Source organism: Acetobacter aceti (genome assembly GCF_002005445.1).
Lineage (GTDB): Bacteria > Pseudomonadota > Alphaproteobacteria > Acetobacterales > Acetobacteraceae > Acetobacter > Acetobacter aceti_B.
The window spans coordinates 1,383,551-1,441,221 of the sequence record NZ_CP014692.1; the positions used below are offsets into that span (position 1 = coordinate 1,383,551).

The 57,671-nt window shown below is 56.9% G+C and carries 49 protein-coding genes, 1 tRNA gene and 1 pseudogene (2 of these 51 running past the window's edge); 30 read left to right on the forward strand and 21 right to left on the reverse strand.

Features of this window, described 5'->3' with window-relative positions; genetic code table 11:
• Both minD and minE read left to right on the forward strand, forming a co-directional pair.
• Positions 1 to 314 carry the 3' end of a septum site-determining protein MinD gene (minD, locus tag A0U92_RS06230; protein ID WP_077812476.1) on the forward strand. 502 nt of this gene lie to the left of the window's left edge, so the window shows 314 of its 816 coding nt (coding positions 503-816); its start codon lies off the left edge, out of view; the stop codon is at positions 312 to 314.
• Entirely contained in the window at positions 311 to 607 is a 297-nt protein-coding gene (gene minE, locus A0U92_RS06235; RefSeq protein WP_077812477.1) for a cell division topological specificity factor MinE, read from the forward strand. The genes minD and minE overlap by 4 nt, the downstream gene beginning before the upstream one ends.
• A 551-nt stretch (positions 608 to 1,158) precedes the next feature.
• Here minE and A0U92_RS06240 read toward each other — a convergent pair.
• A complete protein-coding gene (locus A0U92_RS06240) occupies positions 1,159 to 2,655 on the reverse strand; it encodes a malate:quinone oxidoreductase (RefSeq protein ID WP_077812478.1) in 1,497 nt (498 codons plus the stop codon).
• A gap of 300 nt (positions 2,656 to 2,955) precedes the next feature.
• On the opposite strand from A0U92_RS06240, the gene A0U92_RS06245 reads away from it, so the two are divergent.
• The gene (locus tag A0U92_RS06245; RefSeq protein WP_077812479.1) at positions 2,956 to 3,387 is read left to right on the forward strand and encodes an OsmC family protein; all 432 of its coding nucleotides are present in this window, start codon (positions 2,956 to 2,958) and stop codon (positions 3,385 to 3,387) included.
• Between the two features lie 78 nt (positions 3,388 to 3,465).
• Here the strand turns inward: A0U92_RS06245 and A0U92_RS06250 are convergent, their stop codons facing one another.
• The 4 genes from A0U92_RS06250 to bioB all read right to left on the reverse strand — a co-directional run bounded on the left by A0U92_RS06250 (position 3,466) and on the right by bioB (position 6,870).
• Positions 3,466 to 3,939, reverse strand: a complete 474-nt coding sequence (locus A0U92_RS06250) for a DUF2269 family protein (RefSeq protein ID WP_077812480.1) — start codon at positions 3,937 to 3,939, stop codon at positions 3,466 to 3,468.
• 2 nt (positions 3,940 to 3,941) lie between these two features.
• Complete coding sequence (locus A0U92_RS06255) at positions 3,942 to 4,328, reverse strand: hypothetical protein (protein ID WP_149026392.1); 387 nt, start codon at positions 4,326 to 4,328, stop codon at positions 3,942 to 3,944.
• Positions 4,329 to 4,376: 48 nt separating this feature from the next.
• On the reverse strand, positions 4,377 to 5,681 hold the full coding sequence (locus A0U92_RS06260) for an SDR family oxidoreductase (protein ID WP_222927855.1): 1,305 nt from the start codon (positions 5,679 to 5,681) through the stop codon (positions 4,377 to 4,379).
• A gap of 181 nt (positions 5,682 to 5,862) precedes the next feature.
• Positions 5,863 to 6,870, reverse strand: coding sequence for a biotin synthase BioB (bioB, locus tag A0U92_RS06265; RefSeq protein ID WP_077812483.1), 1,008 nt, complete (start codon positions 6,868 to 6,870; stop codon positions 5,863 to 5,865).
• Between the two features lie 193 nt (positions 6,871 to 7,063).
• On the opposite strand from bioB, the gene A0U92_RS06270 reads away from it, so the two are divergent.
• From A0U92_RS06270 to A0U92_RS06295, 6 genes are all read left to right on the forward strand, one after another.
• Positions 7,064 to 8,863, forward strand: coding sequence for an EAL domain-containing protein (locus tag A0U92_RS06270; RefSeq protein ID WP_077812484.1), 1,800 nt, complete (start codon positions 7,064 to 7,066; stop codon positions 8,861 to 8,863).
• Positions 8,864 to 9,001: 138 nt separating this feature from the next.
• Positions 9,002 to 9,832, forward strand: a complete 831-nt coding sequence (locus A0U92_RS06275) for a ferritin-like domain-containing protein (RefSeq protein WP_077812485.1) — start codon at positions 9,002 to 9,004, stop codon at positions 9,830 to 9,832.
• Positions 9,833 to 9,950: 118 nt separating this feature from the next.
• Complete coding sequence (locus tag A0U92_RS06280; RefSeq protein ID WP_077812486.1) at positions 9,951 to 12,032, forward strand: M13 family metallopeptidase; 2,082 nt, start codon at positions 9,951 to 9,953, stop codon at positions 12,030 to 12,032.
• 94 nt (positions 12,033 to 12,126) lie between these two features.
• Entirely contained in the window at positions 12,127 to 12,882 is a 756-nt protein-coding gene (locus A0U92_RS06285; protein ID WP_077812487.1) for a glycine betaine ABC transporter substrate-binding protein, read from the forward strand.
• A 15-nt stretch (positions 12,883 to 12,897) separates the two neighbouring features.
• Positions 12,898 to 13,218 (forward strand): hypothetical protein, encoded by a 321-nt coding sequence (locus A0U92_RS06290; protein WP_236748295.1) that lies wholly within the window; start codon positions 12,898 to 12,900, stop codon positions 13,216 to 13,218.
• Positions 13,219 to 13,242: 24 nt separating this feature from the next.
• The gene (locus A0U92_RS06295) at positions 13,243 to 13,737 is read left to right on the forward strand and encodes a YdcF family protein (RefSeq protein WP_077812488.1); all 495 of its coding nucleotides are present in this window, start codon (positions 13,243 to 13,245) and stop codon (positions 13,735 to 13,737) included.
• A 266-nt stretch (positions 13,738 to 14,003) separates the two neighbouring features.
• On the opposite strand, the pseudogene A0U92_RS18230 reads toward A0U92_RS06295, so the two are convergent.
• Positions 14,004 to 14,446 (reverse strand): annotated as a pseudogene (locus A0U92_RS18230) (transposase); the annotation flags it as partial.
• A 225-nt stretch (positions 14,447 to 14,671) separates the two neighbouring features.
• On the opposite strand from A0U92_RS18230, the gene A0U92_RS06305 reads away from it, so the two are divergent.
• The 10 genes from A0U92_RS06305 (at position 14,672) to A0U92_RS06355 (ending at position 24,517) form a co-directional block, all read left to right on the forward strand.
• Positions 14,672 to 15,481 (forward strand): IS5 family transposase, encoded by an 810-nt coding sequence (locus tag A0U92_RS06305; protein WP_077812350.1) that lies wholly within the window; start codon positions 14,672 to 14,674, stop codon positions 15,479 to 15,481.
• A 206-nt stretch (positions 15,482 to 15,687) separates the two neighbouring features.
• Positions 15,688 to 16,428: a glycosyltransferase family 2 protein gene (locus A0U92_RS06310; protein ID WP_077812489.1), complete on the forward strand. Its 741-nt coding sequence runs from the start codon at positions 15,688 to 15,690 to the stop codon at positions 16,426 to 16,428.
• Between the two features lie 2 nt (positions 16,429 to 16,430).
• Positions 16,431 to 17,207: a TVP38/TMEM64 family protein gene (locus tag A0U92_RS06315; protein ID WP_077812490.1), complete on the forward strand. Its 777-nt coding sequence runs from the start codon at positions 16,431 to 16,433 to the stop codon at positions 17,205 to 17,207.
• Positions 17,204 to 18,451, forward strand: coding sequence for a hypothetical protein (locus A0U92_RS06320; RefSeq protein ID WP_077812491.1), 1,248 nt, complete (start codon positions 17,204 to 17,206; stop codon positions 18,449 to 18,451). The genes A0U92_RS06315 and A0U92_RS06320 overlap by 4 nt, the downstream gene beginning before the upstream one ends.
• Before the next feature lie 632 nt (positions 18,452 to 19,083).
• Positions 19,084 to 20,055, forward strand: coding sequence for an ACP S-malonyltransferase (gene fabD / locus A0U92_RS06325; RefSeq protein WP_077812492.1), 972 nt, complete (start codon positions 19,084 to 19,086; stop codon positions 20,053 to 20,055).
• A gap of 48 nt (positions 20,056 to 20,103) precedes the next feature.
• Positions 20,104 to 20,847: a 3-oxoacyl-[acyl-carrier-protein] reductase gene (gene fabG / locus A0U92_RS06330; protein WP_077812493.1), complete on the forward strand. Its 744-nt coding sequence runs from the start codon at positions 20,104 to 20,106 to the stop codon at positions 20,845 to 20,847.
• Between the two features lie 272 nt (positions 20,848 to 21,119).
• The gene (locus tag A0U92_RS06335; protein ID WP_010666873.1) at positions 21,120 to 21,359 is read left to right on the forward strand and encodes an acyl carrier protein; all 240 of its coding nucleotides are present in this window, start codon (positions 21,120 to 21,122) and stop codon (positions 21,357 to 21,359) included.
• 52 nt (positions 21,360 to 21,411) lie between these two features.
• Positions 21,412 to 22,722, forward strand: coding sequence for a beta-ketoacyl-ACP synthase II (fabF, locus tag A0U92_RS06340; RefSeq protein WP_187668919.1), 1,311 nt, complete (start codon positions 21,412 to 21,414; stop codon positions 22,720 to 22,722).
• An 87-nt stretch (positions 22,723 to 22,809) separates the two neighbouring features.
• Positions 22,810 to 23,058, forward strand: a complete 249-nt coding sequence (locus A0U92_RS06345; protein WP_010666875.1) for a DUF3297 family protein — start codon at positions 22,810 to 22,812, stop codon at positions 23,056 to 23,058.
• 193 nt (positions 23,059 to 23,251) lie between these two features.
• Positions 23,252 to 24,517: an NAD(P)/FAD-dependent oxidoreductase gene (locus A0U92_RS06355; protein ID WP_077814286.1), complete on the forward strand. Its 1,266-nt coding sequence runs from the start codon at positions 23,252 to 23,254 to the stop codon at positions 24,515 to 24,517.
• A 130-nt stretch (positions 24,518 to 24,647) separates the two neighbouring features.
• Here A0U92_RS06355 and pqqE read toward each other — a convergent pair whose 3' ends face one another.
• From pqqE to pqqA, 5 genes are all read right to left on the reverse strand, one after another.
• Positions 24,648 to 25,736 carry a pyrroloquinoline quinone biosynthesis protein PqqE gene (gene pqqE / locus A0U92_RS06360; RefSeq protein WP_187668920.1) on the reverse strand — a complete coding sequence of 363 codons (1,089 nt, stop codon included), beginning with the start codon at positions 25,734 to 25,736 and terminating at the stop codon, positions 24,648 to 24,650.
• Positions 25,733 to 26,032, reverse strand: a complete 300-nt coding sequence (gene pqqD, locus A0U92_RS06365; protein WP_149026393.1) for a pyrroloquinoline quinone biosynthesis peptide chaperone PqqD — start codon at positions 26,030 to 26,032, stop codon at positions 25,733 to 25,735. Before pqqD ends, pqqE begins: the two co-directional genes overlap by 4 nt.
• Complete coding sequence (pqqC, locus tag A0U92_RS06370) at positions 26,029 to 26,760, reverse strand: pyrroloquinoline-quinone synthase PqqC (RefSeq protein ID WP_077812498.1); 732 nt, start codon at positions 26,758 to 26,760, stop codon at positions 26,029 to 26,031. The genes pqqD and pqqC overlap by 4 nt, the downstream gene beginning before the upstream one ends.
• On the reverse strand, positions 26,757 to 27,680 hold the full coding sequence (gene pqqB / locus A0U92_RS06375; protein ID WP_077812499.1) for a pyrroloquinoline quinone biosynthesis protein PqqB: 924 nt from the start codon (positions 27,678 to 27,680) through the stop codon (positions 26,757 to 26,759). Before pqqB ends, pqqC begins: the two co-directional genes overlap by 4 nt.
• 84 nt (positions 27,681 to 27,764) lie before the next feature.
• Positions 27,765 to 27,845: a pyrroloquinoline quinone precursor peptide PqqA gene (gene pqqA, locus A0U92_RS06380; protein ID WP_010666882.1), complete on the reverse strand. Its 81-nt coding sequence runs from the start codon at positions 27,843 to 27,845 to the stop codon at positions 27,765 to 27,767.
• Positions 27,846 to 28,304: 459 nt separating this feature from the next.
• Between pqqA and A0U92_RS06385 the strand changes: the two genes are divergently transcribed.
• The 6 genes from A0U92_RS06385 to A0U92_RS06410 all read left to right on the forward strand — a co-directional run bounded on the left by A0U92_RS06385 (position 28,305) and on the right by A0U92_RS06410 (position 34,195).
• Positions 28,305 to 28,380 (forward strand) — tRNA-Thr (locus A0U92_RS06385).
• A 210-nt stretch (positions 28,381 to 28,590) separates the two neighbouring features.
• Positions 28,591 to 28,857, forward strand: coding sequence for a hypothetical protein (locus A0U92_RS06390; RefSeq protein WP_077812500.1), 267 nt, complete (start codon positions 28,591 to 28,593; stop codon positions 28,855 to 28,857).
• A gap of 100 nt (positions 28,858 to 28,957) precedes the next feature.
• On the forward strand, positions 28,958 to 30,178 hold the full coding sequence (locus A0U92_RS06395) for a cation:proton antiporter (protein ID WP_077812501.1): 1,221 nt from the start codon (positions 28,958 to 28,960) through the stop codon (positions 30,176 to 30,178).
• Positions 30,179 to 30,341: 163 nt separating this feature from the next.
• A complete protein-coding gene (locus A0U92_RS06400; protein WP_077812502.1) occupies positions 30,342 to 31,823 on the forward strand; it encodes a paraquat-inducible protein A in 1,482 nt (493 codons plus the stop codon).
• 35 nt (positions 31,824 to 31,858) lie between these two features.
• The gene (locus A0U92_RS06405; protein ID WP_236748347.1) at positions 31,859 to 33,529 is read left to right on the forward strand and encodes a PqiB family protein; all 1,671 of its coding nucleotides are present in this window, start codon (positions 31,859 to 31,861) and stop codon (positions 33,527 to 33,529) included.
• 3 nt (positions 33,530 to 33,532) lie between these two features.
• Positions 33,533 to 34,195: a PqiC family protein gene (locus A0U92_RS06410; RefSeq protein ID WP_077812504.1), complete on the forward strand. Its 663-nt coding sequence runs from the start codon at positions 33,533 to 33,535 to the stop codon at positions 34,193 to 34,195.
• Between the two features lie 186 nt (positions 34,196 to 34,381).
• Here the strand turns inward: A0U92_RS06410 and A0U92_RS06415 are convergent, their stop codons facing one another.
• Genes A0U92_RS06415 through A0U92_RS06430 form a run of 4 tightly spaced genes read right to left on the reverse strand, consistent with a single transcriptional unit; the run spans position 34,382 to position 43,729 of the window.
• On the reverse strand, positions 34,382 to 35,938 hold the full coding sequence (locus tag A0U92_RS06415) for an efflux transporter outer membrane subunit (protein ID WP_077812505.1): 1,557 nt from the start codon (positions 35,936 to 35,938) through the stop codon (positions 34,382 to 34,384).
• A gap of 6 nt (positions 35,939 to 35,944) precedes the next feature.
• On the reverse strand, positions 35,945 to 39,262 hold the full coding sequence (locus tag A0U92_RS06420; protein WP_077812506.1) for an efflux RND transporter permease subunit: 3,318 nt from the start codon (positions 39,260 to 39,262) through the stop codon (positions 35,945 to 35,947).
• Positions 39,263 to 39,268: 6 nt separating this feature from the next.
• On the reverse strand, positions 39,269 to 42,454 hold the full coding sequence (locus A0U92_RS06425; RefSeq protein WP_077812507.1) for an efflux RND transporter permease subunit: 3,186 nt from the start codon (positions 42,452 to 42,454) through the stop codon (positions 39,269 to 39,271).
• Positions 42,455 to 42,463: 9 nt separating this feature from the next.
• Positions 42,464 to 43,729: an MdtA/MuxA family multidrug efflux RND transporter periplasmic adaptor subunit gene (locus A0U92_RS06430; RefSeq protein ID WP_077812508.1), complete on the reverse strand. Its 1,266-nt coding sequence runs from the start codon at positions 43,727 to 43,729 to the stop codon at positions 42,464 to 42,466.
• Between the two features lie 496 nt (positions 43,730 to 44,225).
• Here A0U92_RS06430 and A0U92_RS06440 point away from each other — a divergent pair, with 496 nt between their 5' ends.
• A complete protein-coding gene (locus A0U92_RS06440; protein ID WP_187668921.1) occupies positions 44,226 to 44,798 on the forward strand; it encodes an ankyrin repeat domain-containing protein in 573 nt (190 codons plus the stop codon).
• Between the two features lie 236 nt (positions 44,799 to 45,034).
• Here A0U92_RS06440 and A0U92_RS06445 read toward each other — a convergent pair whose 3' ends face one another.
• The 3 genes from A0U92_RS06445 to A0U92_RS06455 all read right to left on the reverse strand — a co-directional run bounded on the left by A0U92_RS06445 (position 45,035) and on the right by A0U92_RS06455 (position 47,321).
• Entirely contained in the window at positions 45,035 to 46,180 is a 1,146-nt protein-coding gene (locus A0U92_RS06445) for a site-specific DNA-methyltransferase (RefSeq protein ID WP_077812511.1), read from the reverse strand.
• Positions 46,177 to 46,809, reverse strand: coding sequence for a ribonuclease HII (locus A0U92_RS06450; RefSeq protein WP_077814287.1), 633 nt, complete (start codon positions 46,807 to 46,809; stop codon positions 46,177 to 46,179). The genes A0U92_RS06445 and A0U92_RS06450 overlap by 4 nt, the downstream gene beginning before the upstream one ends.
• A 209-nt stretch (positions 46,810 to 47,018) precedes the next feature.
• Positions 47,019 to 47,321, reverse strand: a complete 303-nt coding sequence (locus tag A0U92_RS06455) for a CsbD family protein (protein WP_077812512.1) — start codon at positions 47,319 to 47,321, stop codon at positions 47,019 to 47,021.
• Between the two features lie 227 nt (positions 47,322 to 47,548).
• On the opposite strand from A0U92_RS06455, the gene A0U92_RS06460 reads away from it, so the two are divergent.
• Both A0U92_RS06460 and A0U92_RS17215 read left to right on the forward strand, forming a co-directional pair.
• Complete coding sequence (locus A0U92_RS06460) at positions 47,549 to 48,943, forward strand: MFS transporter (protein WP_077814288.1); 1,395 nt, start codon at positions 47,549 to 47,551, stop codon at positions 48,941 to 48,943.
• Between the two features lie 133 nt (positions 48,944 to 49,076).
• A complete protein-coding gene (locus tag A0U92_RS17215; RefSeq protein ID WP_149026394.1) occupies positions 49,077 to 49,523 on the forward strand; it encodes a hypothetical protein in 447 nt (148 codons plus the stop codon).
• 70 nt (positions 49,524 to 49,593) lie between these two features.
• Here the strand turns inward: A0U92_RS17215 and A0U92_RS17220 are convergent, their stop codons facing one another.
• Positions 49,594 to 49,995, reverse strand: a complete 402-nt coding sequence (locus A0U92_RS17220) for a hypothetical protein (RefSeq protein ID WP_149026395.1) — start codon at positions 49,993 to 49,995, stop codon at positions 49,594 to 49,596.
• 585 nt (positions 49,996 to 50,580) lie between these two features.
• Here A0U92_RS17220 and A0U92_RS06465 point away from each other — a divergent pair.
• On the forward strand, positions 50,581 to 53,370 hold the full coding sequence (locus A0U92_RS06465) for a bifunctional aconitate hydratase 2/2-methylisocitrate dehydratase (protein ID WP_077812513.1): 2,790 nt from the start codon (positions 50,581 to 50,583) through the stop codon (positions 53,368 to 53,370).
• 337 nt (positions 53,371 to 53,707) lie between these two features.
• On the opposite strand, the gene A0U92_RS06470 is transcribed toward A0U92_RS06465, so the two are convergent.
• Together A0U92_RS06470 and A0U92_RS06475 are read right to left on the reverse strand one after the other, a co-directional pair.
• Positions 53,708 to 55,300, reverse strand: a complete 1,593-nt coding sequence (locus A0U92_RS06470) for a cisplatin damage response ATP-dependent DNA ligase (RefSeq protein WP_077812514.1) — start codon at positions 55,298 to 55,300, stop codon at positions 53,708 to 53,710.
• Positions 55,297 to 56,319 carry a ligase-associated DNA damage response exonuclease gene (locus A0U92_RS06475; RefSeq protein ID WP_077812515.1) on the reverse strand — a complete coding sequence of 341 codons (1,023 nt, stop codon included), beginning with the start codon at positions 56,317 to 56,319 and terminating at the stop codon, positions 55,297 to 55,299. The genes A0U92_RS06470 and A0U92_RS06475 overlap by 4 nt, the downstream gene beginning before the upstream one ends.
• Before the next feature lie 74 nt (positions 56,320 to 56,393).
• On the opposite strand from A0U92_RS06475, the gene A0U92_RS06480 reads away from it, so the two are divergent.
• Positions 56,394 to 57,671 carry the 5' portion of a ligase-associated DNA damage response DEXH box helicase gene (locus A0U92_RS06480; protein ID WP_077812516.1) on the forward strand. It continues 1,146 nt past the right edge of the window, so the window shows 1,278 of its 2,424 coding nt (coding positions 1-1,278); it begins with the start codon at positions 56,394 to 56,396; its stop codon lies off the right edge, out of view.

The window sequence follows — 57,671 nt, forward strand, 5'->3', positions numbered from 1 at the left end:
CGGGCGAGAAGATGCCAAAGCACCTTCTGCTGACCCGTTACGATCCCGCCCGCGCTGCTCGCGGAGAAATGCTGAGCGTTGATGACGTTCTGGATATCCTCTCGATCCCGCTGATCGGTATCATTCCGGAAAGTCAGGATGTCCTGCGCTCCTCCAACCTTGGTGCGCCTGTCACTCTGGCCGCTCCTGAAAGCGCGCCTGCCCGGGCTTATTTCGAGGCAGTCCGCCGCCTGACCGGGGAAAAGGTGGACGTTACTGTTCCTACCGAAAAGAAGGGCCTGTTTGACTGGCTCTTCAAGCGGGGTGCTGCATGAGCTTTCTTGCAAACCTTTTCAATCGCCGCTCGTCCGCACCTGTTGCGCGTGATCGCCTGCAGATTCTGCTGGCCCATGAGCGCGCCAGCCTTGGTGAAGGCAAGTCCGATCTTCTGGTCCAGCTCCAGAAAGAGATCATGGAAGTGATCAGCCGCCATGTCGCCGTTGATCAGGACAAGGTGCAGGTCAAGCTGGATCGTGGTTCGGGATGTTCAATGCTGGAAATCGATATTGAAGTTCCGGGTATTGAGCAGAACGACAAGGAAAAGAAGGACGGCACGCATTCCGTGTGAGTGTGGTCTGACTGAATGTTGGGATGGCGTTCCGGATAAGCTGGAACGCCATTTTTTGTTTGAAAAGGGCTGCCGACCTCTCTTCAGCCCATTTACTGACAGGCAGCGGTTTCCAAAGGTGCACCTTTGGCGGGGTGCGGGGCAGAGCCCGAAAACTTTGCCCAGCAAAAGAATCTGACAGACAAGGCCGCCACTGTCACACCGGTCTGAGGGATCAGATTTGTCCGGAATGGCGGCAGGCCGACAACACACCCTGCCGCCTGCTTCATTCAGCCGCCAAAAGGACGGAGCAAACGCCGTGGACGGTGCGGCCGGTAGTCATTTTCGTTCATGCGGAAGTCCGGTACGCCACCCATCAACGGATCGGTGAATTCATTTGATGACTTTGAAGTATTTCTCTTGTGCGTTTGGGGTGGCGTAAAAGAAGAAAGAGGCTTTCCGGAACAGGCAGTGAATGCCTCTGTCCAGAAAACCCCTTGCAAAGTCTAAGTCATGTCGCGGCAATGATCAGGTGCGGCAATCCTGCTGCATTGCCGGGATCAGGAAAGTTGTCAGTCTTCCAGACGCAGAGCTTCCGTCGTGTCTTTGCGAAGCGTCTCGCAAAGTTCCTGATTGTCGGACAGCTTCTGGCCGAAAGACGGAATCATTTCCTTGAGTTTGGCATCCCATGCCGGAAGCTGGGCGGCGAAGCATTTGCGGATCACGTTGAGCATGATCGGGGCCGCCGTGGAAGCGCCCGGTGACGCACCGAGGAGCGCTCCGACCGAACCGTCTGCCGAACTGATCACTTCCGTGCCGAACTGAAGCACGCCGCCTTTTTTCGCATCGGCCTTGATGACCTGCACGCGCTGACCGGCAACGACCAGTTCCCAGTCCTCGTCGCGGGCGTCAGGGACAAACTCGCGCAGCGCCTTCATCCGGTCCGCATTGCTCTGAAGAACCTGCTGGATCAGGTATTTGGTGAGCGCCCAGTTGTCGCGGGCGACGGCCAGAATAGAGCCGATATTGCCGCCGTTGATTGAGCGCGGCAGATCAAGCAGGGAGCCCTTTTTCAGAAAGCGGGTCGAGAACCCTGCATAAGGCCCGAACAGCAGGGTAGACTGGCCGTCGATCATGCGGGTATCGAGATGCGGCACCGACATCGGAGGCGCACCGACGGACGCCATGCCGTAAACCTTGGCACGATGGGCTGCGATGACATCAGGGTTCTTGCAGCGCAGGAACTGGCCGCTGACCGGGAAGCCGCCATAGCCGCGCACTTCCGGGATGCCCGTTTTCTGAAGCAGCGGAAGGGCTGCGCCCCCTGCGCCGATAAAGACAAAGCGGGCGCTGACCGTACGTGTCTGTCCTGTATGCAGCGCCTTGACACGCACATTCCATCGACCATCAGAACCACGCTTGATGTCTTCAATCTCGTGCCCTGTATGGAGCGCAACCCCCGGTTTTTCTTTCAGAGCCTTGATGAGAAGATGTGACAGCGCGCCGAAATTGACGTCTGTTCCGGAAGCGATCCATGTCGCGGCCAGTTTCTCGCCAGTCGGGCGGTTTTTCATCACCAGAGGCATCCACTGGCGCAGTTGCTCGGGATCTTCCGAGTAACGCATGCCAGAGAAAAGGGGATGGTCCTTTAGTGCTTCATAACGACGACGCAGAAAATCGACGTTCCTGTCACCCCATACAAAACTCATGTGCGCGACAGGTGTGATGAAGTCGCGCGGATTGGCGATCTGGCCGGTTTTGACAAGATAGGACCAGAACTGGCGTGACACCTGAAACTGCTCGTTGACGTTCAGGGCCTTGCTGATGTCGATGCTGCCGTCAGCGTTCTCGGAGGTGTAGTTCAGCTCGCAGAGGGCGGAGTGGCCGGTTCCGGCATTGTTCCAGGCGTTCGAGCTTTCCTGCGCCACATCGTCGAGGCGCTCGAAGATGTCGATCGTCCAGTCAGGCTGCAACGTGTTGAGAAAGGTGCCGAGCGTGGCGCTCATGACACCTCCGCCAATCAGGAGAACGTCCGTCGAAGCACGGACTTCAGTCGTTGCAGCACTCATAACACTCTCCGGTAGATGTAGATAACGTGTGACATACCTCAGGGATACATGACCTGAGTCGGGCTGTGGGTCGGCAGAATGGCCCGGTCAAATCCAGAAGAAAAGCCTCTCCCGCTGCCCCTGACGCCTGTCCAATTCCAAAACATTGTCACCGGTATGCACATGATTTGTACAGTTTGCGGCATCATCTCTTTGCGAGCATTGCGAAACACCTCTGGTTATCAGGCGTTCCGACCCCAGATGGTCTGTGCATGAGCGGTTCAGGCCGGGGCGCAGACAGTTTTTGAGGGAGCGACAGCAATGACGATCAAAAAATACGGAACAGCCCACTGGGAAGGGAATATCAAGGAGGGTAAAGGCCTGATTTCCACAGAAAGCGGAGCGCTGAAGGACCAGCCTTATGGCTTCAACACCCGTTTTGAAGGCAAGGTCGGCTCAAATCCGGAAGAACTGATCGGCGCCGCCCATGCGTCGTGCTTCACAATGGCGCTTTCGCTCATCCTCGGCGACGCGGGCTATACAGCGACAGCCCTCGATACCAAGGCTGTCGTGTCGCTGGACAAGCAGGATGGCGGTTTTGCCATTACCTCAATCCATCTGACCCTTACAGGCACGGTTCCGGGCGTCAGTGAAGAAGAGTTCCAGAAGCTGGCGCAGAAAGCCAAAGAGAACTGCCCGGTTTCCAAACTGTTCAGGACCGAGATTTCTCTGGACGCTACTCTGTCAGCCTGAATCTGCGTTGTCACTTTCAGACTAATACGTCACACCCGGGCGGAGCAGGATCGGTTTTTCTCTGCCCGGGTGGATGAATTATCCACCAAAAACAGGCTTGTTGACCATAAGCCAGAAAACAGCCACGAGCCCTATAAAAGCTGGCCAGCCAAGAGCGAACCACCACAGAAAAGCACGCTGAAATGAGGGAGGAAGAGGTTCTCCCCGCACAGCAGCAGTTTCCGCTTCCCGTGCCATGCGTATCTGAAGTCCCACCACAGGAAACCAGCATAAGGCTGCGAGCAGATAGGCCGCATAGGTCAGAACAAGCCATGGAGAGAGAAGGCTGTATCCATCCATGATGGCGAGCCAGACGCCTGTAATAGGCTGAATGATGCCGGAAGGACATGTCAGACACCAGTCTGACCGGACAACCCTGCGTGCAGCCAGAGCTATTTCTGGAACGCTGCCCGTCAGGAGGGGGATGACCAGAACGAGCGCGGTCATGATGCCGGAAGCAAACAGGACGCAACTGCTGAAGACATGCGTGACGAGCAGACACTGGTGCAGCATGTTCAGCCTCCCTTTCCAAGCATACGCCAGATAGCTGAGCCGAATCCCAGTGTCGCCACTGCATACAATCCAGCGGCTATCGTCAGCGTGCGAAAGTGTGGAGATCTGGAGCGATGCACCAGCAGGCACGCCATACCCAGACAGAGGCATATGAGCCCCAGTATTCCCGCGCCTAGCGCTGAGGAAATCCAGGGAAGATCGGGCGAAATGTGAAACAGGCTCGCCAGATGGATGCCGGAGAAGATGAGTATGCCAAAGAATGGCACTGTCAGCACCAGTCCGGCGATCAGCAGGGTCTGGAAAATGCCGCCTTCCTGACGGCTCTCTGATTGATCGACGAGAGCGAGAACAAGCTGGAAAAAACCGCCGAAGCTCAGTCCTGTGACCATGATCGCTGAGAAAACATGCAATGGGAGCCAGAACGTAATCATGCAGTCTTACCGATCGTCATCGGTCAGCGCGAGCACCGCGAGAAGCCCCATGATCGGCAGATTTTTCAGCAGTGCGCCGTATGGATTTTTCCACAAACCGGGTTTCAGGGCAGTCAGTCCGGCGCTATATCCCGCGACAAGCCCGGTCTGCCGCAGCCACCCGCGTTTATGCACACGTCCGGTAAAGATTTCCCAGGCGAAAAACAGATCGACCAGAGAAAAGCCGTATCCTGTTACACGGGCCGCGCGGGGAGGCACTCCTTTCGTGGACAGCACGGTTTCGGCTTCTTTTCCGGCCGCCAGACCGGCCAATCCGGACCCAAGCCAGAGCAGACCGATGGACGCTGAAAGCGCCGGACGGAGAACATGCAGCTTCGCGTGCCATCGGTCCTGCACGGAGGAAGGATTTGCCTGCAGAAAATCATCCATGGAGCGGAGTGCGACGCCAAGCGTTCCCTGACCGTGGCTGGGCGGGGTAGATGAGACATAATCCGTGGCCAGTTGTTCGCGGATGGCGCTGCAAAGACCGCCGATGGGAAAGACATCGCCCAGTCTGGCCAATACACGGGTGAAACCATCAGGCACCTTCATTTCCCGTGGAGCGGAAAAGCCCAGCCACGCCCGGATTTTCAGGGCGATATCGCGTGTGGTGAGCACTTCAGGGCCACAGACATCCACGATCACCACCTGTTTTCCGGTGGCTGTGGTCAGCGCGGCGCGAACGACTTCCGCCATGTCGGGGAGGCATACCGGCTGGAATTTCTGACGTCCTCCGGCGATGAGTGGCAGAACGCCCGGTAAGGCGCACAGGCCCCGTATTGCGCTGCTGCCGCCGTAACTGCCTTTGCCATAAAGGAATGAAGGACGAAGAATCACGATGCTCAGGCCGGGATACGCGACAGAGGCTTTCAGGAGCCGTTGCTCGCTTTCAAGTTTGGACGCGGCGTAAGGCGTCGTCGCGTGATCAATCCCTATCGCTGAAATATGCACGATACGGGTGACACCCGCCTGCCTGCTGGCGGCAAGAAGTTTCTCCGTGCCGGTGACATGCACATCATGCTCGGAAAAACCTGTGCCGCCTTTGAGAACGCCGGCACAGTTTACAACGACCTCGCAGCCCGCAAGCTGTGAGGCGAGGTCTTCGGCACGCCCTTTTACAAGATCGAATGACACGACGCTGGCGGCTGGAAAACGGCGAGCCGTGCGGGCCGCATCCCGACAGAAGAGGGTGACCGCATGTCCGTGACTCAGGAGATTGGCGACAATTTCCGAACCAATGAAGCCGGAGCCCCCTATGACCGCCACACGCATTGTCTGCCCCAGTGTCGTTGAGAAAATCCCGGTCGTTTTTATGGAGTGAGGGTGTGACCGGCAAGGCGGCGTCGCCGGATACGCCCTTTCTGCCCATTGCAGAAATCTGGGAAGAAAAGGCGGACACGGTGACATGGAGCCTGACCGGCAACCCTCTGAAACAGGGTAAGGCGGTTTCCTGTTATTTGGCCGAAACGGTGGTGTTCATGCCCAGTCGGTCAAGTAACTGGCGGTCCCGGGTCGCTGCCGGGTTCGGGGTCGTCAGCAGACGCTCGCCGTAGAAGATCGAGTTTGCCCCGGCGAGGAAGCAGAGAGTCTGCGCCTCGTCCGTCATGTTCTCGCGTCCGGCAGCGAGGCGTACATGGCTGGCAGGCATGGTGATGCGTGCGACGGCGATGACACGGACGAAATCGATCGGATCAACTTCCTCGGCCGTTTGCAGGGGGGTCCCGGCAACCTTGACGAGCAGGTTGATCGGCACGCTCTCAGGGTGCTTCGGCATGGAGGCGAGGGAGGCAATCATTCCTGCCCGGTCTGATTCACCTTCGCCCATACCGACAATACCGCCACAGCACACATTGATGCCTGCATCGCGGACGTTTGACAGTGTGTCGAGACGGTCCTGATAGGTGCGTGTGGAGATGATCTCGCCATAAAACTCAGGGGAGGTGTCGATGTTATGGTTGTAGTAATCCAGCCCGGCGTCCTTCAGGCGATGCGCCTGCCGGTCATCCAGCATGCCCAGAGTGACGCAGGTTTCGAGACCGAGCGCCTTGACGCCTTCGATCATGGAGCAGACCGTTTCCAGATCATGATCCTTGGGGGAGCGCCAGGCGGCTCCCATGCAGAAACGGGCCGCTCCGGCTTCCTTGGCGCGTTTCGCTTCTGCAATGACGCCGTCAACCGCCATGAGTTTTTCCGCCTTGATCCGTTCTTCATGGCGTGAACTCTGCGGACAGTAGGCGCAGTCTTCCGGGCAGCCGCCGGTCTTGATCGACAGAAGCGTCGAGATCTGGATTTCTGTCGGATCAAAGAACTGCCGGTGCAGGGTCTGCGCCCGGTACAGCAGTTCGGGGAAAGGAAGATTCAGAAGCGTTTCGACTTCTTGGCGTGTCCAGTCGTGCCGTAGCGGCGTTCCTGCGTGCGTCTGAGACGGAGAAAGGGCGCTGAGGGAGCTGCCGTCTGCCATGGCTGGAGGGTGTTCCTGTTATCTGCGGGGTGCTTCTTCTCGCACGGAATGCTCCCCATTTTCAACGCGCATAAGGGGAGCCAGAAAAGGATGATGACAGAAAGGCATCCTTTATCCCGGATTTGGGGTGATGAGAGACAAATGCTTAAGCACTTTTTATTATCTGTCCGGCATCGTGATCCATTGAACTGCGATGAGTGTGCCGGGTCAGATGGGGCTCCACGAAAATACTAAAATCACCGCTTCTACGGAACGCAGGCTGGAGCAACTGGCAGCGCTGGCGTTTGCGGCGGCAGATGTTCTGTTTGAGGTGGATCGTGCCTTCAGGATTCGCAATATTGGGGGCTCCATCCAGAAACTGACGGGGCACAGCGCCCGGACTGTCAGAAACATGTCCTTGTTCGACATGCTGGTGCCTGCGGATCGTATCTTCCTGAAGCGTGTTGTTGAAGCATTCGATCAGGGAAAATCAGTCAAGCGTACGGCTGTGCGTTTTCTGCGTGGTGAAAGTGAAACCACTGTCGCCATGCTGGGCATGACGATCATGCCGGGCAGCATCGGTGAACGCCTTGTGACCGCGACCATCCTGGATCGTGGTTTTGCCCCTTCTTCAACTGAAGATGGTTTTCTTGACCGTGCCTCCTTTCTGAACATGGCGCGGCACATGATTTCTGCCGGAGAGGGGACGGCGCAGTTCAATCTCGTGATGCTGGCGTTGCCGCTGATGATGAACAGTGCCGCCATGAGAGGCACGGCGCTCGGGCAGACATTTCTCGCGGAAATCGAATCGATTCTTCGCTTCAACAGCGAAAATGGGGCTGTCACACGTCTGGGAAATGGGGCTTATGCCTATTTCCAGAAAGCTGAAGATGACCCGAATCTTATCGCGCAGAAGATTTCTGAAGCGACACAGGCGATGCTGACGCACCCCTGTATCCAGAAACTGCCTCTCGACACGCTGCTCATGGAATACAGCGAAATCGAAACAGCCCTGAACTATGCGCTGGAGATGTTTGCCGACGAAAAGACCCGGCAGGAGATGACGTTCGAAAACCTGCCCGACTGTCTGGCTGCGGCGAACAGCCGCGACCGGGGTATGGTGACATCCTGCCGCAACATTATCAGGGATGAGACATTTTTTCAGGTCTTGCAGCCCATTCTGACGCTGAAGACCGGCATCATTCAGCATTATGAGGTGCTGACGCGCTTTGCGGAAGGGGTGGCCAGAGGAATTGCAAATACTGGCGATTTCATCCAGATCGCCGAGCAGATCGGCATGATCAATACCTTCGACCTTCTGAACTGCGTGAAAACCATCAGGCTGCTTCAGCAGCTTCCCAACGGTATCCGTCTTGCTCTGAATGTCTCCGGACGTTCCGTGCAGTCCGCGGAATTCGCCAGCCAGATAATGAATCTGCTGGATTCAGCAGAGATGAAGGTCACGCCCTCACGACTGCTCATCGAGATCACCGAAACGCGCGGTATCACGAATTTTGAGGGGGCGACGGCGCTGCTCCAGTGGCTGGTGAAGCGGGGTCACAGGATTTGCCTGGATGACTTTGGCGCTGGCGCGATGAGCTTTGAGTATCTTCGTCGCTTTCCCGTGGATTTTGTGAAAATTGACGGGCATTTCTTTCGGAACGCCATGACCAGTGGTCGGGACAGGATTCTGATCAGGGCGATAGCCCGCTGCTCCTTCGAACTGGGGTGCAGAACGGTGGCGGAGATGATCGAAACCGAGGTCGACGCAGCTCTTGCGAAAGAATTGGGGGTTGAATGCGGGCAGGGCTGGCTGTTCGGTAAGCCGGTCACGGCGGATCAACTGCTTGCCTCGGCGGGGCGGGTGGCCAGCATGCAGGGCGCTTCTGCCCGGGAAGAGATTGCTGTTTCCCGAACGACTTCCCTGCCGCATCAGCGTGCTGTTGCGGAACAGCCTTCGTCTTCTTCTCCGACTCTTGCAAAACCGGAAATCGTGCGAAAAAAAATCACGTGAAAAGACGATTCCGGACGATATTCCATATTTTTTACGAAGCTTTACAGAGCCCCCGTCTTTTCAGTTCCTCTCTTGACCTTGTGGAGGTTTGGGCGCAGGCGAGGGCGTTTAAGCCATAAGTTCAGGACGGGGGAGGCAATGAAGCACTGGAATATCGATCAGATGGACTGGAGCAGTTTTGAGCCATCCAGAGTTGATCCGGATATTGTTGCTGTTGTTAAGGCAGCCTCTGTCGTTGAGCGAAACAGCGTGGATTATGCTGTCTATCTGAAGCACGTCTTTTCGGACGACGCGGATTTTAAGGAAGCGGCTGATAACTGGGCGCTTGAGGAAATCCAGCATGGAGACGCGCTTGGGCGCTGGGCCATGCTGGCTGATCCGTCATGGGATTATCCGGCTGCGTTTGAACGCTACCGCAATACATTCCACATTGATCTGAACACGACAGCATCTGTTCGCGGCTCCCGCACTGGCGAACTCATTGCGCGATGTATGGTGGAAACCGGAACGTCTTCTTTCTACTCATCACTGGCGGACGCGACCGAGGAGCCTCTTCTGAAGGCCATCTGCAAGCAGATTGCCGCTGATGAATATCGTCATTTCAAGCTGTTCTATGACCACATGCGGCGATACCTGAAGCGTGAACGCCTTGGAGCATGGGCTCGCACCCGGATTGCTCTGGGTCGCATCACGGAGAGCGAAGATGACGAACTCGCTTCCGCCTACTACACGACCAATGAGCCGCCATCGGTTCGCTACGAGCGCAAACGCTGCATCGCCAGCTATATGTCCCGCGCGCTCAAGTCCTATCGCCAGAAACACATCGACCGCGTCACGGGCATGGTCTTCAAAACGATCGGCTTCAAGCCGCACAGCCGCCTGCATGCTCTCGCTGCGCGACTGGTGTTTGCCCTGATCAAGCGTCGCCAGCGTAGTTTCGAGCGGGAAGCGGTGGCAATAGGCGCTTGAGGAGCACCGCGGGCGGCATGGTTTTGACCGGTTCAGGCCGCCGTCCTACCATGCCCGGAACAGGTCGTTGAAACAGGGAGCGAAAGCTCGCTCCTGTGTCACAAGGTGTTGTCTCTGCATGTCGCGTTTGAAGAACAAAGTCCGTCATTCCGTCATACTCTCCTCACTGTCCGGCCTGATGCTGGCTTCCAGTCTCGTCACCCCCGTCATGGCCGCAACAGCACGACATGGAGCCGCCATCCAGCCCTGGGGGTTCGATCTGGGCGGTCGCAATGTGACGCTGCTGCCGGGCAATGATTTTTTCGGGTATGCCAACGGCCGCGCTGTAAAAGCCATCACGATCCCGGCGGACCGGACCTCTTTCGGAGAGTTCGACGCCTTGCGCGACCTGTCGCAGAAGCGCGTGCGCGATATTCTTACGGGTCTGGCTGGCAAACGCATCATTGCGACGCAGACAACGGAAGAGAAGCTGGCGGTGTATTACACCAGCTTCATGGATGAAAAAGCGGTCGAGGCACTGGGAGTCAGGCCTCTTGAGACTGATCTCGCGGCTATCCGTGCCGTCAAGACACCGAGCGAACTGGCCCATCTGATCGGGACCGGGCAGACGTCTTTCCAGTTTTCCGCCTTCTCCCTGTCCATCCAGCCTGACGCGAAAGATCCAAAACGGTTTGCTCTGGGACTGGATCAGGGTGGTCTGGGCATGCCGGACCGGGATTATTACCTGAAGCCGGAATTTGCCGCGAAAAAGCGGGCTTATGAAGCCTATGTCGCGAAGATGCTTCATCTCGTCGGATGGCAGGATGCCGACGCCCGCGCGAAGGACATTGTGGCGCTGGAAAGCAGGCTGGCTGATATTCACTGGCCTCGCGTCGAACTGCGTGATCCTGACAAGACCTACAACCCCACCACCGTTGCCGGTCTGACCGAGAAGGCGCCCGGCTTCGACTGGACCGCATGGCTCAACGGTGCGGGAATCAGTGTTCAGCAGGCTGATGAAGCCCGGATTATCGTTGGTGAGCCTTCCGCGATTGCCGGACAGGCGAAACTGCTTGGCGCTGAATCGCTTCCGGTCCTGCAGGCCTGGCTGGCATTTCACCTTGCCAACAATTCGGCTTCGACACTCTCTTCCGCCTTTGTGAACGCCTCCTACGATTTCAATCGCAAGACACTGGCGGGACAGCCGAAGCTCGCGGCACGCTGGAAACGTGCGACCGACGCCACGGATGACGCGATGGGTTGGGCGATCGGCAGGATCTATGTCGACCGGTATTTTCCGCCCGAGAGCAAGGTCAAGATGGAGGCTCTGACAGCAGGCCTGAAAGCGGCGTTCCGTGTCAGGCTCCAGAACAACAGCTGGATGTCCGAGGCCACAAAGCAGCATGCGCTGGTCAAACTCGATCACTTCGACATTCAGGTTGGTTATCCCAAAAAATCCCGTGATTACAGCGATCTGACGATCACGCCGGGCGATGTTTATGGCAATGCGGCGCGCGCGGCCGCTTTTGAGTGGCGTTACTGGCTGGCTCATCTCGGTAAACCGGTTGATCGCGATGAGTGGGAAATGACTCCCCAGACGGTGAATGCCTACAACCAGCCTGTCTTCAATGAAGTCGTTTTCCCGGCCTCGATCCTTCAGCCGCCTTTCTTTGATCCGCATGCGGATGACGCCGTCAATTACGGCGCGATCGGTGGCGTTATCGGCCACGAAATGACGCACAGCTTTGACGATGAAGGCCGCAAGTTCGATGAAAATGGCCGTCTCAGCGACTGGTGGACCAAGGAAGATGCGGCGCGTTTCGAAAAGCTCGGAGACCGGCTCGGTGCGCAGTATGATGCGTATGAAGTGCTGCCGGGCGTGCATCTCAACGGCAAGCTGACCATGGGCGAAAACATCGCCGATCTGGGCGGCCTGACGCTGGCTCTGGATGCCTATCATGCGTCTCTGAACGGCAAGGATGCGCCTGTTCTGAGCGGGCTGAGCGGAGATCAGCGGGTCTTTCTGGGCTGGGCGCAGGTCTGGCGGATGAAGGTGCGTGAAGATCGCGCCAGACAGCTTGCCGTGATCGATCCGCACTCGGCGCCCGGCGCGCGCGTCAATCTGCCTGCTCACAATATCGATGCATGGTACAAGGCCTGGAATGTGCAGCCCGATCAGAAGCTGTATCTTGCCCCGGACCAGCGGGTGAAAATCTGGTAGTCTGTGACTGTCTTTCAAAGGCCCGCCGTAAACCGGCGGATCTCTATCCCGTACCTTCCGACCTCTCTTTGGATACAGAAAAGAACATTTCCTGATGACCGCATTTACGCTCGCCTATCGGAACACTCCCCTGCACGCTGTGGTGGCGGCAGCTGTCGCGCGAGTGCTGGAAGCCTATGAAATCGAGCCGGATTACATCACCGGAGATGAGGCTTCCCTTGCGAAAATGATGGCCGACGGAGAAATCGATCTTTTCGCAACGGCATGGCTGCCCTCGATGGATGAGGGGCTGCTGTCTCCGACCGTCGAAACGCTGGGCAATCTCTATCGCCCGGGTTTCGGTTTTTTTGTCCCGGAAGGCGCTGATAGCCCTGTGTCTGACGTATCCTCGATCGAAGAACTGGCGGCGTCATCCGTGGCGCGCAACCTCATCACGCCCGAGAGTCTTGTCACCCGTGTCAGGCAGGTCGTGGCGGGATACCGTCTCACAGAGGCAGGTTTCACCATCGAATCCCAGCCTGATGAGCAGGCCTATGAGGCGGCTGCCGCTGCGGTGCAGGCCGGAGAGCCGGTTGTCATGCCGCTTTTCACACCCTGTTATCTCATCCATTCCCTTCCGCTTCGCCAGCTTGCAGATCCGAAAGGGACGGCGGGTGCGGAACTGGAAGCACGTCTGCTCATCAACAAAGCCACCCGAGCCAAGGCCGACAGTGATCTGATTGATGAGCTGGACGAACTGACACTGGGTAACAAGGTGGTCAGCGCCCTCGACAACGCGCTCCGGAATCTGGGTATGAGCGCTGATCAGGCCGCCGAGGAATGGCAGCGTGGCAAACTCCTGCCTCGCTGAAGTGTGGAGCTGAGAATGCGGCCGGTGACGCTGGACTGCATGAACCCCGAGGCTGTTCCCCGGCTTCATGGGGTGGATGGCATTCGCCTCGCCATGGCCATGACTGACACGCACCAGTTGAGTGTGGGTGAAGGGAGTGAGGCGGTCGTCGTGCAGCTTCCTCCGCAGGCGAGGGGAATCTTCCCTCTGATCGACGGACGCAATACGGTGGCTGACCTTGCAGTCCGACTGGAGACGCGTGGGGTCAGTGCGTCCCAGTTCGAGAGTGTGTGGCGGGCTACTGTGGCGGTGCTGGCGCCCTGCGGGCTGATTTCGATTTCTCTGCCGACACCCTGAAGGCCAATATCCTGAGGGACCGAGATGCTTCCTGTCATCGTCTTCGGCGCTGCTCTGTATCCTGATGGCTCACCGCGCCCGGCTCTTGTGGCGCGTGTACAGGCTGCTCTCCGGTTTGGTGAGAGGGAAAGTGGCAGACTGTATGTGGTGACAGGCGGTGTCCCGCAGGCAGGGCAGACCGAGGCGGCTGTGATGGCTGGCTTACTGCTGCTCGAAGGCGTGCCGGACAGGGTCATTCTGCGGGAGGCACAGTCGGCTGACACATGCGACTCTGTAATTGCCTGCACGAAGCTTTTGCGTGAGCGGCGGTACGACGGTCCCGTTGCGGTCGTCACCAGTGATTTTCACATGATGCGGTGCATCGCCATGTTGCGTGCATTGGGCTGGACGACAGTGGCCGTACCTGCGCCGTCGCGTGCCGATCTGTCGCGCTGGCGTCGGCTGTGGGTGAATTTGCGGGAGTATCCGGCGACGGCATGGGATGTCCTGCTTGTCCTGATCTGGCGTTTTCGTCAGTAGGGCGCGATTTTACAGGGTGAGGCTGGGATGCGGACGTAAATCGATGCATCGAAGTGCTTTGTTGAGCTCAAAAGTTTTCTTGTTTCATACAATCGCGATCGTGCAACGCTTCCCGCTTCGGGCTGGAATAGGCAGATGTTAATTGCAAAATAACATGATATATTACGACATATCGTAAGTTAAGCAGTATGCTGATTGCAATGAACTGCACGGCTCATGAAGATAGGTTTCAGTTTGTCGTAGCGGATTGCGATAGCGCGGAACTATTTGATTTTATTGAAAAACTATCGATCAGGTTTCGTTCGCTATAGAGAGCGAAAGCTGTTTTCGTGTGTGTCGTTCTGTTGTTTTTTGACGGGATGAGCAGAGTAATCCCGCATCCTTTTTTGCGGGCACCCACGCTGTGCTGATGCGCCCGGACAGTCGTGCCGTCGATAATCATATATTCATTGGTTATGATCGGCGGCTAGATGACGCAAGATCCGCTCGATTACACTACTGTTACAACGGCGGAGACGGCGGAGCATGTTTTTCCAGTCTCAGAAAGAGGCGGGAAGGTCACATCATCGAACGATCGCGTGGTAGCGACGCAGCCGGGCTGCCACGAACAGACGGTTATCCGCAGCCGTGCCTCCCACATGACCTTCCCGCCCGGCAGAAAATCCTTTATCCACTCCCGCCGGTCGTCGCGTAAACCATGACGCCGCATGCGTCTGTCTCCCTCAAAACCGGGAAAACAGACATTATAGAGCGCCAGAAAGTACAACCATCAGGTATCTCACTCAGGACTTAACTGACGATACGCCGTAGTAAGGTATTACAATTTTATGCTTTCAGGTTCCTTTGAAGCCGGCTCTGAGAAAATCTGGCGTCATGATGCTCTCATCTAGAGGGTGTTATGTACTTTCGCGCGTGATTGTTTCAGTAATGCTGAATGAAGCAAGCTCGCAAGCCGTATCCCTCTGACGTGTCAGACGAAGAATGGTCGTTGGTTGTTCCGTATCTGGTTCTGATGCGAGAGGACGCGGAACAGCGGCGGCATGATCTGCGCGAACTGTTCAACGGGTTGCGCTACGTGATCCGCTACGGGATCGCCTGGCGCGCCATGCCGAACGATCTGCCGCCCTGGTCGGCGGTCTATCAGCAATCCCGTCGCTGGATGGAGGCAGGCTGCTTCGAAGCGCTGGCGTCTGACCTGCGTGCTGTGCTGCGCATGGCCTCAGGCCGCAAGGCGGAACCCACGGCGGCTATTCTTGACAGCCGAACCTTGCGTTCGACGCCGGAGAGCGGGGCACGCGCCGGATATGATGGGGCCAAACGCAAAAAGGGCTCGAAACTGCATATGGCCGTGGACACGTTTGGCCATCTGCTGGCCCTGCACGTCACGCCAGCCAATCGGGACGATCGCGCCGAGGTCGGACGCCTCGCTGCTGCCATTCAGGAAGTGACGGACGAAAGCGTCGAACTGGCCTATGTCGATCAGGGATATACGGGTGAGAGGCCGGCAGAGGCAGCGCGGGCTCACGGTATCGCCCTTGAGGTCGTCAAATTGCCCGAGGCCAAGCGCGGTTTTGTTCTGCTACCTCGTCGCTGGGTCGTCGAAAGATCTTTCGCATGGGCCACGCGATGCCGTAGGCTCGTCAAGGATTACGAGCGCTATGCCTCAACACTCGCAAGTCTCCATGTCGTCGCTTTCGCATGCTTCATGCTCAGAAACGCCGCTATACTCGCTCAAGGTGCATAACACCTTCTAGACGAGGGGTGCTTGCATAGAATATTTTGGTGGTATAGGCGAAGTGGCGCTGCGAGGGTTATCTTTGCATAGGTCGCTTGCGGTTGGGATACGTAAAGCAGAGTGCGGCGTTCTGATCGTGGTGTGTGTGTGACACAGCTGCACAGCAGATTAGACGGCTTTCCATCGCCTGCGGGATTTAGGATAAGATACCAAAAATGCTAGACAGCAAGAAAATTGCGGTAGTACTGCCAGCCTATAATGCCGCTCTCACCCTCGACAGAACCTGCGCCGAGATACCGCGTGATCTGGTTGACGACGTGATTCTGACTGATGACGCGAGCAGTGACAACACAATGGCGCTGGCACAAGAGCTTGGGTTGCATGTCATACGTCACGAGAAAAACCGTGGATATGGAGGTAACCAGAAGACTTGTTACGCGGAGGCTCTGGCGCGCGGTGCGGACATTGTCATCATGCTGCACCCGGATTATCAATATTCGCCTCGCCTTCTCAGGGCGATGTGCGCGATGCTCACTTCTGGGCATTATGATGTGGTGATCGCCTCGCGTATTCTTGGCAAGGGGGCACTGTCTGGCGGGATGCCACTCTATAAATATATTGCGAACCGCGCCCTGACCTTCACGCAAAATATTCTGATGAATGCAAAGCTGTCCGAGTATCACACTGGGTATCGCGGCTGGACCCGTGAAGTTCTTGAAACGCTCCCGCTTTCACGGTGTTCGGACGATTTTGTATTTGACAATCAAATGCTTGCCCTAGCGCTTGATGCAGGCTTCCGGGTTGGTGAGATTTCCTGCCCAACACGATATTTCGAAGAAGCTTCATCAATCAACCTTCGTCGCAGCGTTACCTACGGCCTAGGATGTCTGCGTACCTCTGCTCAGTATCGTCTGCATCGCATGGGACTCAATCGCTCCGGCTTGTTCAAGCGTTAAGCATGTCCGGAAGCGTTCTCTCGCGTCGCTCTGCTTTGCTGGCGACCGTTCTCGGTGTTTTAGTAATCGCCGGGACGGCAACAGGGCTTATTCTCCGCCACGATACTGAAATCGTGACGCACTTCGTTGCGTGGGTCAACGCGTTGCGTTCTCATTCACCGATCGCTGGTTGGCTGATCTGCGCGGGTGTGCAGACTCTGGTGGCCTTGTGCGGCTTTCTGCCCGCTTCAGTTGGGGCGATTGCCAGCGGTATGATTTTTGGTCTGATTGACGGATTTATTCTGTCGGGAACTGCCACTCTGATTGGTGCTCTAGGGGCGTTCTGTCTGAGCCGTTCATTTCTCCGTGGACCGATCCATGCCTGGCTCCGTCGTGGCCGATTCATGGCGATTCTCGATGATACGGCGCTTACATACGGCTGGAAACTTGTCTGCCTTCTGCGTGTGTCGCCGGTCATGCCCTTTGCCGTAACCAGCTACGCGCTTGGTCTGACTCCCTTAAGTATGCGGAATTACCTGATTGGCACTCTTGCGGCTCTTCCGTCCTTATTCGGATATGTGGCGATGGGGCAGTTGGCCGTTAGCGGAGCCACGACAATGGGGAAGGGAGCTGGTTGGCTGCACGATGGGATGATCGCCATCGCGCTTCTGGGAACGGTCTTGCTGTTGTGGCAGTTTGGCAGTGTAGCTCGGCGATTTCTTGCCGTGCCGGTGACGATTGATCCCAAGTCCTTGCCTGCTGCTGACGCCACGGTCCGGAACGAAGCTGGAATTCGATGACAATTCTGCGCAGTGTCGAGAGCGCCCTGTCCCGCAGGCGGGGCATCGCCATACTCCTCGTTTTTTATGCGTTCCTGATCTGCCTGCGTGCGCCGGATATCATTATCACCGGTCGGTTCTGGGCCGAGGAAGGCAAAATCTTCTATGTGAATGCCCTGCAGACTGGTCCGCTGGAAGCGATTTTTACGTCCTATGGCGGTTATCTCAACCTCATAGCGAACGCCTCGACAACTGCTGCACGCTGGCTCCTGCCGATGGAACTGGCGCCATATATGACGATTGCGACGGGTCTTGCATTCCAGCTTCTTCCGGCTTTCCTTGTTCTGACGGCCCGCGACATCTGGCTTCGGCCTCCGTTGATTCGTCTGGCCGCGCTGGGCATCATGCTGTTTACGCCCTCAAGTTCTGAAATCTGGCTCCAGACCCTGCATTGCCAGTTTGAGCTGGCGCTGGCGTGTTCCCTGATCATTACTTTCGAGACCGTTGGCGGAGTGGTTGGCGGTATTCGCCTCATAACGCTGTTCCTCGCTCCGCTCTGTGGTCCCGGAGCAATCGTCTTACTGCTACCTCTCGCCCTCAGACTCGCCTCTGACAGGACGAAGGCGAGACTGATACAGTTTCTGGTGCTTGGCATAGGCGCTGCCATCCAGATGCTGTTTTTCTTTCATGTTGAATCTGGTCGCGGCAATCATCTTCCGCTCAATATCGCGCTCGCAGTAGTCTTTGCCCGCGAGCCTCTGGTAATGTTTCTGGGTGTGGGCGCACGGACTCATGCGCTGATTGCCGGTTTTCATCATAAATTTATGGTTGATCCGAAGGTAATAAGTCGTGCGGATATTGATGCAGTGTTGTTCTTCGGGATAGCTTTTCTGCTTTCCCTCCGTGTCCGTCCTGCATTTTGGCTTCTTCTTACCAACGCCGTCTTCACAGGTGCAGCCATTTATGGCTCTATCGGTGGAGCGATAGATCAGCTCGATGTCTTTGTCGGAGAACGCTACATCTTCGTTGGGCAGTCGTTGTGTGGACTGATGTTTGTGGCTTTTGCCGCAGCTGTAAAAGGAAAGATGTGCTGGCTGGGTGGTGCTATTATTGTCTGGTTACTTGTTATCGGTGTGACGAATTATTGGCATCCCGTATTCAATTTGACGGGACCTGATTGGCGGCATGAAGTAACGCTCTGGCGCGCAGATCATCATCATCTTATTCAAATCTGGCCGAATGGCTGGACGATTGCTCTTCCATAAGGCTTGGATTTCCTTTTGAGTAGCCACCCAAAGGAAATTTTGTATCTGTCTTTCTGAACATAAAATCGCATCAATGTGTAATATAATCAAAATCCTCAAATGGATGGATCATGTATATTGCAAAATTCGATGATAAATCTGGTATTTATCTGTGAAATAATTTTAGGTTATTTTGACAAAATCTCTACTGTTCCTGATAGGGCAGGATCGCTACTCAAAGTGGCCGATAATGAATGCAACCTGCTTCCATAGTGTAACAGTCGGCAGATTCTCTTCTCAAAAAAAAAGGCTTTTCCGCACAGCCTTCGGATGAACAAAGATATCTGAATTTTAAAACTACACCCAGTGCAGTGTGTAGTGATCAGACTCGACCGGCTGCTATCCATAGGCGGGCGGCTTCATCTACGAGCCTGCAAATTATGGCTTGCGCTTGGGAAAAGGAAGAAAACCCGGTTTCTGGCAAGATATCAGAGGTGGGATGACGGTCTGTTAGCAGGGATGATGATGACCCCTGCATTGACATTCCCTGACGTTTTCCCTTCATCACCCTGCGTATTGTCGGGTTTTCCCGTACAGATAGCCCGCCGGATGACGGGCTGACCTCATGCCATCATCAGTCCAGGAGCAGCCGAATGTCTGTCTACGCTTTTGTTTTTCCGGGTCAGGGAAGTCAGTCTCCCGGCATGGGGCAGGATCTGGCGGATGCTTTTCCGGCAGCACGGGAGGTCTTTCAGGAAGTTGATGACGCGCTGGAGGAGAAGCTTTCAAAGATTATTTTTGAAGGCCCGGTGGAGGATCTTACGAGCACGGAAAACACCCAGCCAGCGTTGATGGCGGTGTCCATGGCTGTGGTTCGCGTTCTGGAGCGGGAAGGTGGCGTGGATTTCAGCGCCAGAGCGACGCTGATGGCTGGCCACTCCCTCGGTGAATACTCTGCCCTTGCAGCGGCACGTTCTTTCGGAGTTGCTGAAACAGCCCGTCTCCTGCGTCTGCGTGGCCGTGCGATGCAGCGTGCTGTGCCCGCCGGTGAAGGTGGGATGGCGGCACTGATCGGTGTGACCCCTGAGCAGGCTCAGGAACTGTGCGAGGAAGCGGCGGTTCTCAGAACTGAAGGACGACCGGATCAGCGTGAAATCCTTGAGGTCGCCAACGATAATGGTGGCGGTCAGATCGTGATTTCGGGCCAGATGGCGGCGATCGACAGGGCAATTGTGATCGCCAAGGAGAAGGGCGTCAAAAGGGCCGTCAAACTGCCTGTTTCCGCACCGTTCCACTGCTCCCTGATGCGTCCGGCAGCGGACGAGATGGCCGAGGCTCTGGATGGCGCCGAGGTGAAGACTCCCATCGTGCCCATCATTGCGAATGTGACGGCAGCGAAAGTGACATCGCCCGACATGATTCGTGAACTGCTGGTCAAGCAGGTGACCGGCACGGTCCGCTGGCGGGAAAGTGTCGACGCGATGGTCGGCATGGGTGTCGATCATTTTGTGGAACTGGGAGCCGGTAAGGTGCTTTCAGGTCTGATCCGCCGAATCGCACCGGATGTGAAAGCCGAGTCTGTCGGCACGCTCGACACCATCGACAGCTTCCTCAAGACCCTCTGACGGTCTTTCCTCCTTCGGTCTGATTTTCTTCGAACAGGACAGAGATTTATGTTCAGTCTTACCAACAAGGTCGCACTCGTTACCGGCGCAACAGGCGGCATCGGCGAGGCCATCGCCCGTCAGCTTCATCACCAGGGCGCGACAGTCATTCTGTCCGGCACCCGGGAATCCGTGCTGGCCGAGCGGGCTGCCGCTCTGGGCGGTGAGCGCGTGCATGTTGTCGCAGCGGATCTTTCCGACCCGGCGGCAGCGGAGCAGCTGGTGGCCCGTGCGGAGGAAGCAGCCGGAGCGCCGCTCGATATTCTCGTGAATAACGCGGGGCTTACGCGCGACACGCTCGCCATCCGCATGAAGGATGAGGACTGGTCAAGGGTGATCGAGGTCGATCTTGCCTCGCCGTTCCGACTCTGCCGCGCGGTGCTCAAGGGCATGCTGCGTCGGCGTGCGGGCCGGATCATCAGTATCGCTTCCGTCGTCGGGACAACCGGCAATGCCGGACAGGCCAACTATGCCGCCGCCAAGGCCGGGCTGGTGGGCATGACCAAGTCTCTCGCGCAGGAAGCTGGTTCCCGTGGCGTGACGCTGAACGTGGTTGCTCCGGGCTTTATCGCCACGGCGATGACGGATGTCCTGCCTGACGCCCAGAAGGAAAAGCTGGTGGGATCCATTCCTCTGGGCCGCATGGGCTCGCCTGACGATGTGGCTTCGGCCGTGGTATATCTGGCGTCGGAAGAGGCGGCATGGGTCACCGGCGCAACACTGCATGTTAACGGCGGTATGGCGATGATATGAGGCGAATTCTCCGGAATTCGTTGCAGAGACTACCTTTTCTCGAAAACGTGAGCTAAGGAAGGTGACTGGTCTTGAACCCGGTGCGATCATGAAACGTCATGCTTTTCATGCATCCGCTTGGCGGCGGGAATATTTCCGTGCTAATCGCCCCGCAGCCTCGTTGGGCATACCTCGGTTGCCCCGTTCGAATGCCCTGCTCCGGCTTGTGGCCGGGACGGGGTGAGCGCCAACCATTCGCCCGAAATGCTTGGGCATACAGGAAGCAGAAACAGATGAGCGAAATCGCTGACAAGGTTAAGAAGATCGTCGTCGAGCACCTCGGCGTTGAAGAGAGCAAGGTGACACCGGATGCGTCGTTCATCGACGATCTGGGCGCAGACAGCCTCGACACGGTCGAACTGGTGATGGCGTTTGAAGAAGCTTTCAACGTGGAAATCCCGGAAGACGCAGCCGAGAAGATCGCTACCGTGAAGGACGCGATTGATTACATCGAGGCACAGAAAGCCGCTTGAGGTTCTCTGTATCTGACGGGTCCACGCGTATGATGCGCGGACCCATTTTGTTCTGAAAATCAGGGGGCGAGCGAGCTTGCTGCAGTCGGGCGGATCAGATTTGGGACGGAGACGCGTGGTCGTCACCGGTATGGGGATGGTAACGCCTCTCGGGCTTGGCACCGAGAACGTCTGGAAGCGTCTCATCGCGGGTGAAAGCGGTATTGACCGTATTCACGCGTTCGATCCGAGCGAACTTGCAGCGCATATTGGCGGTGAGGTGCCGGAAGGCCCCACAGCCGAGGGCAAGCTCACCATTTCGGACTGGATTCCTGTCAAGGACCAGAAGAAGATGGATCGCTTCATCCATCTTGGAATGATCGCGGCCGCGGAGGCTGTTGAGGATTCCGGATGGAAGCCCGAGTCGGAAGAAGATCGCTGCGCCACCGGCGTGCAGATCGGCTCCGGAATTGGTGGTCTTCAGACGATCTATGAAGCCTCCATCACGGTTCATGAAGGACGGGCGAAGCGTCTGTCTCCGTTCTTCATCCCGTCGGCGCTTGGTAATCTGGTCTCAGGAAACGTATCGATCCGGTACGGTTTCAAGGGGCCGAATCATTCAGCCGTAACGGCCTGCGCCACCGGCGTTCACGCCATTGGTGATGCTGCCCGTCTCATCATGTTCGGCGATGCCGATGTGATGGTTGCTGGTGGCGCCGAAGCCACAGTCTGCAAACTCGGTATTGCCGGGTTCTGCTCGGCCCGCGCCCTGTCCACCGGTTTCAACGATCGGCCGAAACAGGCTTCCCGTCCGTGGGACCGCGACCGTGACGGCTTTGTCATGGGCGAGGGAGCAGGCATCGTCGTGCTCGAGGAATACGAGCACGCCAAGAAGCGCGGTGCGAAGATTTACGGTGAGATTGTGGGTTACGGCATGTCCGGTGACGCGCATCACATCACGGCTCCTGCCGAGGGGCATGAAGGCGCTTACCGTGCGATGTTCGCAGCAGTCCGCAGCGCCGGCATTACGCCGGGCGAGATCGGTTATGTGAATGCGCATGGCACATCCACCATGGCGGATGATCTGGAACTGGATGCGGTCGAGCGTCTCTTTGGCGACGAAGGTCGCAAGGTGGCCATGTCCTCCACAAAATCGGCGATCGGCCACCTTCTTGGCGCCGCCGGTGCGGTTGAAGCCATGTTCTCCATGCTGGCCATTCGTGACGGTGTTGTTCCCCCGACACTCAACCTCGACAATCCATCACGGGAAAGCATTATCGACCGCGTGGCGCATGAAGCGCAGCAGCGCAAGGTCAATATTGCGCTCTCAAACAGTTTTGGCTTTGGTGGCACCAACGCCAGTGTGATCGTCCGCGGCGTCTGAGCGCAGACGCACTCCGAACGGTTATCATTCAGCAGGCCATCCTCGGATGGCCTGTTTCATATCTGACCCGATACAGGTGTTTGTTTCATGAGCGATACTCTTCCAGACCGTCTGTCCGTTGATCCGGAAAGCCCATTCTACAACGAAGAGCTTCTGGCCCGTGGAATTGGTATCCGCTTTAAGGGCGTTGAAAAGACTAACGTCGAGGAATATTGCCTCAGTGAAAACTGGGTCCGTGTCGCCGTGGGTAAGTCCCTTGACCGTCGTGGCAAACCGATGACGATGAAGCTTCAGGGACCTGTCGAGGTCTGGATCAAGGGCAACGAAGAAGCCTGAGACCTAAAGCCTGCCGTGCATGGGCGCGGTAGGCGGTAGCAATATTTTTCAACAGGCCGAAAAGGCTGTGTTGAAAGGCCAATGCGGATATGCGCGCTCTCATGAGAGAGAGGCCTTGATGCATCTCTCCTCTGAGCGCAGGCTTGCACATCCTTGTGATGTGAAACTGCATTCCCTTGAAGGAGACGAGATCATGACTGAAGTCGCCACGCCGGTTCAGCCTGACAAACAGTTCACCATTCTCATTGTTGGAGGTGGGACAGCAGGCATCGCCATTGCCGCCCGTCTTCGCCGTGAACGGCCGTCTCTCTCCATTGGAATCATCGATCCCGCGACGACACATGCCTACCAGCCGGGCTGGACGCTGGTGGGGGCAGGGGTCATGACCCTGAAGCAGACCCTGCGACAGGAAGGCGGCCTGATCCCTGCCAATGTGACCTGGTTACGGGCCTCCGCTGAGTCTTTCCAGCCTGATGATCACATTGTCACGCTGGATGATGGTCAGCGCATCGGCTACCGCCGCCTGATCCTTTGCCCAGGCCTGCAACTTGACTGGGACAGGATCGAAGGCCTCGGCGAGACGCTTGGCAAGAACGGTGTATGCAGCAATTATTCGATGGAGCATGTCGAATATACCTGGACCTGCATCCAGACCCTGAACGGCGGCAAGGCGCTGTTCACGCAACCGCCGATGCCGATCAAGTGCGCTGGCGCTCCGCAGAAGATCGCCTATCTCGCCTCGGATTTCTGGCGCAAGGAAGGCGTGCTTAACCGCACGGAAGTCGATTTCCTGCTGGCGGGTGACGCCCTGTTCGGTGTGGCTTACTATCGTCCGTCGCTTCAGTATGCGGTGGATTATTACGGCATCAATCTGCGCTACAAGCACAATCTCGTTGCGGTAAATGGACAGGCGAAAATCGCGATTTTCGACGTGACAGCGCCGGACGGTAGCGTGTCTCGTGAAACGCGCAGCTTCGACATGCTGCATGTCACTCCGCCGCAGAGTGCTCCGGATTTTATCAAGGACAGCCCCTTTGCCGGAGCCGGTGGCTGGGTGGATGTCGATCCCTCCACGCTCCGCCACACGAAATATGACACCGTCTTCGGTGCTGGCGATGTGGTCGGCACGAGTAACGCCAAGACCATGGCAGCAGCTCGCGCCCAGATGCCTGTGGTCGTGGCGAATGTGCTGGCGTCGCTGGAAGGCAAGCCGCTCACGAGTAGCTATGACGGTTATGGCGCCTGCCCGCTGACCGTGGGTTATGGTAAGGTTGTGCTGGCGGAATTCCTTTACGGCGGCAAGCCCGCTCCCAGCTTTCCCTATGACCAGCGCAAGCCCAGCAGTTTTGCCTGGATGCTCAAGGCGAAGGTTTTCCCGCACGTTTACTGGGATCTGATGCTGAAAGGCCGTGATATCACGGTCAAGCATCACCCGGAATGGATCAGGGAGGCCGGCTGAAACCGGCATCAGGATGCAGAGGCTTGTTCCGCTGGGCAGAGGTACGGCGGAATGAGTGCGAAGGGACTTGCGCGTCCTGTCGCGTCAATAGAAGTGACAGCAAGAGCCAGGGAAACAGTCGTCCCGGGTGTTATTCCCCTGAACCGTAGCGTCGGTAGACAAAACTGTCGGAAGAGCCATTGATTTCCGACAGGGCCGCGTCCACCACGCCACGATCAGAAGACCGACGGCAGACAGGGTCCGCCGCGTCCGCACGACCGGTCAGCGCCAGCGCCTGACAGCGGCAGCCGCCCCAGTCGATCTCCTTGCGGTCACAGGACCGACAGGGCTCCGGCATCCAGTCCACACCACGGAACATCTGGAACAGCTTCGATTTTTCCCAGATGTCCTTCAGGGAGGCTTCCCGCACCGTCGGGAACACAACACCCGGTATGGTTTCCGCCGCATGACACGGCAGCACCCGGCCAGATGGGGTGATGTTGAGAAAACGCTGCCCCCAACCACCCATGCAAGGCTTGGGTTCGTCGGCATAATAATCCGGTGTCACGAAGTCGATGGCGAGACGTGAACCGAACTTTTCCCTTGCCTCTGCGACAGTCTTTTCAGTGGCTTCAAGCTGCTGACGTGTGGGTAGGAGAGCGGCGCGGTTCTTCAGACCCCAACCGTAATACTGCGTGTGGGCGATCTCGACCCGACGTGCGCCAAGTTCTTCCGCCAGATCCAGCATGGCTGGCACCCGATCGGCATTCAGACGATGAATGACGAAATTCAGGGTCAGCGGCATCCCGTCTTCGACGACCAGCCGGGCCGCTTCGATCTTGCGGGGCTGCGCCCCTTTCATGCCGCCGATGATCTCGGCCTGCTTCGGGTCAACATCCTGAAAGGATAGCTGGACATGATCCAGCCCGGCGTCAGCCAGTTTCGCCAGACTGTCACGGTCCATCAGGACGCCTGAGGTGATCAGGTTACTGTAGAGACCGGCCCTGGCGGCGTGGCGCACAAGTTCCGGGAGATCCTTGCGGGCCATAGGCTCTCCTCCGGAAAAATGGACCTGAAGAATGCCGAGCGCCGCAGCCTCATCGAGAACGCGGAGCCATTCCTCGGTGGAGAGTTCGTTGTTTTTCGGTTCAAGAGCCAGCGGATTGGAGCAGTACGGGCATTGCAGCGGGCAGCGGTGCGTCAACTCCGCCAGCAGGCTCATCGGTGGTGGAGCGGTCATGCCTTCCATATTAGCACCTGACGCTCAGCGAGTGAGGCGACCATGGCCAGCACATCGTCCGAGATTACTTCACGCGGAGCCGCGAAATCTGCGGCCAAGGTGTCGATGATCGTCTGAAGAGACGTTGCGCCATCCACCCGCTTCAGGATTTCCGCGGCGATAGGGTCAGCCAGAAAGGCGCGCTCGGGAGCCTGAACGATCCACTGGTCGCGCACTTTGTCATGCTGAAGGCGGGTGCCGCGCGCGAAAGCGGGAACAAGTGTTTCGGACAATGCGGGAGAAGGAACTGTCATCATGCAGGCCGGAACACGCCCGGTGGAATGTTGCCCGGCGCCACATAGGCATAATCCAGCGCATCCAGCATGGACCACAGGACGCTGCACTTGAATTTCAGGGCGTTGAGCACGGCATTCTGCTGTTCCACGGTGCGGGCATGCTCCTTTACATAAGCGAGGGCAAAGTCGGAATCACGCGGGGCCTGCGTCAGGCGAGGCGTGAAATAGGCCAACGTCTCCTGAGTAATGAAGTCGTAGTTCCGGAGCATTCCCGACACACGCTCGGAAATGATGGTCGGCGAGAACAGCTCCGTAAGAGAGGAGGCGATGGCTTCCAGAATGGTTTTTTCACCGACGAAATGCACATAGGCATCCACAGCGAAATGGGTGCCGGGCAGCAGACCTTCAAGGGATTCCACATACTCGCGGTTCAGGCCCAGACCATCCGTCAGGCGGAGCCAGCGGGCAATGCCGCCTGTGTCGGGTGTGTCTCCGTCATGATCCTCGATACGACGACGCCACTCGCGGCGGAGTTCAGCCGTTGGCAGCCGGGCGAGAAGAGTGGCGTCTTTGGCCGGGATGCGCGCCTGATAATAGTAACGGTTCAGCGCCCACGCCTGAACCTGCCCTTTGTTGAGCTTCCCGTCATGCAGCGCCCGATGGAACGGGTGACGATTATGATAGCGCTCGGCGCCGATGGCACGCAGCGCCGTTTCCAGTTCATCGGGAGAGAGAGGGGCTACGCTCATAGGGTGATCCTCATGCCGTCGTAGGAGACTTCCCATCCGGCAGCTTCCGTCTCGGCGCGCTCGGGAGAGTCGGCCAGCAGAATGGGGTTTGAGTTGTTGATGTGAATGAAAACCTTGCGTTGCACATTCAGACCGCGGAAGGCGGCGATGGTGCCGTCCGTATCGTTGACCGACATATGCCCCATGCGCTTGCCGGTTTTTTCTCCGAGCCCAGCTCTGACCATTTCATCGTCGATCCATAGCGTGCCGTCGAACAGCACAAGGTCCGCGTTTTTCAGACGTGCACGAAGACGATCATTCATGCAGGCGCAGCCCGGAATGAACAGGGCGCGATGTTTGCCGTCCGTAATCTCCAGACCGACGGTCTCACCGTTTTCAACGATCTCGGCCGGGTTTGCGCCCTTTTCAGCATAGAGCGGAACCTTACCCGGCACCGCGAAAGCGGTCACGGACAGTCCGGCTGGGGTTCCATCGGACTTGGCGAGCGCAATGCTCTCGTCGAGTGGAAATTCTTTCCGGGTCACGACGGAACGGTTCACGGCCTCGAAAATCGGGTTGGCATCCAGTTGGTCGAGAACCTGCCGGGTAGCCAGAATTTCGAACGGCTGGCGTTCACGCATGGTGAGCAGGCCGGTGATGGTGTCCACTTCCGCGCCGGTCAGAATGACGCCGGCGATGGGCGTGGACCGCAGTCCGGTCTTTGGATGAAGGACGGGTGTCTGGTTGATCTGCTGGCGCAGGTCGGGCGACGCGTTGACCACGAACCATTCTTCGCCATCACCGCTGATGGCGATGGAAGCCTGAGTGCGGGCTGGGGCCAGAGGGTCGCCTGAGCGGGCGCGTCGGCAGCCTTCAGCGTTCGAGTTCCACTGGGGGAAGCCACCGCCGGCAGCGGCGCCGAGAACAATAAGGTCAATCATGAGACTGGTCTGTAAATGCAAAACGCCGCCAGCGCGAGGCGGGCGGCGTTTCTGGCTGTGGAAAACAAGATCCTGAAAAGGATCTTACTTCTTCTGGCCGCAAACGTAGCTGTTGATCTCAGCGCCCAAAGGCACTTCGGTGATTTTCGGTGTGTTCCATGCCATGACACGTCATCCTTGTTTCTGTGAGGCTGTAGGGAGACGTTACTCCGCCTTGCGGCGCTTCGCTACCGTTCTGTCGCATGGCAGGGTCTGTCTGACAGCGGGAGTAGGATCGTATCGAAAGACTTTGCTGAAACAGAGCAACCATATGATTTGTCTATATAAAATAGATTGTCGATTGGTGGCTTATATTTTCAGGGGGGATGTTGATGTAGGCCGCATTCATTTTCTTCACGGCCTTGTGAATGTGGAAGGGCAGGCAGGATGTTTTGTGTGCTGGCCATCTGGAACTGCTGAGCGCCGTTCTGTGTCTATGAGAAGTTTTTTAGCGTTTCATGAATAAATATGACACTAATTCATTGAAATAAAAAAGAAATTTTTCTGAAGAATATTTTTTCATATAAGCAATACAGGCTTGCGCTGCTTATACACCTGCGCTAGAAGCCACCCACCGCAACGCGGGCCGGTTTAGCTCAGTTGGTAGAGCACGTCATTCGTAATGATGGGGCCAGGGGTTCGAATCCTCTAACCGGCACCACTTAACCTTGCGGTTTCCAGATCAAAATTGAATACGAAGCCAGCTTCAGGCGCTTGCGCATATCTGTCCGTGATGCGGCATGTCTTGTGTTCTGGTGCTCTGAATCCGCTATGACAAATATGTCTGGAACTGGTTTCTTTATGGACGTGCGATGACTGGAACTGAAACCTCGCCGTAAATTTCAGGCAGAGTGAGGCGGCCATTTCTTTCATGGTTCGGCAACTCGTTGTCGGTGTGGGAGAAGGCGGAATACCTGTTACATCGACGGTCGCCTTGATCAATCTTGCGCGGATCGCGGGTGGAGCAGCAGTACTTGAACTGATCCTGATTGTGCTGCGGCCTGTGCTCGTTGTGGTGAACAGTTGTGTTTCAGAAGAAATTTACCTGCCGGAAGAGGCGGCAGTATCAGATTTTGGCCCGGAGCAAGAGATCTGGTGTGAGGTCTCTCTTTGGAAAAACTTTTCTGAGAAAATATAGGCATCATTAGGTATCTTTAATTGAAAAATTCAATATAAAAAGTGTATAATGTTCCGTATGCGATCGGCCTTGAATTGAATGCGACAGGTAATCAGATTAAATGGAGAATTTTATCGCTCTTGTTGCGGATGTCGGGATATTTGTTTTGGTTCCGTGGGTGTTGTGGAGACTTATTGGTAAAACATTGCCAATAGTTGTTCTTCCTATACTTCTGGGTATGGGGATGGCTGTTCTGCATGTTCCTGTTGCGAAGATGGGTATTCCATCCGTAGTCTGCGATGAAATCGGCTGGGTAGCGGTGCTGGTTCTGGCTTTCACTGCGGGACTGGAGATGTGGCAGCATCCGGGCGAGGATACATCGGTTCACGCTGTGCCGCAGGCGTCCGTAGGGCGACTGCTTGGTGGAGCTGCCGTTGCGCTGGGTGGTCCGCTCATTATCGGCTCAATCCTTGCCTACGAGTTCTTCCTTCCACTGAAAGGCTGGCACCCTCCTCATGCAGCGCCTTGGGTGGCGGCCGTTTCCATTGGCCTCTGTATCGCGGTCAGCGCCTTGCCTGTTCTGATCGGGGTCGTGCGTGAACTTGACGCCTCCCAGCGACCTCTTGGCCAACTGGCTCTCAAACTGGCTGTTGTCGATGACGCGGCGCTCTGGATTGGTCTGGCTATTCTCCAGTTTGCGGAGAAGGGGAATGCCGCCCTGCATGGATGGACCGGACTGGAATTTCTGGCGGTTGCTCTGCTTGCGGGTCTCGCTGCGGCTGGATCATGGGCGTCCCGCCATTTCAGGCATCCTCCATCATGGGTTATCTGGGCGACGGTGCCGGTTTATCTGGCGGCGGGTTCATGGGCGAGCAGACAACTCGGCTTGCACGAACTGATCGGAGCCTATTTTGCCGGTGCGATCATGCCGCCAAGCTGGGTGCGTCGTCTTCCTGTCGAAAAGGTGGGAACATTTGCGCTGATCTGGCTTGCACCGCTTTTCTTCGGTCACAGTGGACTGCATATCAATGGTGACGCGCTGACATGGCCGTCAGTCGTGGCTTCTTTCAGCCTTGTGGCCATTTCGATCATCGCCAAAATCGCTTCGGTCTATGTTTTCCCGCCGGCTCCCAATCTGAGCAGACGTCAGGCACTGGCGATCGGCTCACTGCTTCAGTGCAAGGGACTGATGGAAATTGTGGCGGCGACCATCCTGCTCGGGCAGGGCATGATTTCAGAGTTCGCCTTTGCCTCGCTCATGATGCTGGCTGTCATCTCAACCATGCTGACGGGTCCGATGTTCAGGCTGGTTGCACCTCGTGCCGTGCTGGCGAAAACCTGATTGCGCTTTTGCTCTCCACAGGGAAGGTGTGGGGATGTGCAGATTTTTTGTTCAGCATATCCCAGTCAATGGCTGGTATGGCCTGCGAGGCTACATCAGCACATGGCTGGAATTTTCTGCCGGTCTATCGGCTGATGTAGGTTCACGCTAAGGTAGTGCCGTCATGGCGTCGTCCTTACCCTCCCGGCTGTATCGCAGCGCACTGAACTTTACACGTGGCAAGCGGCTCCACAGCAGTCATGTTCAAGTCGTGGACGATCTGGTCGAATGCCCCTGTTGCGGTGAGTTCCAGCAACTTGAGGAGATTCCGCCCGGCACGGTCGCCCGCTGCGTGCGCTGTGGCCAGATGCTGGAGCGCCGCAACAAGGGCGGCCCGCTGGCCACTCCCCTGGCTTTCTGCATCACATCCGCCGCCCTTTATCTGGCGACGCTCGCATCCTCTCTGATGACTCTGAATCTTTATGGACGGGAGAGGTCTGTTGACCTGCTTACCGGCCCCATGGAACTGCTTCATGAGGGGTGGGGAGAGGTCGGCGTTCTGGTCGGTATAGTCACCATTCTCGCGCCGGGCGTCGTTATTGCGATGATGGGAATGATCCTGACCGCCGCGTTTTTCGAGGAATTGCCCGACTGGGCTCCTCATCTTCTGGCGTGGTACGAAAAGCTTCGTCCGTGGTCGATGATGGAAGTCTATATTTTAGGGATTTTCGTGGCTTACACCAAACTGGTGGATATGGCGCATGTGGAGGTGGGGCCCGCCGCCTATCTCATTGCCGCCCTGATGATCAGCATGGCCGCTACGGATCAGACGCTTGATCAGGAACGGATCTGGGAACGCCGTCGGGTTGAAGGGGTCATCCTGCTTCCCGACGGGAAGCAGGTGAAGGTGGAGCGCGTCTCCATGGCGGATCTGGGTGGACATATGCCGCTTCGGGAGCACATGCTGTCCTGTCATTCCTGCGGGCTTGTCGGTGTGTTTCCCGAACCGGTGCCGCAGACCCGCAGTGTCGGGCTGTGTCCACGCTGTGGTCATGATCTTTGCAAGCGGAAAAACAACAGTCTGTCGCGTGCCTCGGCCCTGGTGCTTTCAGCTTTCGTCTTCTACCTCCCGGCCAATCTTTTCCCTGTCATGACGGTCATCAAGGTCGGGAGCGGGGGCGGTCACACCATCATCGAAGGTGTGATCGAGTTGTGGCAGGATGACATGATCCCGCTTTCCCTGCTGGTTCTTTTCGCAAGCGTCACCGTGCCCGTCGCCAAGATTCTCGGGCTGAGCTATATGATTGTCACCACGAAACTGCGCTCGACGAAGAAGCTGGGCTTTCGATCGAAGCTGTTCCGGATTATCGACATTATTGGTCGGTGGTCCATGATCGACGTTTTCATGATTTCCATTCTGGTGGCGGTCGTCCGGTTCAGTTCACTGGCCAATGTGGTGGCCAATGCCGGTGTCGTGTCATTTGCCGCCGTCGTGGTCATCACCATTTTCGCAGCGCATTGCTTTGACCCACGTTTGATGTGGGACGTCGCCGGACGTAACGGTCAAATCCCCGAGGATGACGCCCTGGGCGGAAACAATCCCTCAGAAGTGACGATGACACCAAGCCCTGAGGAGCAGGATAAGATGGAGCCGGTAAGAGCGTGACTTCTGAGCAGAACAATTCTTCTTCGCAACACTCTGTGGGCAATGAAGACCAGGGCAACGGCAGGTTGCCTGAGGCGAATGTCAGCAAGGCCCGCTTTTCCATCATCTGGCTCATCCCGATCATATCGGTTCTGATCGCGGGATTCCTGCTATGGCGCAGCCTGTACAACAGAGGCCCGGAAATCCTCATCACGTTCGACACCGCAGATGGCCTGATCAGCGGGCAGACGCAGGTGAAGAACAAGGCTGTGACGCTGGGTACGGTCTCTTCCATCACGCTCTCGAGAGACATGCATCATGTTGATGTGCGCGTGCAGATGAACGCCAGCGCTGCCGGGCTTCTGACCGACAAATCCCGCTTCTGGGTTGTGCGCCCGCGCATCAATGGAGCCAGCGTCACGGGTCTGGAGACGCTGATGTCGGGCGCCTATATCGCCTTTGATCCGGGTGCGTCAGGCGGACAGCGGGCGACAGACTTTACAGGCCTTGAGTCGCCGCCGGGCATCCAGTCTGATCAGCCTGGCCGGACCTACACGCTTGTGGCACCGGCCATCGGCTCCATCGGTCCCGGCGCATCCGTCTTTTTCCGCGATGTCGATGTGGGTGAGGTGCTGGGGTACACCCTTCCGCCGGGTGGCGTGGGGCCGGTGATGATCCAGTTCTTCGTCAAGGAGCCTTATGATCATTACCTGCATACCAACACGCGTTTCTGGAATGTGTCCGGCGTCAAGGTCGGATTTGGGGCGGGCGGCCTGAAAGTGCAGATGCAGTCCATTCAGGCGCTTTTCTCTGGTGGTGTCGCCTTCTCGCTGAATCGCAACAGCATGGAAGATGAGGCCACGGAAGCGCCCGCCAACACCATTTTCCAGCTTTATGATGACCAGGAAAGCGCGGATAACGCCGGCTATCACGAGCGTGTGCCGGTTGCGACCTATCTGTCGTCCTCGGTTGCCGGTCTTGCGGTTGGCAGTTCGGTTTCAATGTTTGGTATTCAGGTCGGCTCTGTAACGGATATAAAGTTGCAGATCGACCAAGCGACCGGACATGCGCGTGTGCGTGTCGGCATGGACATCCAACCCGAGCGGATATTGTCTGAGGATCAGATTCACAGTGAAACCATAGTGAGCACCCTGCGCGCACTGGTGGCGAACGGTATGCGTGCATCAGCGGCCAGCGTCAGCATGCTGACGGGTGAAGCCAATATTTCGCTGGATTTCGTCAAGGCAGGCGGCGACGCCAAAACCTATATGGAAGGCAACACACTTGTGCTGCCAAGTCAGGCAGGTGGTTTCAGTGGTATCATGCAGTCGATGTCGACTGTCGCTGACAAGCTTGCCGCCATGCCGCTGGACAAGATCGGCGACAACGCCAACAATCTGCTCGCCCATGCTGATCAGCGCATCAACAGCCCCGAGGTCAGGCAGGCTCTTGTCAGTCTTCGCGACTCTCTGAAAAGTCTGCATGAGCTTTCGGATAATGCGAACAAGGGGTTGCAGCCTCTGATGAAGCGTCTGCCTGAAATGAGTGACCAGCTTGATCGCACTCTGAAAAACGCCAACAAGCTTCTAGGCAGCTATGGAGGGGACACGGACTTCCATCGCAGCCTGCAGGCCATGGTCGTACAGCTTGGTGAAACGGCGCGTTCACTGCGGTTCATGACCAGCTTCCTGACCAACCATCCTTCTTCGATTGTTACGGGACGCTGATCCATGGAAAAGAAAAATCTCACTACTTCCACTGGGTCTTTTTCTCGTCTGGGAGGGGCATGCCTTCTTCTGGGGCTGGCGAGCGTCACGTTGACTGCATGCAGTTCTTCAGATCCGGGCCTTTACACGTTGCAGCCTGTTGCAGCTTCTACGTCACAGGTTGCGTCATTCTCTGGGCTGACCACTCCCACTCTGGTTGAAATCCGCAAGCCTACAATTCCAGAAACGCTCGACCGGGATCGTATTGTTCTGGATGATGGCGGCTACAAGCTGGATGTTTCAAAAAACGATTCATGGAGCGCGCCTCTTTCCGCACAGATTCCGCACGTGCTGGCGGCTGATCTTCGTCAGCGTCTGCCAGGTACGAATTTCTTCGTTCAGGATGATGCGACATCTACGGAGCCGCAGGCTTTTGTTGAGCTGGTCGTGACACGGTTTTCGAGAGACAGCTCAGGAAATGCCGTGGTGGAGGCGCAAGCTTCCGTGCATCGTGCTGATGTCGATTCAGCACTTTGGACAAGACGATCGATTCATCTTGTAATGCCCGCTGCTTCCGGCACGGAGGGGCTGGTCAGCGCCCTCAGTGCTTTGATAGGGCAGGGGGCAGATCAGATTGCAACTGATATCCGCTCACTTCCTCCTGCTCCGTCAAATTGCGATAGATAAAGATTACGCCTGCACTTTCCCTGGAAATGGGAGGTGTTTTTCGGAGCACCTGATCAGTTGCATAAAATGTGCCTTACTCCCCTGTCGGTCAGGGGAGTATACAGACGCTCTTTCATAAACTGCCCTCTGTTCAGACACTTTGTTGAATCAGCATTGGGCAGCGCAGAAAACAGTTTCCAGCTTTCTTCAATTCTTGTCCTTCTGGATAAAGCTTGGAAGGAACGGGTTATCCGTCTGCATGGACCCCTTGCTCGGCAGGGAGGACTCATCCCAGCCACCGCCAAGCGCCTCGATCAGGCTTACGGAATCCACCATACGGCTTTGCTGGATTGACAGCGCCGTTTCGGCATTGGACAGGGCTGTGACCTGCGCCGTGATGACGGTGGTGTAAATCTCCGTGCCTGCCAGATACTGGTTCATGGCAACAGTTGCGGCCTTGTTGGCGGCATCCAGAGCGATTGCCTGCTGGGTTGCCTGCTCTGACAGAATACGCAGATTGGAAAGCTGATCCTCAGTTCCCTGCAACGCCGTCAGGACTGTCTGACGATAGGCTGCGGTGTAGCTGTCATAATTCGCGTTGGCTTCATGAACGGCTGCCGTACGGGCTCCACCTTTAAAGATGGTTTCCGTCGCAGCGGCACCCAGCGACCAGATCCGGTTGGCCACCTGCACAAGCGCTCCGACAGGATCACCGCTGTAGGAGTAAGACGCCGTCAGTTTAACATCCGGATAGAAGGCCGCGATCGCAGCGCCGATCTGGGCGTTGTATTCCTCCATCCGTCGCTCCGCCGCTGCAATATCCGGACGACGTTGCAGCAGGTCGGCAGGCACCGAAACCGGAATGGCGGGGACAGTATCAGGCAGGCGACCGGGTGCTATGGTCAGATCGGCGGGAGCTTCGCCCATCAGTACGGCGATGGCGTGTTCATATTGCGCCCGGGCAATCCCGGCCTGCACTTCCTGCGCGCGGGTCTGCTCCAACTGTGTCTTTGCCTGAAGCAGGGCCGTTGGTTCAGCAACGCCCGCGTTATACTGGTTCAGTGTGATCTGGTAGGAATGTTCGTAAAACTGAACGGTCCTGTGCAGAAGATCTTTTAGACTGTCCTGATACCGCAGGTTGAAATAGGCGGTTGCAAGCTGCGCCTGATAGGACAGCCTGGCATTCGCGAGGTCAGCGGCGCTTGCCTGCGCCTCTGTGACCTGCGCCTGAATCTGCCGGCGGATCGCGCCCCACAGATCAAGATCCCAACTGGCCGTGGGCCCCATGCCATAAGTGTTTTCCGTCGAATTGGACGGTCTATAGGTCGTCGAGGTCGCGCCTGAGCCGTAATTGACCAGAACGCCTGAAGACGCGTTGCGCGAGCCGCGGCCTGTGCTGTTGCGGTTGAAGTTCAGCGAGCCGCTCAGGGTCGGGTAGAGCTGCGCCCGAATGGCGTTGATCGCAGCACGGGCGTTGCGATACCGCGCTTCATATTGAATGACATTCTGGTTGTTGATTTCAACCTTGTCTTCCAGTCCGTTGAGGATGGGATCGTTATAGATCTCCCACCACTTGCCTTTGGGCGCAGCCGCCAGCGCGGGATTGGCGTATTGCCAGCCCGGAGCAGGCTTCAGTTCCTTGAACCTGGGTGAGATGATGGCCGTGGGTCGTTTGTAATCCGGGCCAACCATGCAGCCGGACAGCAGGAACGGCGCCAGAAGAAGGGCGATGCGACGGCGGGAGGGGCGAGTATGGGTCTTCATTCCGCGTCAGGCGTCCTGAGGGTTGGCGTGAGGAAACAGGCGATTACGGCGACGTTTGTCAAACCGTAGGGCGAGGCGATCCAGCGTCAGATAGACAACCGGAGTTGTGTAAAGGGTCAGGGCCTGGCTGACCAGAAGCCCGCCCACGATGGCGATACCCAATGGGCGGCGCATTTCCGCTCCATAGCCGTGGCCATACACCAGCGGCAGGGCTCCAAGGGCAGCAGCCAGTGACGTCATGATGATAGGACGGAAGCGGAGCAGACAGGCTGTGCGTATGGCTTCGAACGGAGGGATATTGTTTTCCCGCTCGGCGGTGATGGCAAAATCCACCAGCATGATGGCGTTCTTTTTCACAATGCCGATCAGCAGGATCACCCCGATCATGGCGATCAGGGAGAAATCCTCGCCGAACAGTTCAAGCGCCAGCAATGCGCCGACACCGGCGGAGGGCAGGGTGGAGAGAATGGTCAGCGGGTGCACATAGCTTTCGTAGAGAATGCCAAGAACGACATACACGGCGACCAGAGCTGCCAGAATGAGAAGAGGCTCATCATTGACCGACTTCTGGAACTGCGCTGCATTTCCCGCAAAGCTGCCGTGGATGGTAGTCGGCATGTGCAGCGCCACGGTCTCGTCCTGAATAATCTGCACGGCGCGACTGAGCGCGACGCCTTTCGCCAGATTGAACGAAATGGTGGACGCCACGGACTGGCCTTCATGATTGACCGAAACCGGTGTCCGCGACGGGATGATATCGGTGATGAAAGTCAGCGGCACCATGGAGGCGCGCCCTGTCGACACGGCGGAACCGTTGGAGGCCGAAGCGCCCCCCGCCAGTTTGTTGGCAATCTGGTTCCTGAAATTCTGACTGCTGATACTGGCCTGCGTGCTGCTGCTTGTGCTGGCCTCACTCGTGCTCGTTCTGACACGGATGGTGTTGGAAGCGGTCCCGCCCGCAGCCGTACCGCCGGTTGTCGCCACCCAGACCTGACGGATGGTGTTCGGATCGCTCCAGAATTCCTTGGAGGCCTCCATGACGACCCGATACTGGTTCAGCGTGTTGTAAATGACGGAAGCCGCGCGCTGTCCGAATGCATCGTAAACCGTGTTGGCGATCAGCTGTGGCGTAATCTGGAAACGCGCGGAAGTGTCGCGGTCTATTTTTGTGACGATGGCGGAACCGCCTTGCTGCACGTCACTGGAAAGGTCGAGGATTTCCGGATGTTTGCGCAGTTCAGCCATGAGCTTGGGCGCCCAGCTGTAAAGCTCCGTCGCTGAGTCGCCCTGCAACGTATACTGATAGGATGCATTACCCTGTCGCGCCCCGGCCCGCACGCCGCCCGGTTCCATCAGAAAAAACTGTGCGCCGACAAGATCATGAAGGTGGTTCGCAATACGCAGCATCAGGCTCTGGGCCGGTCCACGCCCGCTCTTGTCCTTGAGTTGCAGGAAGAGGCTGGCCTGATTGGACGAACCACGGCCGCCGACAAAACCGGCAATGCTGACCACTTCCTTTTCCTGAAGGACAGCTTTTTCGACCGTGTCGATTTTCTGCGTCATGGCCGTAAAGGAGATGGACTGGTCACCTATCAGATGGCCCATCAGCATGCCTGTGTCTTCTGTGGGAAAGAAGCCTTTCGGCATCGCCATAAAAACAACAACCATCAGAATAATTGTCGCCGGAAGACTGAGCAGGACAAGCCGGTTATGCCGCAGTGCAACATCGAGCGTGCGGGCATAGCCGTTTTCCACAGCGGTAATGGCGGAGCCGAACAGCGCTCCCAGCCAGGTCGTGAATCTGTGCCACCAGTTCGGGGAGGCGGGCTTACTGTCTGCATGCATGTGCGGACGCAGGATACGCGAAGCCAGCATCGGGGTGAGGGACAGGGACAGAAGCATGGAAATGACGATGGTGATGGAGACCGTCATCGCCAGTTCATGAAACAGCCGTCCAGCCAGTCCGCCAAGCAGCAGGATAGGCAGAAACACCGCCACCAGCGACACGGTAATCGAGATGACCGTGAAGGCCACTTCTTCGGCACCCTGAAGCGCCGCTTCTCTTGGCGGCACGCCTTCCTCGATGTGACGGGCGACGTTTTCAAGCACGACAATCGCGTCATCCACCACAAAACCGGTCGAGACCGTCAGGGCCATCAGCGACATGTTGTCGAGTGAGTAACCCAAGAGCCGCATGACGCCGAAGGTGGCGATGATCGAGGTCGGCACCACAATGGCCGGGATCAGCGTCATCCGCAACGAACGCAGGAACGCCAGCGTCACCAGCACAACAAGTATGACGCCGATGACCAGCGTGGTCTGGGTATCTTCCAGCGAGGCGCGAATGGTCAGCGAACGGTCCAGCGCCAGATGCAGCGATACGTCCTGAGGCAGCGCCGTGCGTAACGCCGGCAGCATGGCCTTGATCTGGTCGATCGTGTGGATGACGTTAGCGCCAGCCTGCGGGAACACGACCCCGATCACGGCCCGTTGCTGATTGAAGAAACCGGCATTCCGGAGATCTTCCACACCGTTGCTGACCACCGCTACATCCGACAGACGTACCGGCCGGTTGCTGCGGTAGGCGATGATCAGGTCGCGATAGGCCTGCGCCGAACGGGCCTGATCGTTGGTGTCGAGTGTGAAGCGCAGGCCGTTCTGGTCGATGATGCCCTTCGGCGTATGCGCGTTGGCCGAGGCCAGTGCGGCGCGGACATCCTCGAAGCCGATGCCATACTGGAACAGCTTTAGCGGATTCATCTCGACGCGCACGGCGGGCAGCGCGCTCCCCGCAACCTGCACCATGCCGACGCCACGCACCTGCGAAAGATGCTGCTGCAACACGTTGCTCGCCAGATCATACAACACGGCCGCAGTGCGTGTCGGCGACGTCAGGGCCAGAATGAGAACCGGAGCGCCGTTCGGGTTGGCTTTGCTGTAGCTGGGATTCTGCCGCAACGAAGACGGCATGTCCGCACGGGCGGCCTGAAGCGCCGCCTCGACGTCGCGTGCCGCACCATTGATGTCACGGTTCAGCTCGAACTGGAGCATGATCCGGACCTGATTCTGCGTCGATTGCGAGGTCATTTCAGTCAGACCGGCAATCTGCCCAAGGCGACGTTCCAGAGGGGCTGCTACCGAACTGGCGATTTCCTCCGGTGAGCCGCCAGCCTGCTGCGCCTGCACCATGATGACAGGAAAATCGACATTCGGCAGATCTGAGACAGGCAGCTTCAGATAACCGAAAATCCCGGAAATCAGCAGCGCCACCGTCAGCAGGGTGGTGGCGACCGGCCTTTCAATGAACAGACGGCAGGGGCTCATGCCCGATCAGCCCTGTTCACCGGCTGGTCCGGCTACAGGTGCTTCATGGGCATTGCTGAAACGACGGTTCCATTTCTGGGCCATTGTATCGAGCGCGAGGTAAATGACCGGCGTGGTGAATAGCGTCAGAAGCTGGGACACGGCGAGACCACCGACAATGGCGAGACCCAGCGGACGCCGCAGTTCGGACCCCGTTCCGGAAGAAATCACCATCGGCAGCGCGCCGAGCATGGCGGCCAGCGTGGTCATCAGGATGGGGCGGAAACGCAGGGTCGCGGCCTGCCGGATCGACTGGAGCGAGGACATGCCATGCTCGCGCTCCGCTTCCAGCGCGAAGTCGATCATCATGATGGCGTTTTTCTTGACGATGCCGATCAGCAGCACGAGGCCGATGATCCCCATCACGTCCAGCCCCGCGCCGGAAATCCGCAGCATCAGCAGCGCGCCGATCCCGGCGGAGGGCAGGGTCGAGAGGATCGTGACCGGATGAACGAAACTCTCATAGAGAATGCCGAGTACGATATAGACCGCGATCAGCGCCGCCGCGACGAGGAACAGCTCGTTGCTCAGAGAACCCTGAAACGCCGCCGCGGTGCCCTGAAAGGACGTCTGGAAAGCGGCAGGAAGTTCAAGCTTTTTCTCGACTCGCCGGATGGCGTCCGTCGCCTGCCCAAGCGCATAGCCTTCCGACACGTTGAAGGAGATGGTCGTGGCGGGGAACTGACCGAAATGTGTGATCAGCAGAGGTGCTGTCTCGCGTGTGATGGTCGTGACAGCAGCCATTGGAACGAGGCCGGAAGTCGGGGACCGGGTCGGACCGGAGGTGCTCTCGCCGGAGTTGCCGGAGATGCCCGGCAGATAAAGCTGATCGAGCGAGGACAGGTTTTTCTGGAAAGCCGGGTCAGCTTCCAGAATCACGCGATACTGGTTCGACTGGGTGTAGATGGTTGAAATCTGCCGCTGACCGAACGAGTCATACAGCACGTTGTCGATGGTCTGTGGCGTGATCGAATAGCGCGCGCCGGTGGAGCGATCGAGCGTGACCCGGGCCACCAGTCCTTCCGCCTGAAGGTCGGAGGTAACGTCAGACAAAGACGGTTCCTGCTGCAACGCATCCACCAGCTTCGGAATCCATGTCCTGAATTCGTTGTAGTCCGGATTTTCCAGCAGGAACTGGTACTGTGTGGCCGCGACTGTGGTGTCGAGCGACAGGTCCTGCACGGGCTGGAGATAGAGCCTGATGCCCGCGATATTCGAGGTTTCCTCATTCAGGCGTGCCGCGATTTCCTGTGCCGACGCGCTGCGCTCGTCATGCGGCTTGAGATTGATGAGGAACCGGCCCTGATTCAGTGTCGCGTTCTGGCCATCCACGCCCACGAAGGAAGAAAGCGACACGACATCCGGATCTTTCAGGATCGCCTGAGCCAGCACCTGCTGATGCGTCTTCATCGCGTCGAAGGAGGTAGCCTGAGCCGCGACGGAAATGCCCTGAATGACGCCGGTATCCTGCACCGGAAAGAATCCCTTGGGGATTTCCCACGCCAGAAAACCGGTCAGCAGCAGGGTCGCGCCAAAGACCAGAAGCGTCGTGCCTGAATGCGCCAGCACCACGTCCAGCGCCCGGTCATAGGCGGCGATAACCCGGTTGGTGGCGACCTCCATACGGGCGGACCACCGCTGGAACCATGTCTTGGCGTCTTCCACCGTGTGCGGGCGTTCGCTCAGCAGGCGGGCGCACATCATCGGCACAAGCGTCAGCGAGACGACAGCGGACAGGATGATGGTGATGGCCAGTGTCAGCGCGAATTCGTGGAACAGACGTCCGATCACGTCGCCCATGAACAGCAGCGGGATCAGCACGGCGATCAGCGAGATGGTCAGCGAGATGATGGTGAACCCGATTTCGCCCGCGCCTTTAAGGGAGGCGGTCATCCGGTCATCGCCCTGCTCGATATAGCGGGAGATGTTCTCGATCATGACGATGGCGTCGTCCACGACAAAGCCGGTGGCGATGGTCAGCGACATGAGTGAGAGATTGTCGAGCGAAAATCCGAGCAGGTCCATGACAGCGAAGGTACCGACAATGGAGAGCGGCACGGACAGGCTGGGAATGATCGTAGCCGGGACGTTGCGCAGGAACACGAAGATCACCGCAACGACCAGCGCCAGCGCCAGAAACAGCTCGAACTCGACGTCCGCGACAGAAGCGCGGATGGTGGTGGTGCGGTCTGTCAGGGGAACGATGTCGATCCCCGGTGGCATGGATTCCTGAAGTCTGGGCAGGATCGCCTTGATGTTGTCCACGACGGCGATCACGTTCGCGCCGGGCTGACGCTGCACATTCAGTACAAGGCCGGGAGCTGTATTGGCCCATGCCGCAAGCTGCGTGTTTTCAGCGCCGACAACGACAGTGGCGACATCGCGTAATCGGACCGGTCCGTTATTCTGATAGGCGATCACCTGATTCAGAAGCTGTGTCGCGTTGGCGATCTGGCCATCCACGCGCAGGGTCGAGGCGCGCTGTGCGCCATCGAAGGTGCCTGTGGGGGAATTGACGTTCACGTTGCCGATCGTGGTCCGCAGCGTGTCGAGGTCGAGGCCGTAGGACGTCAGTTTGGGAATGTTGACGCGTACCCGGATCGCCTTGCGGTTGCCGCCCGAGAGAGTGACAAGGCCGACACCGGAAATCTGGCTGATCTTCTGCTCCAGCCGTGTATCGACGTAGTCTTCGACTTCCGGCAGCGGGATCGTTTTCGAGGTGATCCCGAGCGTCAGCACGGGGGTGTCGGCGGGATTGACCTTGGCGTAGGTGGGCGGCGCGGGCAGATCGGTCGGCAGCAGCGAATTGGCCTGATTGATCGCGGCCTGGACTTCCTGTTCGGCCACGTCCATCGACATGCTCAGCCCGAAGCGGAGCGTGACGACGGAAGCGCCCCCCGAGGAACGGGAGGTCATCTGGTCCAGCCCCGGCATCTGCCCGAACTGGGTTTCCAGCGGCGCTGTGACGGAGGTGGCCATGACATCCGGACCCGCGCCCGGATAGAAAGTCTGCACCGTGATGGTCGGATATTCGACCTCAGGCAGCGCGGATACGGGGAGGAAATGATAGCCCAGAAGGCCGGCGATCAGGATCGCCACCATCAGCAGGGTGGTGGCGACGGGCCGTTCGATGAAGATGCGCGAGGGGTTCACGGTCAGGCGTCAGTTGGTGTTGTTGTGGCGATGATGAGATGAGGCCGGATGCGCATCCTGCTGGTGTTTCGACGTATCCGGGTGGTCGGCCGGGATGCTGACCTCGGCTCCTGCGCGGAGATGATCTGTCCCGTCAGTGACCACACGATCGCCCGTTTTCAGACCATCGCTGACGACGGTGCGCGCGCCATCGGTGATGCCCGGTTTGACGTTGCGGACTTCCACGGTGTTGTCCGTTTTCACGACATAGACGAACTGGCCGTTTGGTCCTGTCTGAAGCGCGTTGGAAGGGACAATGATCGCATCATGCAGCGTTTTCACCAGCAGACGGGCGTTCACAAACTGATTGGGAAACAGATGTTCGTCCTCGTTCGGGAAAATGGCGCGCAGGCGCACGGTTCCTGTGGCTGTGTCGATCTGGCTGTCGAGTGAGCTCACGCTTCCGGTTGCGATCTTCTGCGTGTTCGTACTGTTCCACGCATCGACCTGCAGTGGCTTGCCTGCCCGGAGCTGGTCGGCAACTTCGGGAAGCTGGTCCTGCGGCAGGGTGAAGATCACGGAAATCGGCTGCATCTGGGTCAGGATGGCGAGTCCACCCGACTGTCCCGCCGTGACATAGTTGCCTTTGTCCACGGCGCGGATGCCGACGCGTCCATCTACGGGCGCCGTGATGTGGCAATAGACAAGCTGGAGTTTCTGGTTATCAACCAGCGCCTGATCGACTTTTACAGTGCCTTCAAGCTGCTTGACCGTGAATTCCTGATCCCGTGCGGTCATGGCGGCCACACTGTCCTGTTTGATCAGTTTCTGATAGCGGGCGTTGTCGACGCGGGCACGTTCAAGCTGCGCCTGATCCTGAGCAAGCTGGCCCTGATACTGGTGCAGGGCGACTTCGTAAGGGCGAGGGTCAATGATGGCGAGCAGATCGTCTTTTTTGACGTGCTGGCCTTCCGTGAACTTCACGTCCATCAGATAGCCTTCGACACGGGTCTGCACCGTCACATTCGTGATGGGCACGACGGTTCCGAGTTCGGTCAGAATGACGGGCATGTCACCGGTTGCGACGGTCTCGACGGTGACTGGTTGCGCCACTCCGGCAGCGGAGCTGACCCTGCGGCTGGCTTTCTCTCGATGGGTGACAAAAACGATAAAAACGTAAGCCAGTATGCCAAGCAGCAGAAGCGCGAGTGTTACCCATATCCAGCGACGGGAACGGGAAGGGCGGTGAGTGGAGGAGGACGGGGAGGAGGCAGGAGAAGAATTGTGTTCACTCATAACTTCTGTCGATTTCCGTCCACAGGTTCTGTCGGGGCGTTCTTAAAGGGTTCGTGTCGATTAAGCAGAGGCCTGACCCGAGGTCTGCATAGCAGCAAAAAGCCTTGCTTCAACATTCAGGAATACAACTTTCAATCGTTAAAAATTTTTTCATATCACGGGGATCTTTGGACTTATCATACTGAAAATAAAATACATTTTCTTATAATGTATGAATGGCCACCAGTATGAAGTTTTATTCATTTTTATAGGTCAATTGCGAATTGTTCTCGAGAAAACCGGTATTGTGAAATATTGCAACGCGGCAGCCGGTTTTTGCTACATTCAGTATCAGTTGGTTCAGGGCGATAATTATTTTGCATTTCACGGAAATACCGATTCGGCGTCTCTGGCAAAAAAGCGTTTTTTTCACTAAGTGATGGGGGCTGGGAGTACCAATCGCACAATGTACAGCTTCTGTTCTGATACACTACGCCAGTCCGTCCGGCAGGCGCTCATGCCTCTTCTGCTGCTGGCGGGGGTGGTGGGCGTAACGCCCATTCACTGTGCCTGCGCGCAGGATGCGGATCAGGAGGAAGCGGAAGACGCCGCCAAGCAGGCCGAAGCGAGACGTGACGCCCGCAAGGCAGCGCCTCCTGCCGCCTTGCCGGGTGCGCAGTCGAACGAGGATGAAGCTGGCCATGCCAATGGTGACATGGAACCAACCGCCGCGCTGTTCGAAGCGATCAATCGCGGCAGTCTCGGTGCTTCCAAGGAAGCTGTCAGCCGTGGCGCCGATCTGAACGGTCACAATGTTCTGGGGCAGACCCCGCTGGATATGGCCATCGACCTGAACCGCAATGACATCATGTTCTTTCTGTTGTCCATGCGAACCATTGACGACTCAGCGGGTGTTACAACCAGCACTTTCGCGAATTCTGGCGTCAATATGAAGGGCGGATCAGGCCACCTGAGTATCGGTGGTCGTGCGGCCCGTGGCAAAATGCAGTCGGTCATTGATCGCCGTTATGATGCCTCAGGTGGACAGCCCCAGCCATCGGTCGGGTTCCTTGGCTTTGGCGGCAGCTGAGCTTGCCGATCTGAATAACGGGTGTTGCGTAAGGCGTTCCGTTCTTCGGAACGCCTGTTTTGATTTCCAATAAGGTGGAATCAAAACAGGTTTTGCGAAATGCTGACCAAGGTCCACGAACCATCCCAACAATGCGTTGAGATAGACCAGAAGCAGGACGAAAAGGTCCGTGGTCGGTATTCTCCAGCAGGGTTCTCGACATCAGTCGGAACCCGTAACGGAGCTCCGGTCGCCGCTTACTGAGCCGCGATGGGAACTTCCGCTCCCACCAGATCAAGGGTCGCTTCCGTATCAGCCGCAAGGCTTTCCGACCGCAGGGAATCCAGTGGTACCAGCGTGTCATCACGTTCGAAATGCCAGAACGTCCAGCCATTGCAGGATGGAGCGTTCGTCAGCAGCGCACCCAGCTTGTGGATCGAACCGCGCTGTGTCCCACTCACCAGCGTGCCGTCAGGAGTCACGGTCGCGGAGACACGCCGCTGACGGTCATAAACCACCGTTCCGGCCATGATGAAATTGCGCTCGACCAGACTGCCGAACGGAACGCGCGGGGCTTCACGCTTCATCGGTGTGGTGGCGACAGCATCCTGAGGCAGGGGTTCTTCGCGTTCGACGCGCTCAGCGGCGGCCCTGGCATAGTCAGGGTGACGTTCAATGCCGACGAAATGACGACGCAGACGTTTCGCCATGGCGGCTGTGGTGCCAGTGCCAGTGAAGGGATCGAGGATCACATCGTTCTCAGCCGTGGAAGAGAGCAGCACACGATGCAGCAGGCTTTCCGGCTTCTGCGTCGGGTGCAGCTTCAGGCCGTGCTCGTTCCGCAGGCGCTCATTGCCCGTGCAGAGCGGCAGATACCAGTCCGAACGCATCTGAACGTCGTCGTTCAGGGCTTTCATGGCCTGATAGTTGAAGCGATATTTGCTGTCCTGACTGCGGGCGGCCCAGATCATTGTCTCATGTGCGTTGGTGAAGCGACGGCCGCGAAAGTTCGGCATCGGATTGGATTTGCGCCACACGATATCGTTCAGGATCCAGAAGCCGAGATCCTGCAGGATCGCACCCAGCCGGAAAATATTGTGATACGAGCCGATGACCCAGATCGTGCCATCCTTCTGTAGAAGGCGACGGGCCTCGCTGAGCCATTCCCGCGTGAAACGGTCATAGGCTTCCAGATCCGAGAACTTGTCCCAGTCATCATCCACACCATCGACGATGCTGTCATCCGGACGTCGAAGCTCACCACGGAGCTGAAGGTTGTATGGTGGGTCAGCAAAGATGCAGTCCACGCTCCCTGTCGGCAGGGAGCGCATGACATCGACGCATTCGCCGCAGAGGATTGTGTCGAGCGGAAGATCCGAGGTGTTCTTGATAGCGGCGCTCATGCACGGCCTCCGGTGGCGAGAGTAAGTTCAAGCTGCTTGCGGACAGTGCCGAAGCCGCGGCGATGGTGCGGTGTGCACCCCTGTGTCGTGATGGCGTTGCGATGAGCGGCGGTGCCGTAGCCTGCGTTCTTCGCCCAGCCATAGCCGGGCCAGCGCGCATCCAGGCGGCTCATGATTCTGTCGCGGGTCACCTTGGCGAGGATCGATGCGGCGGCGATGGACAGGCTGATGCCGTCACCGCCGACGATCGTACGGACGGGCACATCAAGCGGTGGTTTGCGGTTGCCATCGACCAGCGCGATGCGGGGAGGGGATGGCAGTTTGCCCACGGCCCGGGTCATGGCGAGCTGCGCGGCCCGCAATATGTTGAGCTGGAGAATTTCCTCAACCGACGCGGCTGAAATGCCGATTTCGATACCCGGAACGCTCGGCAGACGGGCCGCAATGGCCTCACGGCGAGCCTGCGTCAGGGCCTTGGAGTCATCAATGCTCGCGGCCAGATCGTCCGGGACGCCCGCGCCGAAAACAACGGCAGCCGCAACGACAGGTCCGGCGAGAGGGCCGCAGCCGGCCTCATCCACTCCGGCCACGCGGCCTCCATATTCTGTTTCCAGCAAAAAATCCGGCATGGTCCCCTTTCCGAAGTCTTCAAACGACTCGATATGAATCATCGAGTCGTTTGAATCACGATTCGCAATAAAGGAAAACCATTTTGTCCCGTGACCGCGCAAGAGTCGCGAGCAAAAAAAATCCCCGGAAAGGGGAAAAAACACTCAGACTCTTCACGAGTCGTAAAAAAAGAGCCGGATACTGGACCCGGCTCTCCTTTATTGCAGGCTCAGCCCTTGCGGCGCGGCATCAGCAGCCAGCCGATGAACGTGCCGACCACCGAGGCGATACCCAGTGAGAGAAGCGGCTTGTCACGCACGAACGACACGCCTTTCTCGACAAGGCTTTCAGTCTCTTCATACAGGTCGGCAAATTCCTCACGGGCGATACCGGCGAGCTGGTCAACCTTGCCTTCAGCCTGAAGACCCAGATCGCCTGTCAGGCCACCGGCTGCGTCCTTGATGTGACCTTTGGCCTGATCGACGATGCCATGAATTTTTTCTTCCGTGGTGTTGATCTTGTCGTCTGACATGTCTGTTTTCCTTTCGAGCATCCTGAGGCGTCAGTGGGACGCGGAACCGCAATACGGTTCGTGTCGGTGCAGTTGGAACCGATCTCACTGATGATGCAACGCTTTTTGTAGCCAACAGTTTGGAGGTAACTTGAATGAGTTTCTTGCGTAAGCCATGCGTTCGCAAGGATACGTGAGTCCGCACCGGCATATTGTGCCCTGAGCGGAAAATCTGTTTGGTGGCCGACATGCCAGCCTTACGTCGATCGCAGATCATCGCCCTGACCATTTCCAGTCTGCTGTTTATGGAGCAGCTCGACGGCACCATTCTGGCGACAGCCCTCCCGGCCATCGCTTCCTCCCTGCATGTCGATCCGGTTGCGGCTTCCGTAGCGCTGACCTCCTACATCGTCGGGCTGGCTATTTTCATTCCCGCATCCGGTGCGTTGGCGGATCGCTTCGGTAGCCGCACAACCCTGATGACGGCGATCACCCTGTTCATTGTCTGCTCCATCCTGTGCGGACAGGCGAACAGTCTTCCCATGCTGGCTTTCGGTCGCATGTTGCAGGGCGTAGGGGGCGCATTGATGGTCCCGGTCGGCAGGCTGGTGCTGCTCCGAAGTGTCGCCAAATCAGAGCTGCTGAAAACCATGACATGGATGATGATGCCCGCCACACTCGGCCCGATGCTCGGCCCCGTGCTGGGCGGTTTCATCACCACCCTGCTGTCATGGCGCTGGAACTTCTACATCAATGTTCCCGTCGGCCTCATCGGCCTCTATCTGACGTGGAAACATATCCCCCAGTTGCGCGAAACCCGCAGCCGTCCATTCGACTGGCCCGGCATGGGACTGGCTGGCGGCGGTCTGGCCTTGCTCTCGTTCAGCGCGGAAATGATCAGTCACAACGCAAAACCCTACTGGCTCTCCGCCATTCTGCTGCTCGCTGGAGCCTGTCTGTTTCTCTGCTATTTCCGCCACATGAAGCGCTGCCCCAATCCGGTCCTGGATTTCCGGTTGATGGAGGTTCCCACCTTCCGCCTGTCCGTCCTGAGTGGTGCGGCCTCTCGCCTCGCAGCCGGGTCTTTTCCGTTCCTGATGCCCGCCATGCTGCAGATCGGTTTCGGCCTGAGCCCGGCGCAGAGCGGCATGGTGGTCTTTTCTGCCCCAATCGGGGCGCTGTGTTCACGGCTGTATGTGCCACCACTTTTCCGTCGTTTCGGTTTCCGAACCGTGATGATGACCATGGGTTGGGGCGGTGCGCTCACTTTCGGAGCAATCGCCTGCTTCCAGCCGGGCTGGCCACTCTGGACGCTGACATTGGTGCTGCTGGCGTCCGGCGCCGTGCAGGCGATCCAGTTTTCGGCCTACAACTCCATCGCTTATGCCGACCTGCCGGAAGAGCGAATGAGCAATGCGACCAGCTTCTACTCCACCTTCCAGCAGATGATGCTGTCAGCAGGAATTTGCGTGGCCGCCCTTGCCGTAACGGTGTCGCGCGCCGTTCAGGATCATCCGCAGGCGGTAGCGGCGGATTTCAGGGTGGGGTTTCTGGTCGTGGGGGCGCTGACGTGCATCGCTGTGCCGGTGGCGGCGCGACTGCGGCCGGATGCGGGGGCTAATGTAAGTGGGTATAAAGGATAAAAATCCCTCTTTAAATTATAATAGAAAACGCTAAAGGTGAATTTATGGATTTTTCCTGTTTTCAATTGGAAAAACGGCTTATAGATTTCAAAAATCTTTATTTATAGAAATTTATGTTTAAATAGAGGGTAATGTGCAATTATTTTCTAGAAAAATTTCTCTGTTATTTTTGGTTTTTATGGTAACATCATTGGCTTATGCTCAGGAATATAGTGGCAGGCTTACTCCGAGAAATCCATTGTTGTTGGCTTTTCCGAAAAATAGCAATCATGTCGTAAAAACACTTTCTTATGGTCGCCATGATATGCCTTGCTATTCTTTTTGGGCAAAATCGGGACAAATTTTTTCCCTTAAATCTCTCTATGATAGGGATAATAATGTTAGATTTGCTATTTTCTCACCTAATTTCAAGTACTATCATATAAAAAAAGAAAATCAGCCAGCTTTTTATCAGGATATTCCAGAAGGAAAAACTCTTAATGTAGGTGGATATATGAATCCTGTTAAATATTTTTTCTTCAGCTCTGCCAGAGAATGGAAAATATCTTCTTTGTCTTATTATATGGAAAAATCCAGATGAAGGGCTTCCTCTTGTTGAAAGGGATCCGTATGTAAAATTTTATATAGAAATATCAAAAAATAATTTAAATTCAAAATAAAATATTTGAATATGACTTCTCTATTTCTTTTTCGGTTGTAGCTGATAGTAGTGTCTTTGCTTTTTTGGTGCTTTTTATTCGAAAAGATAGACCATTCAATCCACCATTTACAGATAAAGTTACTTTTGATACATCGCCTGTATCTTCAGAAATTTTGTTGCACCCGCGGGATTTCCAATAAAAGCATGATTCCTCAATGCAAAGAGGAAACTGAGATAGCAAAGTTGGATTAGAAATGAAATCAGCAAGGCTGCTGAAGCAGCTTTTGTCATTATTGTATTTTGTGTTTGGTAAGGTCGGTAAATTTTTTGTTATATTTTCATTGTATTTTTTGTTGGCATCTTCGTAATTATAGCGCCCAGTAAGTTGAATTAATCCATTGAGGCAGCCCATCTGGGGTGGTGGGCGTAGTGCGGAACAAGTTTTCTTAATAAATCATAGTCTATATCAGGCATGATAAGCCTGTATTTTCATGATTAAAATTTGAATTAATGTATTGTATTTTTATATTTAAATTCAACAATGATTTTTAATTTTAAAAATAAATAATTGTTTTCACAATTTAGAAGTTTTTATGCTTCTATCGTATTCGTGTTGGCTGCTATGCTTCAGTACTGGGGCTGCCTGTAATGAGGTGGCGATTGAGAATCGTTCAGGACTCATCGACGATACCCTGTATAAATACGTTTCCCAGTGCCGGAAAATTGAAATGACAAATTCAGTGTCATCGGTCAGATCAAAACGGCACGGCAGAGGTAAAATCGACGGTGTTCAGGCTCCGGTTAAAGAAACAGGCGAAGCGCCGAATTCAGGCGTCAAACGCGAGGTTCAAGACGTTGCCTTGCCGGAATGCCGTGCCTTGTCAGCCGGTTGTCGTTGGCGTAACCGGAGTTCAACAGAACCCCGAGCCGACTGAGCCATATCTGGTCTAAAGGGCCGTGTTTCAGGTCCACACACCTCAATGACGTTGGGATTGCGATGAACGCCTACTCAGATTACCTGACCGAAATCCAGGAACGAAAAAGTCAGGGGCTTTCCCCAAAGCCGATCGACGATGGCGGTCTCGTTCGTGACATCATCGCATTGATTGAGGATGTCGGTAACCCGGAACGGGCCGACGCACTCAAGTTCTTCATTTACAACACCTTGCCGGGCACCACGAGCGCCGCTGGCGTCAAGGCCGCGTTCCTGAAGAAGATCGTCGAGGGCGAAACGGTCGTCCCCGAGATTACACCCGCCTACGCGCTCGAACTGCTGTCGCACATGAAAGGCGGCCCCTCGGTCAAGGTTCTGCTCGACATTGCTCTTGGCGATAACGCAGCGATCGCCATGCAGGCTGGCGAGGTGCTGAAAACTCAGGTTTTCCTCTACGACGCCGACCTGTTCCGGCTGCGTGATGCCTACAAAGCAGGTAACACCGTCGCCAAAGACGTGCTTGAGAGCTACGCGAAGGCCGAGTTCTTCACCAAACTTCCGCCTGTTGAAGACGAAATCAAGGTCGTCACTTTTATCGCCGCTGAAGGCGATATTTCGACCGACCTCCTGTCTCCGGGCAATCAGGCTCATTCCCGTTCGGACCGCGAGTTGCACGGCCAGTGCATGATCTCGCCGGCGGCCCAGCAGGAAATCGTCGCGCTCCAGAAGCAACACCCCGATGCACGCGTGATGATGATCGCCGAAAAGGGCACGATGGGCGTCGGTTCGTCGCGTATGTCAGGCGTGAACAACGTGGCGCTCTGGACCGGCAAACAGGCCAGCCCCTACGTTCCATTCGTCAATTATGCCCCGATCGTCGCGGGCACCAATGGCATTTCACCGATCTTTGCGACCACCGTTGACGTGACCGGTGGCATCGGCATCAATCTGAAAAACTGGGTCAGAAAGACCGATGCAGATGGTAAGCCGGTTCTGAATAGTGATGGCAATCCCATCCTTGAGGAAAAATACTCGGTCGCGACCGGCACCATTCTGAACATCGACGTGAAGAACAAGACGCTTCGCGACGCGAATGGCAAGGAACTGGCCGATATCTCTGCGTCCTTCACGCCCCAGAAGCTGGAGTTCATGAAGGCCGGCAGCTCCTACGCTATCGTTTTCGGTAAGAAGATCCAGACATTTGCTGCGCAGACGCTGGGAATCACCGCCCCGACCGTTTTCGCGCCGAACAAAGAGATCACCATCGACAACCAGGGCCTGACGGCGGTCGAGAAAATCTTCAACCGAAACGCGGTCGGCGTGACACCGGGCAAGGTTCTGCATGCAGGGTCGGACGTCCGCGTGCAGGTGAACATCGTCGGTTCGCAGGATACGACCGGCCTGATGACAGCGCAGGAACTTGAGGCGATGGCGGCGACCGTCATTTCTCCTCTGGTGGATGGTGCGTATCAGTCGGGCTGTCACACGGCATCCGTCTGGGACAAGAAGGCACAGGCGAACATTCCGAAGCTCATGAAATTCATGAACGACTTCGGTCTGATCACAGCCCGTGATCCGAAGGGGGTCTATCCCCCGATGACGGACGTGATTCACAAGGTTCTGAACGACCTGACCGTGAGTGACTGGGATATCATCATCGGTGGTGACAGCCACACCCGTATGTCCAAAGGTGTGGCGTTCGGCGCCGACTCAGGCACGGTGGCGCTGGCTCTTGCCACCGGTGAGGCGACCATGCCGATCCCGCAGTCGGTCAAGGTGACGTTCAAAGGCACGATGCAGCCGCACATGGACTTCCGTGACGTGGTGCATGCGACACAGGCGCAGATGCTCAAGCAGTGTGGCGACAACGTGTTTCAGGGTCGTATCATCGAAGTGCATATCGGCACGCTTCTTGCCGATCAGGCCTTCACCTTTACCGACTGGACAGCCGAGATGAAGGCCAAGGCCTCCATCTGCATCTCTCAGGCAGAGACGCTGATTGAATCGCTGGAAATCGCCAAGTCGCGCATCCAGATCATGATCGACAAAGGCATGGATAATGCCGCGGGCACACTGAAGGGGCTTATCGCCAAGGCGGACAAGCGCATTGCTGGCATACGCTCGGGCGAACATCCTCCGCTTGCTCCGGACGACAATGCAAAATACTTTGCCGAGGTTGTTGTTGATCTCGACGTGATCAACGAGCCCATGATCGCTGATCCGGATGTCAACAACAAGGATGTGTCCAAGCGTTATACCCACGACACAATCCGCCCGATTTCCTACTATGGCGGCAACAAGAAAGTCGATCTCGGGTTTGTCGGTTCCTGCATGGTGCATAAGGGCGATATGAAAATCGTGGCCCAGATGCTCAAGAATATCGAGAAAGCAAAAGGTAAGGTGGAGTTCAATGCTCCGCTCGTCGTGGCTGCTCCAACCTACAACATCATTGACGAGTTGAAGGCCGAAGGGGACTGGGAAATTCTGGAGCGGTATTCCGGCTTCGAATTTGACGACTCACACCCGAAAAGCGCTCCACGCACCGAGTATGAAAACATCCTTTATCTGGAGCGCCCTGGCTGTAACCTGTGCATGGGTAATCAGGAAAAAGCAGAGAAGGGCGATACCGTTCTGGCGACCTCGACCCGCCTCTTTCAGGGCCGTGTTGTAGAAGATTCCGGGACCAAAAAGGGTGAATCACTTCTGGCGTCAACGCCGGTTGTTGTGCTGTCGGCGATCCTTGGCCACACGCCGAGCACTGAAGAATACATGGAGGCCGTGGAAGGAATTGATCTGACCACATTCGCTCCACCTAAGGCGCCTCTGCTGGATTCCGCATCTGTGCACTACTGAAAACTACTTCTGACACTTGGGATCTGAAGGATTGGTGGCTTGTCAGAAAACTTTTTTGACAAGTCACTCTATCTGATCTCAATCGGTCATTCAGATAACCTGCCGGGCTGAAAGCCATATCGGCACGTGCTTATGGATATTTGATCAGGAAACCCCGGAGCGGCCTATCTGTTCCGGGGTTTTTCATTCTGGAACTCATCAATTCCGATCCCCGGTTGATTGGAAAGTCTGAAAGCGGTGTCAGACAGGATTATGCCTCGCGCACAGCGTCCGTTACCTTGTGTTCACCCCGAAAACAGTCCCGGCCATCAGATCGAGACGTTGCCACAGCATTCCATCAAAGAAACGCCGCCACAAAATCTTCCAGCGTATCCGCCTCATCCGCCGGTTTGTCCTGCCGGATGCGTGATACCCTTGGGAACCTCAAGGCAACACCGCTCTTGTGTCTTTTTGAATACTGCGCTGCATCAAATGCTATTTCCAGCACAAGGCCCTTTTCAATTTCCCTGACCGGTCCGAAGCGCCCGGCAGTGTGATCACGCACCCACTTATCGAGAAACTTCAGTTCCTCATCAGTAAATCCGGAATAGGCTTTGCCGATCGGCACCAGTTCTTTCAGGTTTCCAACAGTGCGCCAAAGTCCGAACGTGAAGTCGGAATAGAAACTGCTTCGTTTCCCGTGGCCGCGCTGGGCATACATGACGACGGCATCCACTGTCAGAGGTTCGCGTTTCCATTTCCACCACGGTCCTCGCGGGCGGCCGGGCACGTACAGACTGTCAGCTTTTTTCAGCATCAGCCCCTCGATGCCTTCACTTCTGGCGTTCTCTCGCAGGGCAGCCAGTTCACTGAAGTCGGTAAACGGAATCAGTTCCGAAAGCGTCATACGAGGCGGCTGCACCCGTGCAAACCAGCTTTCCAGTCGGGCACGGCGGAGATCGAAGGGGAGAGATCGCAAATCTTCTCCATCTTCAAACAGAATATCGTAAAGCCGGACACCCGCCGGATTGTCGCGCAGCATGGCGGCTGTCGGTGCTTTCCGATTGAGGCGCTGCTGCAGGATGGCGAAAGGCGCGACCTCATCATCGTGAATCACAAGAAGTTCGCCATCAAGAACAACCTGACTGCCAATGTCACTCATGACGGTCAGAAGTTCGGGAAACGCCTTGCCAATATCTTCTGCTGTACGGGTGTAAACGCGTTCTCCGTCCGGGGTGGCGACAAGCTGCACCCGGATGCCGTCCCATTTCCATTCCGCACGCCATTCAGAAGGAGTAAAAGTCGCGAGATCCACGCCTTCCAGTGGCTGAGCAAGCATGGGAGGACGGAAAACCGGAGCATCTTTCGGGTCGGGCCGTGGACCTTTCCCTTCGATCCAGTGGAGCAGGGGCGTGTAAGGCGCTTCCAGACCGTGCCAGACCTCCTCGATTTCATCGGCTGTAAGACTGGCCATTTCCGCAAGCGCGGTTTTGGCCAGACGTGCTGAAGCGCCGACACGCAGAGAGCCGGTAATCAGTTTCAGGAGCGCGTAGCGTGAAGAGACATTCGAGTTATCCAGCCATCCGGTAATAACGGCAGCAACTTCTATTTTTGAAATATCCCGCAAGGTCTCGACCACTTCCGTCAGAGTGGGCGGGGTATAAGAGGATTCATTCTGGTCCGCCTGCCAGATCAGGGCGACCGTTTCCGCCAGATCGCCGACATAGTCGTAAGACCAGGCGAAAAGTTGTGGATCAATGCGCTCCATGGCCAGCGCCCGCAACATTGCGGGTTTGGCCGACGCGAAGGAGAGAGTACCCGCCATGGCCGCCAGCGCGTAGCCACGGTCAGGGTCTGAAGCCATCGAAAAATACTCTTTCAAAAGAGCAATCTTCATGTGGCGGGACGGGGTGAAAGCGAGACGCTCAAGCAGAGCGGCAAAGGCAATCATGCCGCAGCCTCCCCATAAGCTGTTTCGTCCTCTTCCTCATATCCCACAAGCCTGAGCGCACGGCCTTTAATACCCATCTGTCCCAATGCGTGGATCAGGGCGTCTTCCCGGCCATGCGTGACCCAGACTTCGGATGCCCCCGTCGCCTGACAGGTGTCGAGCAGGGCGTCCCAGTCGGCATGGTCACTGATGACGAGAGGAAGTTCGACCCCGCGTGCCTTGGCGCGCTGTCGGATATGCATCCAACCGGACGCCAGACAGACCACCGGTTCGGGGAGCCGTCGCGCCCATCGGTCGGCAATGGCGGAGGGAGGGGCCAGCACGATACCTCCCCGAAGTTCTTCCTTGCGGGCGACCGTAGCGGAGTTGAGTATGCCCTGCGGCACGCCGAAGCTTTCGTAAAGTTGGCACATCGGAAGCAGCGCGCCATGCAGCCACAGAGGCTTGTGATAGCCTTCCTCCCGCAACAGCGCGATCAGCCGCTGGCATTTCCCGAGCGCATAACACCCCACGACATGGGTTCGTTCGGGAAACAGCCTGACGTCATGGAGGAGTTTGGCGATTTCGTGTCTGGGATCAGGAAGCCGGAAGACCGGAAGCGCGAATGTCGCTTCAGTCACAAAGAGATCACAGGGCACAACCTCGAACGGACGGCAGGTCGGGTCTCCGGCCCGTTTATAATCGCCGCTGACGACTGCGCGCTGTCCCTGATACTCCATGACCACCTGAGAGCTGCCCAACACATGCCCTGCGGGCGCCAGCCAGAGCCGCACATCGCCCTGCATTACACACTCGCCGTATGTCAGCGCCTGCTGGTGGGCGCCGGCCCGTTCCTCGCCCATACGCAGCCGCATGATGGCGAGTGTCTCTGGCGTGCTGATGACGTGCTGGTGATAGGGGCGGGCATGGTCGGAGTGGCCATGGGTGATGACGGCACAGGACACGGGACGGAGCGGGTCGATATAAAAATTCCCCGGCTTGCAGAACAGACCTTCAGGTTTCAGTTCCAGCCAATCCATGCCCAGCCCTCTGCTGTTTCGTTATTTGTTCTCTCTCATAGAACCCCTGAAACGCCCGTGCGTTCCTCAGGAAGATGATCACAGAACTTCCTCCGCTCTTCCAGAGCTGGTTTGATGGGCAGGGCTGGACGCCCCGCCAGCACCAGCTTGCCGCAGTTCAGGCGGCACGGGATGGCGTATCAGCCCTGCTCATCGCACCGACCGGTGGCGGCAAAACACTGGCTGGCTTTCTCCCAAGCCTGATCGACCTTGCGGGCAACGATGAGCCGCCTTCGCACCTCCACACACTCTATATCAGCCCTCTGAAAGCGCTTTCGAACAATGTCGCGCAGAGTCTGGCTCGTCCGGTTGTTGAAATGACGCTTCCCATTCGGGTTGAGGTGCGGACGGGCGACACTTCGGCCAGCCAGCGAAAGCGCCAGCAGAAAACCCCACCGCATATCCTGCTGACGACGCCGGAAAGTCTCGCGTTGCTTTTGTCCTACCCGGAAGCAGCGGACTATTTTCAGTCGCTGAAACGTCTCGTCATAGACGAGGTTCATGCGCTTGCAGGCACCAAAAGAGGCGATCAACTCGCCCTGTGCGCCACGCGCCTGTATGCGATGGCGCCAGCGCTGCAATGCTGCGGATTATCGGCCACCGTGGCTCACCCAGTCGCCATGGCCGCCTGGGTGTCGCCGACCGGAAAAGCTTCCGATGTAAGGACCATCATCGCGGAGGAGGGGGCTGCGCCGGATATCAGCCTGCTCATGCCGGATGGTGGCGGTTATTTTCCCTGGTCCGGTCATATGGGACTTGGAAGCGCGAGCGCCATTCTGAAAGCCATTCAGCAGGCCCGACTGACCATCGTTTTTGTAAACAGCAGAGCGCAGGCCGAGCTTCTGTTTCAGGCTCTGTGGAAGGAAAATACTGAGAATCTACCGATTGGCCTGCATCACGGAAGTCTGGATGGTGTGCATCGCGCCCGTATTGAAGAGGCCATGGCCAACAGCGCGCTTCGGGCTGTCGTTGCGACTTCTTCCCTTGATCTGGGGCTGGACTGGGGCAATGTCGATCAGATCATACAGGTTGGCGCGCCGAAAGAAGTGGCGCGCCTTACCCAGCGCATTGGTCGCGCCAATCACCGCATGGACGAACCATCACGCGCGCTGATCGCGCCAGCCAATAGGTGGGAAGTCATTGAGTGTGAAGCAGCCAGGGATGCTGTGCTGCAACACGATCTGGATGGTGAGCCGCCACGGGCAGGCACCTTTGATGTGCTGGCCCAGCATATTCTCGGCACGGCTTGTGCAGGACCGTTTGACCCGGAGAAGCTTTACGAAGAAGTCTGCCGCTCCGCACCCTACCAGAAT

Bases quoted from the DNA above. Each gene is read 5' to 3' on its own strand.
- minE (WP_077812477.1), top strand. From the start codon at position 311: ATGAGCTTTCTTGCAAACCTTTTCAATCGCCGCTCGTCCGCACCTGTT.
- A0U92_RS06240 (WP_077812478.1), bottom strand. From the start codon at position 2,655: ATGAGTGCTGCAACGACTGAAGTCCGTGCTTCGACGGACGTTCTCCTG.
- A0U92_RS06245 (WP_077812479.1), top strand. From the start codon at position 2,956: ATGACGATCAAAAAATACGGAACAGCCCACTGGGAAGGGAATATCAAG.
- A0U92_RS06250 (WP_077812480.1), bottom strand. From the start codon at position 3,939: ATGCTGCACCAGTGTCTGCTCGTCACGCATGTCTTCAGCAGTTGCGTC.
- A0U92_RS06255 (WP_149026392.1), bottom strand. From the start codon at position 4,328: ATGGTCACAGGACTGAGCTTCGGCGGTTTTTTCCAGCTTGTTCTCGCT.
- A0U92_RS06260 (WP_222927855.1), bottom strand. From the start codon at position 5,681: ATGCGTGTGGCGGTCATAGGGGGCTCCGGCTTCATTGGTTCGGAAATT.
- bioB (WP_077812483.1), bottom strand. From the start codon at position 6,870: ATGGCAGACGGCAGCTCCCTCAGCGCCCTTTCTCCGTCTCAGACGCAC.
- A0U92_RS06270 (WP_077812484.1), top strand. From the start codon at position 7,064: ATGAGTGTGCCGGGTCAGATGGGGCTCCACGAAAATACTAAAATCACC.
- A0U92_RS06275 (WP_077812485.1), top strand. From the start codon at position 9,002: ATGAAGCACTGGAATATCGATCAGATGGACTGGAGCAGTTTTGAGCCA.
- A0U92_RS06280 (WP_077812486.1), top strand. From the start codon at position 9,951: ATGTCGCGTTTGAAGAACAAAGTCCGTCATTCCGTCATACTCTCCTCA.
- A0U92_RS06285 (WP_077812487.1), top strand. From the start codon at position 12,127: ATGACCGCATTTACGCTCGCCTATCGGAACACTCCCCTGCACGCTGTG.
- A0U92_RS06290 (WP_236748295.1), top strand. From the start codon at position 12,898: ATGCGGCCGGTGACGCTGGACTGCATGAACCCCGAGGCTGTTCCCCGG.
- A0U92_RS06295 (WP_077812488.1), top strand. From the start codon at position 13,243: ATGCTTCCTGTCATCGTCTTCGGCGCTGCTCTGTATCCTGATGGCTCA.
- A0U92_RS06305 (WP_077812350.1), top strand. From the start codon at position 14,672: ATGAAGCAAGCTCGCAAGCCGTATCCCTCTGACGTGTCAGACGAAGAA.
- A0U92_RS06310 (WP_077812489.1), top strand. From the start codon at position 15,688: ATGCTAGACAGCAAGAAAATTGCGGTAGTACTGCCAGCCTATAATGCC.
- A0U92_RS06315 (WP_077812490.1), top strand. From the start codon at position 16,431: ATGTCCGGAAGCGTTCTCTCGCGTCGCTCTGCTTTGCTGGCGACCGTT.
- A0U92_RS06320 (WP_077812491.1), top strand. From the start codon at position 17,204: ATGACAATTCTGCGCAGTGTCGAGAGCGCCCTGTCCCGCAGGCGGGGC.
- fabD (WP_077812492.1), top strand. From the start codon at position 19,084: ATGTCTGTCTACGCTTTTGTTTTTCCGGGTCAGGGAAGTCAGTCTCCC.
- fabG (WP_077812493.1), top strand. From the start codon at position 20,104: ATGTTCAGTCTTACCAACAAGGTCGCACTCGTTACCGGCGCAACAGGC.
- A0U92_RS06335 (WP_010666873.1), top strand. From the start codon at position 21,120: ATGAGCGAAATCGCTGACAAGGTTAAGAAGATCGTCGTCGAGCACCTC.
- A0U92_RS06345 (WP_010666875.1), top strand. From the start codon at position 22,810: ATGAGCGATACTCTTCCAGACCGTCTGTCCGTTGATCCGGAAAGCCCA.
- A0U92_RS06355 (WP_077814286.1), top strand. From the start codon at position 23,252: ATGACTGAAGTCGCCACGCCGGTTCAGCCTGACAAACAGTTCACCATT.
- pqqE (WP_187668920.1), bottom strand. From the start codon at position 25,736: ATGACCGCTCCACCACCGATGAGCCTGCTGGCGGAGTTGACGCACCGC.
- pqqD (WP_149026393.1), bottom strand. From the start codon at position 26,032: ATGATGACAGTTCCTTCTCCCGCATTGTCCGAAACACTTGTTCCCGCT.
- pqqC (WP_077812498.1), bottom strand. From the start codon at position 26,760: ATGAGCGTAGCCCCTCTCTCTCCCGATGAACTGGAAACGGCGCTGCGT.
- pqqB (WP_077812499.1), bottom strand. From the start codon at position 27,680: ATGATTGACCTTATTGTTCTCGGCGCCGCTGCCGGCGGTGGCTTCCCC.
- pqqA (WP_010666882.1), bottom strand. From the start codon at position 27,845: ATGGCATGGAACACACCGAAAATCACCGAAGTGCCTTTGGGCGCTGAG.
- A0U92_RS06390 (WP_077812500.1), top strand. From the start codon at position 28,591: ATGGTTCGGCAACTCGTTGTCGGTGTGGGAGAAGGCGGAATACCTGTT.
- A0U92_RS06395 (WP_077812501.1), top strand. From the start codon at position 28,958: ATGGAGAATTTTATCGCTCTTGTTGCGGATGTCGGGATATTTGTTTTG.
- A0U92_RS06400 (WP_077812502.1), top strand. From the start codon at position 30,342: ATGGCGTCGTCCTTACCCTCCCGGCTGTATCGCAGCGCACTGAACTTT.
- A0U92_RS06410 (WP_077812504.1), top strand. From the start codon at position 33,533: ATGGAAAAGAAAAATCTCACTACTTCCACTGGGTCTTTTTCTCGTCTG.
- A0U92_RS06415 (WP_077812505.1), bottom strand. From the start codon at position 35,938: ATGAAGACCCATACTCGCCCCTCCCGCCGTCGCATCGCCCTTCTTCTG.
- A0U92_RS06420 (WP_077812506.1), bottom strand. From the start codon at position 39,262: ATGAGCCCCTGCCGTCTGTTCATTGAAAGGCCGGTCGCCACCACCCTG.
- A0U92_RS06430 (WP_077812508.1), bottom strand. From the start codon at position 43,729: ATGAGTGAACACAATTCTTCTCCTGCCTCCTCCCCGTCCTCCTCCACT.
- A0U92_RS06440 (WP_187668921.1), top strand. From the start codon at position 44,226: ATGCCTCTTCTGCTGCTGGCGGGGGTGGTGGGCGTAACGCCCATTCAC.
- A0U92_RS06445 (WP_077812511.1), bottom strand. From the start codon at position 46,180: ATGAGCGCCGCTATCAAGAACACCTCGGATCTTCCGCTCGACACAATC.
- A0U92_RS06450 (WP_077814287.1), bottom strand. From the start codon at position 46,809: ATGCCGGATTTTTTGCTGGAAACAGAATATGGAGGCCGCGTGGCCGGA.
- A0U92_RS06455 (WP_077812512.1), bottom strand. From the start codon at position 47,321: ATGTCAGACGACAAGATCAACACCACGGAAGAAAAAATTCATGGCATC.
- A0U92_RS06460 (WP_077814288.1), top strand. From the start codon at position 47,549: ATGCCAGCCTTACGTCGATCGCAGATCATCGCCCTGACCATTTCCAGT.
- A0U92_RS17220 (WP_149026395.1), bottom strand. From the start codon at position 49,995: ATGGGCTGCCTCAATGGATTAATTCAACTTACTGGGCGCTATAATTAC.
- A0U92_RS06465 (WP_077812513.1), top strand. From the start codon at position 50,581: ATGAACGCCTACTCAGATTACCTGACCGAAATCCAGGAACGAAAAAGT.
- A0U92_RS06470 (WP_077812514.1), bottom strand. From the start codon at position 55,300: ATGATTGCCTTTGCCGCTCTGCTTGAGCGTCTCGCTTTCACCCCGTCC.
- A0U92_RS06475 (WP_077812515.1), bottom strand. From the start codon at position 56,319: ATGGATTGGCTGGAACTGAAACCTGAAGGTCTGTTCTGCAAGCCGGGG.